Raw genomic sequence first — 57,671 nt, forward strand, 5'->3', positions numbered from 1 at the left:
ATCTGTGCCGCTTCACGAACGTGACGCATAATTGCACCAGAACCTAATAACTGAACGTGACCTTTACCTTTACCTTTAACGGTTTCGAATTTATATAAACCTTTACGGATACCTTCTTCAGCACCTGCTGGCATTGCCGGTTGATCCATTACTTCGTTTAATGTTGTCATGTAATAGAAAACATCTTCTTGTTTTTCACCATACATACGGTTGATACCGTCTTGCATGATTACCGCAACTTCAAACGCAAATGATGGGTCGTAAGTAATACAGTTAGGGATAATACCTGCTTGAATATGGCTATGACCGTCTTCGTGTTGTAAACCTTCACCGTTTAACGTTGTACGACCAGACGTGCCACCCACCATGAAACCACGAGCTAATTGGTCACCCGCTAACCACATCATATCACCCACACGTTGGAAACCGAACATTGAGTAATAGATGAAGAATGGAATCATTGGTTGGTTACTTACAGAGTAAGACGTTGCCGCAACCCAAGACGCCGCACCACCTAATTCGTTGATACCTTCTTGTAATACTTGACCGTCTTTCGCTTCACGGTAGTAAGCCACTAAATCACGGTCTGAAGGTGTATAGTTTTGACCGTGCGGGTTGTAAATACCCACTTGACGGAATAAGCCTTCCATACCGAATGTACGCGCTTCGTCTACGATCATCGGAACAATTGTTTTACCGATGTTTTTATCTTTTAATAAGATATTTAATGCACGTGTAAACGCCATTGTGGTTGAAATACCACGCGGTTGTTCTTCAAGTAACGCTTTAAATTCATCTAATGCAGGTACTTTGTACTCTACGTCAAATTTAGGACGACGAGCCGGAACATAACCATTTAATGCTTTACGGTGGTTGTGAATATAGTTGTACTCTTCAGAACCTTCAGCAAATTTGATGTACTCTAGGCTTTCTACTTGTTCATCTGTTAATGGTAATTCGAAGAAATCACGGAAGCCTTTTAAGCTTTCTAATGACATTTTTTTCGATTGGTGAGCAGTATTTTTACTTTCTGCTTCAGGAATTTTATAACCTTTAACTTGGTGAGCTAAAATTACAACCGGTTTATCTGATTTTTGTGCTTTTGCATATGCGGCGTAAAGTTTTTCGCTGTCGTGTGCACCACGACGAAGATCCCAAATCTCTTCGTCTGTCATATCTGCTACTAATGCAACTGTTTCAGGGTAACGACCGAAGAAGTGTTCACGAATATAAGCGCCATCTTTTGATTTGAAGGTTAAGTAGTCACCATCAACTACTTCCATCATTAATTGTGCTAATTTACCTGAAGTATCTTTCGCGAATAATTTATCCCAGTTGTCGCCCCATAATACTTTGATTACTTCCCAGCCTGCACCAGTGAATAAACCTTCTAATTCTTGAACGATTTTACCGTTACCGTTTACTGGACCGTCTAATCGTTGTAAGTTACAGCTTACAGTGAAAATTAAGTTATTTAATTTTTCACGTGCGACAAATGTTAACGCACCTTTAGACTCAATTTCATCCATCTCACTGTCACCTAAGAATGCATACACTTTTTGGTCTGCAGTGTCTTTTAAACCACGGTTTTCAAGATATTTTAAGAAACGTGCTTGGTAAATCGCATTAACAGGACCTAAACCCATTGATACGGTTGAGAATTGCCAAAATTCAGGCATCAATTTCGGGTGTGGGTAAGAAGATAAGCCATCTGTAAATGCTTCTTGACGGAAATTGTCTAATTGTTCTTCCGTTAAACGACCTTCCACATAAGCACGTGCATACATACCTGGAGTCGCGTGACCTTGGAAGAAGACTAAGTCGCCACCATTTTTCTCTGTTGCCGCTTTAAAGAAGTGGTTATAGCACACTTCATACATTGTAGTCGCTGATTGGAAAGTAGAGATATGACCACCTAAGTCGAGATCTTTCTTCTGACTACGTAAAACCATTGCAATCGCATTCCAACGTACTGCAGAACGGATACGACGTTCAATTTTATGATCGCCAGGATATGCAGGTTGTGCGTTTACAGGAATAGTATTCACATATGCAGTTGTAACGCCTGATTGAACAGGTACGCCTTCCGTACGAGCTTGATCTAATAATTGGTCGATAATATATTGAGCACGCTCAACACCTTCTACACGGATTAAAGAATCTAATGATTCTAACCACTCTTTAGTTTCGAATGGATCTACGTCTCTTTCGATCTCTGACATAGGTTTTCCTTATTTTTGATGAAATGATGAAGATAAGTTAACACTTATCGTTTGATGAAATAATAGACATTCAATTGAAGAGAATCACATAAAACACACGGAAAGTTTAACAAAATGTAAAACTTACACTCTTTCCAACCGAACATCTTACAGCTATCTATTTGATTTTAAACATCTTTTATCTAATTACCAAAAATGTTTAAAATTTGTAGATAAATTTGTAACACAAGATAACAAAATTGCCCTGTTTTGTCCATTTTTTTGACCTGCATCAACCAGCAAGGAATAAATATTAAAATCAAAATTTCATTTTATTGTGTATAAAAAATGTAACTGCTAATCAGTATTTAGCGAAGCTGAATATATTTAGCTAAATCTTGAATTAATGTTGGACCTTGATAAATCATTGCCGAATAAACTTGTAACAAACTCGCACCCGCATTAATTTTTTCTTGCCCAGACGCTACAGAATGGATACCACCACTACCGATAATCGGTAATCGTCCGTTTAACTCTTCAGATAAACGACTAATTAGACGGGTACTGAGCGTATTAAGCGGTTTCCCGCTCAAGCCTCCCTGTTGTTCAGCGTTATTTAGTCCAGTAACTGGTTCTCGAGAAAGTGTTGTGTTCCCAGCAATCACTCCATCAACTTTATGTCTGATTAAGCTGTCTGCAACGGAGGCAATCTCTTCATCACTTAAATCAGGAGCAATTTTTAAGACAAGCGGTTTATATTGCTTAAATTTTTGCGATAACGTTTCTTGTTCACTTTTAAGTGAGCGTAGCAGATCATCTAAGGCTTCTCCATACTGCAAAGTACGTAGATTTTTGGTATTTGGCGAGGAAATATTAACCGTAATATAATCGGCATATTCATACACTTTACGTAAACAAATTTGATAATCATCCAACGCTCTTTCAATCGGTGTTATCGCATTTTTGCCGATATTAATACCTAAGATACCATCATATTTTGCTTTTTTAACATTCTCGATGAGTACATCTACACCGGCATTATTAAAACCATTACGGTTAATAATGCCTTCTGCTTCTAAAATTCTAAATTGACGTGGTTTAGGATTACCATCTTGTGCTAATGGCGTTACCGTCCCTACCTCAATAAATCCAAAACCGAGTTTACCGAATCCGTCAATAGCTTCACCGTTTTTATCTGCACCTGTCGCCAAACCAATTGGGTTTCTAAATTTCAACCCCATCACTTCTGTCGGGTTGTCCGGAATAGAAAAAGGATGAAGCGGTAGTTTACCAGCTAATTTTAACGCCTGAATCGAAAAATGGTGTGCGGTTTCAGCATCCATAGAAAAAAGACATTTACGGATAAGGGAATACATATGAACTCTTAAATGATATTTTTAGACAAAAAATAGACTAAGGGCGAGTATAAAACTCGCCCTTTTCTTATATATAGGATTATGCATCAAACATAGCAGAAATCGATTCTTCATTGCTAATACGACGAATAGCTTCCGCTAACATACTGGATAAGGTTAGTACACGTACTTTATTTAATGCTTTAATTTCATCCGATAACGGAATCGTATCAGTGACAACGACTTCGTCTAATGCCGGATTGGCTAAATTTTTCGCGACTGTACCAGAGAATACTGCGTGTGTTGCATACGCAAATACTCGACGAGCACCACGCTCTTTTAATGCTTCAGCCGCTTTGACTAAAGTACCGCCGGTATCAATCATATCATCAACCAAGATACAATCACGATCACTTACATCACCAATAATGTGCATAACTTGTGATACATTCGCTTTAGGACGACGTTTATCGATGATTGCCATATCTGTATCATTTAATAATTTAGCTACCGCTCTCGCACGTACAACACCGCCGATATCCGGAGAAACCACAATAGGATTCACTAAATCGGCTTTTTTAAGAATATCATCAATTAATACCGGTGAACCGAATACGTTATCTGCCGGTACATCAAAGAAACCTTGAATTTGTTCTGCGTGTAAATCGCAAGTTAACACGCGATCCACGCCCACACTTGATAGGAAATCCGCGACAACTTTCGCCGTAATCGGTACACGAGCAGAACGCACACGACGGTCTTGACGTGCATAACCAAAATAAGGAATTACCGCTGTAATACGTCCTGCTGACGCACGACGTAACGCATCAACCATCACAATTAATTCCATTAAGTTATCGTTAGTTGGAGCGCAAGTCGATTGCACGATAAAAATATCGCCACCACGAACGTTTTCATTGATCTGAACTTGGATTTCACCATCACTAAAACGACCAACAGTCGCATCACCAAGGGAAATATAAAGACGTTCTGCAATACGTTTTGCAAGTTCAGGCGTTGCATTACCTGCAAACAGTTTAATATCTGGCATGGGATTAATCCTATTGTGGGAAAGTAGTTAAATTGAGCATTTGATGTAAGGGAGAATGATTTTGCCCTTTTGCAACAAAACCAAACACACCTTGCGGTTTCCGCGCAAACACAGCATTTGCTTCTGCCTCATTCTCAAATTCGGCGAAAATACAAGCACCGGTTCCGGTCAACCGAAACGGAGCATATTGTAACAATTCTGCAATAAGATCTTCAACCTCGAAATAATGATCTCGCACAACTTTTTCGCAATCGTTTGTCCATTTTTCCGATAAAAGCTGGCCCAGTGTTCTTTTAGGCGTATTTCTCGGTAAATTCGGATCTTGAAACACAGCGACCGTTGAAATAGAAACATTCGGCTTTAATACTACATACCACGATTCTCTTGGTTCACAAGGCACTAATTTTTCGCCGACTCCTTCTGCAAATGCGACAAAACCTCGTACAAAAATCGGCACATCTGCCCCTAAACTTAAGCCTAATTCCGCCAGTTTTTCCAAACTTAATCCGGTCTGCCAAAAATGATTCAATCCAACTAATACGGTTGCCGCATTCGATGAACCGCCGCCGACACCACCGCCCATCGGTAAACGTTTAGTCACACCTATTTTCGCACCTTTTTTACAAGCGGTATGATTTTGTAATAATTTTGCCGCTCGATAAATCAGATTTTGTTCCTTAGCTACCCCACTAATTTCATTTAACAGTTCAATTTCACCGCTTTCATTCACTTCAAGCGAAATATCATCACCGAAGTCTAAAAATTGAAACAACGTTTGTAATTCGTGATAACCATCAGCCCGCTTATTGGTAATATAAAGAAACAGATTTAATTTAGCCGGACTGGGTAAAATGATATGTTCTGCCATTCCTACCCCCTAAAATGCCCATTGATCTACACGAATTTTTAATGTTTGCGAACCATTTTCCAAAACAATTAATTTAGGAAGGTTAGGTTGGCGATCCTCATGATATTGTACATAGCTTGCCTTCCAAACTTCGCCATTAATTGTATAACTGAATTGTGAAAGCTGACGTTTATCATTCACAATATAATTACCGTCTTTTTCCGGTTGTCCTTTCAGCCAATAAGCAAATTGGTCGATTGGAAACGCTACGCCAATTATTTCTTTCAACAAACTGTCCATATCACGATCAGAACGAGAATTTCCCTCACTGTCAGAAATGGTTAGACCACGAGCATTACGATGTAATTTCAATGATTTACTAGATAAATTAGAGGAAAGTTCTAAGCCAAAATTAGTTGGGGTACGATATTGCCAATCAAAATGCGAGGAAAAACGTTCTTCCGGCGAAATATAGCCGATCTGACCTTTAGCCGCATAACCTTGAATTTTAGCTAATTGATTAAGGTGTTGCCGCCACTGAGCATCAGAATGAGGGATTTGGACAGTCGGTTGTTGTACCTCTGTCGGCTCATTGAGTACAGATTGGCACCCGGCAAGAAAAAGTAAAGTGGAAAACGTGCAAATTTGGGTGAGTTTTTTCATATTGTCCTGCTATACAAGCGATTAGATGATGAGATTATATCACTGGAACGAAGAATATTTCGCCCACAGTTAAAACAATGAATTGATTACGTTTAATAGGTAAATTTTAACGGAAATTTAACCGCTTGTCTTTAAACAAAAGGCACTGAAAACAGTGCCTTACAATACATAAAAAATTAATTCCCAAACTGCAAACGATGAAGTCGCTTATAAGCTCCGTTTTGGGCTAATAATTCAGTATGTGTACCTCGTTCAATGATTTCGCCGTGATCCACAACCAAAATTTCATCCGCTTTTTCAATCGTAGATAAGCGGTGAGCGATCACGAGTACAGTTTTATCTTTTTGTAGTTCAGCTAATGCTCGCTTGAATTGCACGTTCAGATTCGGTATCCAATGCAGAGGTTGCTTCATCTAAAACCAAGACCGGCGAATTACGCAATAAAGCTCGAGCGATAGCCAAACGTTGACGCTGACCGCCTGATAAACTTGCACCATTTTCACCGATAATCGTATCAAAACCGTTTTCCAGTTTTTCAATGAACTCCAATGCGTGAGCCGCTTTTGTCGCCGCAACAATCTGCTCACGGCTATATTTTTCTGTCATGCCGCATAAGCAATATTATTCGCAATGCTATCATTAAATAAGTGAACTTGTTGCGACACTACCGAACATTGCTGACGAAGATTTGCCAAGCTGTAATCTTGAATATTAATGCCGTCTAATAAAATTTCACCCTCACTAATATCATAAAAACGGGTCAGTAAATTGGCGATCGTGGATTTGCCTGATCCGGAACGTCCGACTAATGCCACCGTCTTACCTTGCGGAATATTAAACGAAATCTGATTTAATGCCCGTTCTTCTTTACCTTCATAACTAAATGCAACTTGCTTAAAGACAATATCACCGTTTACACGTTCAACAGTTTGTTTACCTGTATCTTTTTCAGTTTCAAGATCTAAAAACTCAAATAACGTCTGACAAGCCGCCATACCACGTTGGAATTGAGAATTGACATTGGTCAGCGATTTTAACGGACGTAACATTGCCATCATAGATGAAAACACCACGGTAAACGAACCAGCAGTTAAATTTTCACTCATCACTTCTGGAAAGGTTGCCACATAAAGTACCGCAGATAGTGCAAACGATGCAATTAACTGCACCGCACCATCTGAAATACCGTCTGCCGAAACAATTTTCATACCTTTATGACGCATATCATTACTTACTCGATCAAAACGTTCTTTTTCAACCTTCTGTCCGCCAAACGAAAGCACAACTTTATGTCCTTTAAGCATTTGTTCCGTTGTCACAGTAAGTTCACCCATTGAGCTTTGAATATTACGGCTCAATGTACGAAAACGTTTCGATACGATCCCGATAAGCACACCAATAATGGGTGCGAGGATGAAAAGCACAATAGATAGTCGCCAACTGGTATAGATCATAACGACAAATAAGGAAATTAAATACGCTCCCTCTCGCACAATCGTGACTAAAGCGTGCGAAGATGAGTTAGCTACCATTTCCGTATCATAGGTTACTCGAGAAAGTAAACGTCCGGTCGGGTTTTTATCAAAATAACTGACCGGCATATACATTAAATGTTGGAAGATATTACGGCGTAATGTCATAACCACATTACCTGACACCCACGCAAGGCTATAACTAGCAATATAGTTAGTGATCCCTCTAATCAAAATAAAGATCACGACTAATACCGCCATTAATTTCAAGAAACTGTTATCAGCTTTACCGAAACCATCATCCAGTAACGGCTTTAATAAATAAATGAGACTGGAATCAACTAACGCATTTAAGACAAGGGCAACCGCACCTGCAATAAGCCCCCATTTGTAGGGACGAATAGTTGGGAATAAACGCTTAAACGTTTTAAATGTAGAAAGATCTTTCTCTTGCATAAATATATCTGATTTAAAAAAATTGCACGGATTGTACCCTGAATTACCTAATATACCAACTTAAACGCACTATCTTATCACTTATAGCGAGAATCAATCGTTGATTAATAAAACAATCCTAAGACAATTTTAAAAGCAAAAGGCGCTAATACCGAAGATAACACCCCACATAAAACTAAAGCGATTGAGCTATAACTCCCTGTTTTAACGCTATGTTCCATACAACGTCCCGTACCTAACGCGTGCGATGCCATTCCCATACTTAAGCCAATAGCTCTAACATTTCTTACACCTATCTTATGTAATACGGCAAATCCGAAAACCGATCCAAGTAGACCGGCAACCAATACACCTACTGCTGTAATGGCGGAATTACCGCCGATTTGACTAGCAATCGAAATCGCAATCGGTGTTGAAACAGATTTAGGCACGATTGCGGCTAAAATATCTTTACTTGCACCGAATAATAAGGCAAAACCAATTCCGCTTAACATCGTACAAAATGTACCAAACACTACAACAGCAGTAATTTGTCGCCATTTCTTACGAATTTGAGGTAATTGTTCATAAAACGGTAAGGCAAGTGCGACTACCGACACACCGAGTAAATTGTTGATCGGGAAATTACCCTGGTAATACTCAGCATAAGGTACTTTACCAATCACAATCACAGCAATAACTAAAATTAAGGCAATCACAAACGGATTTAATATGGAAGAATGTAATTTTTGACTTATCCGTTGCCCTAATAAAAAAGCTAAAATAGTCAATAATGAATAAAGATAAATCATATGTTCCCTCTATTTTCGATGAAAGACCCATTGGGCAAATAACCCAATCACAATCAGAGAAAGCGAGGTGCTAAAAACATTCGCTAACACAAATGAGGCTAAATGTGCTTCAAGAATATCAATATGCTCAATAATTTCCGCACAGATAGGAATAAAGAAAATCGTCATATAACGTGTGAGAGGTCTTGCACTCGGTGTAACCCATTCTACTTTTACGACACCGATAACTAAGCAGGTAAATAATAGTAACATTCCCCAAATACTATCAGAAATACCAATCGGAATCAGAATACTAAGGAATTTTCCAGCATAGAGCATTGCAAAAAGTAATGCTAAGGAAAGTAGCATCCTGAGCATACGAACAATCATGTGAGTATTCTCCATAATAAGCGGTCGAATTTACCTAAAATCTTGCAAATTTAACCGCTTGTTTGCTAATTTTTTAAAAACTGAATCACTTTATTTAGATCACGGGTACGTGTTGATGGTGGCAAACTCTTCAAGAATGTTTGACCATAATTCCGCATGACTAAACGTGAATCACAAATAATGACTACACCTCTATCGGTCACATCACGAATTAAGCGTCCAACGCCTTGCTTCAAGGTAATTACCGCTTCCGGAATTTGAATATCGTTAAACGGCTCGCCACCTTGTAAACGGCAATCTTCCATACGCGCTTTGAGTAATGGCTCATCCGGTGAAGTGAATGGCAATTTATCAATTATTACCAGCGACAACGCATCGCCTCGTACATCAATCCCTTCCCAAAAACTTTGAGTAGCAACCAATACGCTGTTTTCTTCTGCAATAAACTTTTCTAATAAACGAGCCTTGCTGGTTTCCCCTTGTAATAACACACTTAATTTACTGTGTTCACGCAAGAAATCTGCTAAACCTCGCATCATAAAATAGGACGTACATAACAAAAAGCAACGACCGTTATTCGCTTCAATCACGGGCATTAACAGTTTGCCTAATTCGGTTAAAGTGTGTGATTTATTCGTGTCCGGTAGATAACGAGGCACACAAAGTAATGATTGATTCGCATAATCAAAAGGGCTTTGTAGCACCATTTGTTCCGCATTCTCAATCCCTAAACGTTGACAGAAGTGATCAAATTTGCCACCAACCTCAAGCGTTGCAGAAGTAAAAACCCAACCAATCTGTTGATTCTTAAGCTGTTCACCGAATTTGTCCGCCACAGTCAATGGTGTGATATGTAAACCGAAAGAACGCCCATTGGCTTCATACCAATAGCAATAGCCAACCACGGTAGTATCGCTCAATTTTTTTAATTGAACTTTGACTTCTGCCAATCTTTCGAAAATTTTATCGAGCGTTTCTGAACGACCCAGCGATTTTTTAATCACTTCGCTTAAGAAATCAATGTTTTCCGCCACTTTGGTTAAACCATCTACCACTTTTTGGTCGTTAAACAACTCTCGTAAATTACCTCTAATTGAACCTTCTGCTCCCATTAATAAACGGAAATCTTGTACCACTTTCTGCAAGTGATCCGCGGCTTTGCCTAATTGAGCAAGATCTTTCAATTCGGTACGGTAAACAATATTGGTATCTTTACAAATATCAAATAATTGGCGAGAACTGAGCGATTGACCGAAATATTGGCTGGCAATATCCGGTAATTGATGTGCTTCATCAAAAATGACTAATTCCGCTTCCGGAATTAGCTCTCCAAAACCGGTTTCTTTGACCGCCATATCGGCACAAAACAGATGATGATTGACGACTACGACATCCGCTTCCATTGCTCGGCGACGGGCTTGCACCACATAACAATCTTTAAAATGCGGACAGTCAGAACCTAGGCAACTCTCTGTAGTACTGACCAATTGCGGTAAAATCGGACTATCCTCCGCAATCGTGATACATTCGCTTAAATCACCGGTTTTAGTGCTAGTGTGCCACTTACTGACTTTCGATAAATCCGCTAATACCGATTTATCGCCTAGCACGCCCATTGCCACTACTTGATCTAAACGCTCCAAACAAAGGTAATTCGCTCTCCCCTTTAATAAAGCAACTTTTCCTTTATATTTTAAGGCTTTCTGAATAGTTGGTAGATCTCTATTAAATAATTGATCTTGCAGGTTTTTTGAACCGGTTGAAACAATCGTTTTTTTACCGGAAAGCAACGCAGGCACTAAATAAGCAAAGGTTTTACCCGTACCGGTTCCAGCTTCCACTACAGCAGGTGTTGCAAACTTTACCGCTCTTCCGACCGCTTGAGCCATTTCAAGTTGAGCAACACGAGGGCGGAATCCTTTAATATTGTTACTGAGTAAACCGTCTTCACTAAAGGCGTGGATAATTTTATCGTCGTATTTTTTCATTTCTCTAAATAATAAAAGCGATCTGATTGATGAGAAATTTGCAAATTCCCTGAAAAATCAGACCGCCTACAGTCAATCAATAGGCTATTAGCCTTTGGCTAAAATCTCTTTTAAGAATCTTGCCGTGTGTGAACGTTTGTCTTTTGCAACCTCTTCCGGTGTACCGGTTGCAATAATTTGTCCGCCGCCTGAGCCGCCTTCAGGGCCTAAATCCACAATCCAGTCGGCGGTTTTAATCACATCTAAATTATGCTCGATCACCACAATTGTATTGCCTTGGTCACGCAATTTGTGTAACACCGAAAGTAACTGTTTAATATCGGCAAAATGCAAACCGGTGGTCGGTTCGTCTAAGATATACAGCGTTTTGCCGGTATCTCGTTTAGAAAGCTCGGTCGCCAATTTAACTCGCTGTGCTTCACCGCCGGAAAGCGTAGTCGAAGACTGTCCTAAACGAATATACGATAAACCGACATCCATTAACGTCTGTAATTTACGCGCAATCGCCGGTACCGGTGCAAAAAATTCTCTCGCCTCTTCCACCGTCATATCCAGCACTTGATGAATCGTTTTGCCTTTGTAACGGATTTCCAAGGTTTCTCGGTTATAACGTTTACCTTTACAGTGATCACACGGCACATACACATCCGGTAGGAAGTGCATTTCCACTTTAATCACGCCATCACCTTGACAGGCTTCACAACGCCCGCCTCGCACGTTAAAACTAAAGCGTCCGACATTATAGCCTCTCGCTCTCGCTTCTTGCGTACCAGCAAATAATTCACGAATCGGCGTGAATAAACCGGTATAAGTTGCTGGATTTGAACGAGGCGTACGTCCAATTGGGCTTTGGTCAATATCAATCACTTTATCGAAATGCGATAAGCCGTCAATTGACTCATAAGGTGCAACATCGGTACGTTCTGCACGATTTAACGCATTTTGTGCCAATGGGAACAAGGTATCATTGATTAAAGTCGACTTACCCGAACCCGACACACCGGTAATACAAGTGAATAAACCCACCGGAATATCCAACTGTACTTGTTTCAAGTTATTACCACTCGCCCCTTTTAAGGTGAGCAATTTTTTTGCGTCATAAGGCACTCGTTTTGTCGGAATTTCAATCTTCTGTTTACCGGAGAGGAATTGTCCGGTAATCGAATCTTCCACCTGCATAATTTCTTCTGCCGTACCTTGTGCAATAACTTGACCACCATGTACACCTGCCCCAGGGCCGATATCCACAATATGATCCGCCGCACGGATCGCATCTTCATCATGCTCCACCACAATCACGGTATTACCCAAATTACGCAGATGAATTAAGGTATTTAATAAACGTTCGTTATCACGTTGGTGCAAACCGATAGACGGCTCATCAAGCACATACATCACCCCAACCAAGCCTGCACCGATTTGGCTGGCTAAACGAATACGTTGAGCTTCACCACCGGATAAGGTTTCTGCCGAACGAGAAAGTGAGAGGTAATTCAAGCCGACATTGACCAAGAACTGCAAACGTTCACGAATTTCTTTTAAAATTTTCTCCGCAATCTTCGCTTTTTGACCGGCAAGATCTAACTGTTCAAAAAACTCTAACGCTTCGCCAATCGATTTCTCCGATACCATCGGCAAATTGGTTTTATCTAAAAAGACATAGCGTGCTTCACGACGTAAGCGAGAGCCTTCACACTCCAAACACGGGCGATTATTGATATATTTCGCTAATTCCTCACGCACCGAATTCGATTCGGTTTCTTTATAACGGCGAGCCATATTATTTAACACACCTTCAAAGGTATGTTTACGTTTTACTTTATCACCGCGATCATTGACATAAACAAATTCGATTTCGTCTTTTGAGCCGTTCAGAATAATTTCACGTTGTTTTTTAGTCAGGTCTTTAAATGGTGTATCCAGTGAAAAATCATAATGATCCGCCACCGATTTCAACAAACCGAAATAGTAAAAGCTACGGCGATCCCAACCTTTAATCGCACCGCTTGCTAATGAGACATCCGGATTCTGTACCACTTTGTTCGGGTCAAAGTACTGCTCTACCCCTAAGCCGTCACAGGTTGGGCAAGCACCCGCCGGGTTATTAAATGAGAACAAACGAGGTTCTAATTCGTGTAATGAATAACCACAATGCGGACAAGCAAAACTAGACGAAAACACGATTTCGTCCGCACTCGGATCGTCCATATCAGCAATAATCGCTGTCGAACCGGATAAATCCAATGCTGTTTCAAAAGATTCCGCTAAACGTGTTGCAATATCACTTCTCACTTTAAAGCGGTCAACCACCACTTCAATCGTGTGCTTTTTCTGTAATTCCAATGCCGGCGGATCAGATAAATCACAGATTTCGCCGTCAATTCTGGCTCGGATATAGCCGGAAGCGGTCAAATTTTCCAATAATTTTACGTGTTCGCCTTTACGATCTTTGACCACCGGTGCAAGTAACATCAAACGCTTGCCTTCCGGCTCTTCCATTACTCTATCCACCATTTGCGAAATGGTTTGTGCCGCCAGCGGTAAATCGTGATCCGGACAACGAGGCTCGCCCACTCGGGCAAATAATAGACGTAAGTAGTCGTGGATTTCAGTTACCGTACCCACCGTGGAACGAGGGTTATGCGAAGTGGATTTTTGCTCGATAGAAATTGCTGGTGAAAGCCCTTCAATATGGTCAACATCCGGTTTTTCCATCAATGAAAGGAATTGGCGTGCATAAGCAGAAAGGGATTCAACATAACGGCGTTGTCCTTCAGCATACAATGTATCGAAAGCTAAGGAAGACTTACCCGATCCGGATAAGCCGGTAATCACAATAAATTTATCTCGAGGGAGAATTAAGTTGATATTTTTAAGGTTGTGGGTTCTCGCGCCACGAACATCAATGTACTGCATAATCGGTTGCTCTCACTAAAAAATGTTTTTTATTATCGCATATTTTAAGTAACTGTACAAAATATCAGTTTTAATGCGTGCATTTTTTTGAATTTCAGGTAGAATACCGCACAAAATTTTACAGCACTTAATCAATTCACAGAGGATTTTATGGCAGGTATTAATAAAGTTATCATCGTGGGCAATTTAGGTAACGATCCTGAAATGCGCACTATGCCAAACGGCGAAGCAGTTGCAAATATTAGCGTAGCAACCAGTGAAAGTTGGACAGATAAAAATACGGGCGAACGTCGTGAAGTAACCGAATGGCACCGTATCGTATTCTACCGTCGCCAAGCGGAAGTTGCCGGTCAATACTTACGTAAAGGCTCACAAGTTTATGTTGAAGGCCGTTTAAAAACACGTAAATGGCAAGATCAAAACGGTCAAGATCGTTACACCACCGAAATCCAAGGTGACGTTTTACAAATGTTAGGCGGACGTAACCAAGGCGGCGATTTCGGCGGCAACCAAGGCGGTTGGGGAAATTCAGTGCCTGCACCACAACAAAGTTACAACCAAGGTAACAGCGGTTACGGTTACGATCAAACAGCAAGTCGCCCTGCTCCGCAAGCGCCGAAACCAGCTCAAGCAGAGCCACCTATGGATAACTTCGACGACGATATCCCCTTTTAAGTTCTATGCCAACAAAAAGAAGTCTTTAGCGGTTCCTTTTTGTTGGCAATAAATTATTTTATAAATCTCTTATCTCATAAGATATTCCTTCTCTCAACAGATTACTCACCAAACAGAGCTTTATCAAAGCATTCCACATTCGCGACTAGATTGGCTTTTGAAAAAACATTCTTTATGATTTCTGTATTATTAGCGCCAAAAAATCCTGCAATAATCGAACAATTGACACATTGAAACAACTAATTGTATTGCTAAATAGATACCTTTTCTCAGCTTAAAAAATAGACATCGTAGATAAAATGATTGATATTTTTTGAAAAAACATGTCGAATGAACAAAATGCTAGCGAAATAATATCTTTTATTTAGCCACTCTTTTTATTTCTGCGATCCGCATCGAAAAAATACTTTTTTCTCCCTATCTCTCACATCAAATCTTGTTATGCTATCACTCAAATTATTGTAGTTACAAAAAATCATTTGAACGTCTAATTTTAACGTGATAATGTAGAGGCAAAGCATGAAGCTAGAATACGATGAACAAAAAAGCCTACGCAACGAGCAAGAAAGAGGTTTACCGTTTTCGGTTGCAAAAAATTTTGAATTCGATACCGCTTTTATTGAACAAGATATTCGCTTTGAATACTCGGAACCTCGTTTTAAAGCAATAGGATTCATTCACGAACGACTTTTCGTGATCGTTTTTTGTCTGAGGAACGAAAATTATCGTATTATCAGCTTGCGTAAAGCCAATCCAAGAGAGGTTAAAAAATATGAAATATACCGAAGATTATATTGATGATGAAAATCCGGAATGGACAGATGAAGATTTCAAAAACGCTCTCACTTTCGAACAAATGCCTCCGGCATTACAAGCATTGGTCATTGAAAGTCGTGAGCGGAAACGTGGTCGCCCTGTTGCACAAACCAAGAAAGTAAGTGTGACCATTCGTTACTCGCAATCCGTGATTGATGCTTTTAAGTCCACTGGAAAAGGCTGGCAAAGCCGAATGAATCAAGTGCTAGAAGACTACGTAGCGAAGACATTGTAGAAAATGATAAGCGGTTGGATTTTGTTGAGATCTTGCAAAAAATTCAGCAAATTTAACCGCTTGATATTAGGGTTTAAAATAAATTTTGCTGGTTATTATCAATTTTTTGAGCAATACCAATCCCCTCATACTTCTCAAAGTCCTGAATAATTGCTAGAAAATTTTCTTTTCTCTAATGGAATTTTACTATCTGTAAAATTGTCGTAAAATAATCAGGAATACCTAATTGCTTACGTTCTATATGTTCTAAATCATCAAACATAGATTTAAACGATTCCGAATTTGTTTTATTTTTATTAAATCTCTCTTGATTCGATGCTCGCATTATAACGGCAAAAATAGGCTCTCTTTTCCCATAACAAATCAGGCTTTAATCTTAAAATAACCCAATCATTATCTGGATCTACTCCATTCTGTATTTCTTGATTTTTTCTAATTCCCCAAAACATTTTATAATTAGGAAAAGAAATAGAACAACAAATACCATTCTGAATATTATCGATACGATGATGATCGTTATAGTAATAATCAATAGATGCATCATATAAACTACTTCTACCTAATAATCCATATTCTAAAATATTTTTTACGTTATCTAGGCGAGTGAAATGGGTCAGGAATTTTATACCTCTACGTTCCACTTCTGATTTTATGATTTTTTGTTCTTCACTTAATTGTTGTTCTTGATGAAGATCACGAAGTATTTCATCAAGACTTGTTTTGGAAGAGTCTGATAACAAATCTCGAATAACTGAAGATGTTCTTGGAGATAGAATGAAAGTATTATTCTCTATTTCCTTTTTATCTTCTATATTAGCTACAGTAGAGAAAGTGCTAGAAAGGGGAGTTTCGGAAGAAGGGCTTATAATAGTTTTAATATTTTCGCCATTCTCTTTATTTATTTTGGCTGGCTGGCTGGCTGGCTGGCTGGCTGGCTGGCTGGCTGGCTGGCTGGCTGTTTTTAGTGTAGTTTTTGATTGAAATGGTGTCGAGCTTTTCGTACTAGAAGTAGAACGAGTTGATGATGAATTTCTGCTGTTTGAACTTGATGAAGAACCTCCCCCAAACAAAGAACCAACAACACAAATTACAATGATCCAAAAAATAATATCCTTTAAAGATCTCCTATGTTTAGGATAAATGGAAAAATAAATTCTAAACCAGATCCGTAAAAACTTCAGCAAATTTAACCACTTTCCGTTATAATCCCTAACAGATTTTATGGTGCAACTACGCCGCACCTTTTTTATTTTTATAGAGAGAATTTATGTTTCAAGACAATCCGCTACTTGCTCAATTAAAACAACAAATTGAGGCAAATAAAGAATATGTAGAAGGCACGGTTAAAGCCTCAGATAAGGCATTCGGTTTTTTAGAATGTGACAAGAAAAGTTATTTCATTCCGCCAATGGAAATGAAAAAAGTAATGCACGGCGATAAAGTGAAAGCCGTAGTAAAACGTGAAGGCGATAAAGAACAGGTAGAAATCGACAGTTTACTTGAACCGATGCTTGATCGCTTTATTGCACAGGTGCGTTTTAACAAAGACAATAAATTACAATTGATTGTCGATCATCCAAGTATTAAAAATATCATTCCGGCAAATACGCATAAAAAGGTCAGTGAGACATTGGAAAACGGTGACTGGGTAGTGGCGCAACTCAAAACTCACCCATTACGTGACGATCGTTTCTTATTTGCTCAAGTGACTCAATTTATCTGTAAAGCGGACGATAATTTCGCCCCGTGGTGGGTCACATTAGCTCGTCACGAACAGCCTCGTGAGCCGGTTGCGAATGAGAAAAGCTATGAATTACACGATGAATTAGAGCGTGAAGATCTGACTTCACTCTACTTTACCACTATCGATAGCCCAAGCACGCAAGATATGGATGATGCATTATACATCGAGCCAATCAAACAAGGCGAAGAACAAACCGGTTGGCGTTTAGTGGTAGCGATTGCCGATCCGACCGCCTATATTCCGGAAAATTCAAATATCGAAAAAGCGGCTCGTCAACGTTGTTTTACTAACTATTTACCGGGCTTCAATATTCCGATGTTACCTCGTGAACTGTCAGACGATCTCTGCTCGCTTGTACCAAACGAAAAACGCCCTGCGTTAGTCGGTTATATCGAAACCGATTTAGCCGGTAATATTATTGGTGATACAGATTTTGTTTCAGCATGGGTGGAAAGCAAAGCGAAATTAGCTTACGACAACGTATCGGATTATCTCGAACAGGTTGAAAATGCGTGGCGACCGGAAAATGCGGAAACCAAACAACAAATCGATTGGTTACACCAATTTACTCTTGCTCGTATTGAATGGCGTCGTAACAATGCGTTATTGTTTAAAGAATCGGGCGATTACTCATTTGAATTAAATGAAGACGGTTCGGTACGTGATATCCACGTAGAATACCGCCGTATTGCAAATCAAATGATCGAAGAGTCGATGATCATTGCCAATATTTGCTGTGCGAAATTCTTAGCTGACAATGCCAAAACAGGCGTATTTAATACCCACGCCGGCTTTGATCCGAAAAATTTAGAATTAGCACAAAAATTCTTACTGGATACGTTAGCCACTGACGAGAACCGTGAAGCACTGACTGCATTATATGCGCCGGAAAAACTGGCAACGCTTGAAGGCTATTGCGAAATGCGTCGTTCGATTGATGAGTTTCCAGAGAAATTCTTAGAGCTTCGTTTACGCCGTTATCTCACTTTTGCAGAATTTAAATCGGAAGTTGCACCGCACCTCGGTTTAGGTATCAGCCATTATGCAACTTGGACATCACCAATTCGTAAATATGGCGATATGGTAAACCATCGCTTAATCAAACAAGTATTACTCGGCAAGCAGGCGAAAACGGTGGAAGAAAGCATCTTAGTTCGTTTACAAGAAGCTCGTCGTCAAAACCGTTTGGTAGAACGTGATATTGCCGATTGGCTCTATGCACGTTACCTATTCCCAATGGTAGAACAAGCGGTCGAATTTGACTGTGAAATTGCAGATGTTTCTCGTGGCGGTGTGCGAGCGAAAGTGATCGCAAACGGTGCACAAATTTTCGTACCGTTCTCCACCATTCACGATAAAAAGGAAGAAATGGAATTCCGTCCGGAAGAAATCGCACTTTACATTAAAGGCGAAAAAACTTACCAAATCGGACAAGCGGTTAAAGTTAAACTTACTGAAGTACGTTTAGAAACACGTTCGATTGTGGGGAATATTATCTAATCGGCAAGCGGTCAAATTTCGAGAATTTTTTGCAAAATTTTCTATAAATTTGACCGCTTATTACATGAGGCTTTATGCAAAAGAACATTATCGGTTTTGCTCTTTCTTTAGCCATTTTATGGGCAATGCTTTATCTCGGCAAAGGGTTAAACACGCTCATTCCTATCGGTATTCCGGATAGTATTTGGGGTTTACTTGTCTTATTTGTTACGCTTATTACAGGCTTAATCAAATTGGAATGGGTACTACCGACGGGACGTTTCCTAAACCGTTATATGCCTCTGGTTTTTCTACCGATTTGTGTGGGTATGATTGAATACGGCGAGATTTTAGTTCGTTATTTTTCCTCACTAATTATTTCCAATATCCTCAGCACAATAATTACCATTGTTGTAGTCGGTTGGGTAGCACAACGCTTATTCAAGCATTCGGAGGATGACCAATGATTTATCTTTATACCTTACTGACTATCGTTGTCTTTTTCCTCAGTGTGAAGCTCAGTAAAAAATTATCGATTTCGTTACTGAATCCTTTTTTATTAACGCTATTATTGCTGGTCGCAATCTTAGTGATTTTTCAAATCCCATATAAAGACTATCAGCAAGGTACTTCTCCGCTCAGCCATTTTCTAGGTTTGGCAATTGTTGCTCTTGCGATTCCGCTTTATGAACAATTTCCACAAATTCGCCAACGCTGGAAGGCAATCAGCTTTATTTTGTTACTTGGTACGCTCGTTTCAATGTGTAGCGGTATGTTATTAGCACTATTATTTGGCGGTACACAAGATATCGTTGCCGCACTAATGCCGAAATCGGTAACCATGCCGCTTGCATTAGTGATTACCGGTGAAATCGGCGGAATTTGCTTTAAGCGCAGTAGGGGTAATGGTGGCGGGCTTATTGGGTGCGGTATTAGGTGTGCCTGTACTAAAACTTGTTCGTATTACTAATCCGCAAGCAATCGGTATGAGTTTAGGTATTGCGTCTCACGCACTTGGTACGGCTCGTTGTATGGAACTCAATACAAAATCAGCGAGTTATAGTTCATTAGCTTTAGTGATCTGCGGCTTACTTTCTTCATTTATCGCACAACCGATTTTCCATTTAGCAGTAAAATGGTTAATGTAGTTTTTCATTTATAACTTGAGAGGATATGATGGCAACTTATATTGTTGGCGATTTACACGGCTGTTTTGATGAGTTACAACTGCTACTCAAACAAGCTAATTACAATCCGGCACAAGACGAACTGTGGCTAACCGGCGATTTAGTTGCCCGCGGTGCAAAATCGTTGGAATGCTTACGCTTTGTGAAAGATCCGAAAAATAATGCAAAAACCATTTTAGGTAATCATGATCTGCACTTGCTTGCCACGTTACTCGGTATCAAAAAAGTGAAACCCAGCGATCAGGTGGATGCGATTTTTGAAGCAGAAGATCGTACTGATTTACAAAATTGGCTGAGAAATCAGCCGCTTCTTATTCGGCATCCTAAATATGGCTTCTTATTAGCTCACGCTGGTATCGGTCCAGAATGGAACTTAGCGGAAACCATCGCTTGTGCTAGAGAAGCGGAAGCGGTTTTACAAAGTGATGATTATGCAGACTATATCGCCCGAATGTATGAAAACACACCGGATCATTGGTCTGCCGAATGGCAAGGTATCGAACGTTGGCGATATATTGTGAACGTCTTTACCCGTATGCGTTTTTGCTATGCCGACAAGCGGTTAGATTTTGCTTGTAAATTACCGGTTCAAGATGCACCAAGCGAATTAAAACCTTGGTTTGAATTAGATAATCCGTTATTTCATCAACAAGAGATTATTTTTGGTCACTGGGCGAGCTTAATGGGCAAAGTGGATAAACCAAATATCTACGCTTTAGATACCGGCTGTGCATGGGGCAACCATCTCACCATGGTTCGCTGGGAAGATAAACAAATTTTCACCCAAGAACGCTTAAAATAAAATCAAACAAAATATGAAGGCTTGCCATCCTTTATATTTTCCATTAGAATTTATCTCAATTATGCGACTATAGCTCAGTTGGTTAGAGCACCACCTTGACATGGTGGGGGTCACTGGTTCGAGTCCAGCTAGTCGCACCATCAAATTCTAATCCCTCGTCGCAAGACGAGGGATTTTTTATGCCTTATCATTGACTAAATGCTAATAAAAAAGCCCATTTAAAATTGCTCATCTGAACATTTTTAAATGGGCTTTCACCTCTCTCATAACCTACCTTGCGGTGTTTAGCGTTTCTTTGATAACTTCCCTTACCTTTTCGGTTTCGCTCAACACGACTTTTAAATAATGGATCGGTAACTAACGCTTTTATTGCACTTTCGTGAATTTCTCCTCGATTATGCTGATAACCCATTGTTTCTAATGTTTTTTTCATTTTTATTCCTTTTTTGTTAGTGGTATAAATTTTATTTAAGATACTGTATATAATGCCTAAATTTACGAACTTTGTATATAAGAACACCGAAATTTTCGGTATAATCCTCTACATATCTGCGTAAAGCGGTCAAATTTTTAGAAAATTTTGCAAATTTGGGAGTTTCAATGAATAAAGATGAAATAGGACACAATTTCTTAGCCCGTTTAGGAAAAACTCGGTTACGTCCCGGTGGTAAACTGGCAACAGATTGGTTAATTGCAAACGGTGATTTTAACCCACATAAAAAGGTATTAGAAGTTGCTTGTAATATGTGTACGACGGCAATCCAAATTGCTAAACAATATGGCTGTCATATTACCGGTATCGATCTTGATGAATCCGCATTAGAGAAAGCTAAGGCTAATATTAAAGAAAACGAATTGGAACATTTGATTCAGGTGCAACGTGCTAATGCAACCAAATTACCGTTTGAAGATAACAGTTTCGATATTGTCATTAACGAAGCAATGCTCACAATGTTGCCGATTGAAGCAAAAGAAAAAGCAATTCGTGAATATTTCAGAGTGTTAAAACCGGGTGGTTTTTTACTGACACACGATGTAATGTTACAGACCGAAGAATCTGAAGATATACTATCGGCATTACGTGAAGCAATTAATATTAGTGTTACACCACTTACTAAAGAAGGCTGGAAACACACATTCCAACAATGCGGTTTCCGAAATGTTGATACGTTTTCCGGTGAAATGACCTTGCTTTCACCAAAAGGCTTAATTTATGATGAAGGTGTATTAGGTGCAATGAAAGTTGTCGGTAATGCGCTTAAGCCGGAAAATCGTGAAACTTTCAAAAAAATGTTCCAAACATTTAATGATCCAGAACATCAATTAGGGTTTATTGCCGTTTGTAGCCAAAAATAATCAAAAATCCTTCTATATTCATAGAGGGATTTTTAATCTATGTAATTAAGGAAAAACAATGTTCGAGATGTTCCAATCTTGGTATAAACAAAAATTTAATGATCCGCAAACCGTTGCTTTATTGGGGATTCTTGCGATTGGATTTGGCATTATTTATTTCTTTAGCGATCTCATTATGCCTTTGCTTATCGCTATTGTTTTTGCTTACTTATTGGAATGGCCGATCAAATTATTGACTAAAAAGCTAAAATTTCCTCGTCTGCTTAGTTTAATTGTCGTCTTAGGCGGTTTTATTTCATTATCGACTTTCCTTTTTGTCGTAATGCTTCCAAGCTTGTGGAATCAGGCTGTCACTTTTGTACGAGATCTTCCATCTATGTTTAATTTATTGAATGCATGGCTGGAAGCACTCCCGGAACATTATCCGGAGTTAATTGATTATGCGATGCTAGATTCATTAATGAATACACTAAAGAGTAAAATTCTAGGATTTGGCGAATCATTGCTTGCTCTTTCCGTTAATTCTTTAATCAGCTTAGTCGGTTTAGGCATTTATGCTTTTCTTGTGCCATTAATGGTATTCTTTTTACTTAAAGATAAATCACTATTTTTACGAGGATTTGTTCGATTTCTACCTAAAAATCGCCGCTTAGCAACCAATGTTTGGTTTGAAATGCAACAACAAATCGCTAATTATATTCGTGGGAAATTCCTCGAAATTTTAATTGTCGGTATTGCAACTTATGCTATTTTCTTATTTTTCGATTTACGTTATCCATTACTGCTCTCCGTAGCGGTAGGTTTATCGGTCTTAGTGCCTTATATCGGTGCGGTATTGGTCACAATTCCGGTCGCATTAGTTGCCTTATTCCAATTCGGTTTATCGCCTGATTTTTATTATTTATTACTGGCATTTGTTATCAGTCAACTATTAGATGGTAACTTAGTCGTACCATTCTTATTTTCCGAAGCGGTCAATCTTCATCCATTAACGATTATTGTCGCGGTGTTAATTTTTGGCGGCTTATGGGGATTTTGGGGCGTATTTTTTGCTATCCCTTTAGCAACTTTAGTCAAAGCCGTGCTTAATGCCTTACCTTCAAATGATGAAGACGTACAAACTTAATCTCATATCAAGTCACTGTAATAAAAGGATTTATTTATGATTACACAGAATCAAAATTCTTGTCGTCATCCAAATTTAACCCAGATAAAACATATTGTCGCCCTTGGAGGCGGACATGGATTAGGCAGAATTTTATCTTCGCTGACATTTATGGGAGAGCGTTTAACTGGTATTGTGACGACGACAGATAACGGTGGTTCGACCGGTCGTATTCGTTCACAACACGGAGGCATCGCTTGGGGTGACTTACGAAATTGTTTAAATCAGATCATTATTAAACCAACTGTTGCTTCCGCTTTATTTGAATACCGTTTTGGTGGGAATGGAGAACTTGCCGGACATAATTTAGGTAATTTAATTCTGAAAGCGTTAGAAAATATGAATATTAGACCGCTTGAAGGCATTAATTTAGTTCGAGAATTATTACATGTGCGTTCAGGGTTAATTCCAATGTCCGAATCGCCAGTACATTTAGCCGCACAATTATTATCAGGCGAAACGATAGTTGGTGAAGTGTCTGTTGATGCACTTACTGAAATTCCCCATAGTCTGTTATTAACGCCGACAGTTACCGCTACACCTGAGGCAATTAATTCAATTAAACAAGCGGAATTAATTATCCTCGGTCCCGGTAGTTTTCTCACTAGCATTATGCCGCCTTTATTAGTCGATGAAATTGCACAAGCCATTCGTACGAGTCAGGCTAAAGTCGTATTTATTGATAATATCGTGCAAGAAGCCGGTCCAGCCGGTTTATTATCATTATCTGACCGCATTATATGGATTGAAAAACAAATTGGTGAGCAACGATTAAACGGTGTGATAACCCCAAATGAGAACGCTCTAATTCCTGCCCATATTACCTTGTTAGTTAGAATACTCTCTGATGATAAGATTGCGTATCGTCATGATCGCATAAAATTAAGCAAAGCGATTAATGATATAATGACATTATTAAAATAGTGATTGTACTGCTCCATATTGGAGCAATTTACTTTTAGAGGATTTTTGTGTGTTAGTTTCTGATTTTCATTTTGATTTACCCGATGAGTTAATTGCTCGTTATCCAACTCCCGAAAGAACAGCAAGCCGTTTATTACATTTAAATGGTGAAGCCGGTACATTTGAAGATAAACAATTTTCTGATTTAATTGAACAAATTGATGAGGGAGATCTGTTAATTTTTAATAATACTCGCGTAATTCCGGCTCGTCTTTATGGACGAAAAGCCAGCGGTGGTAAATTAGAAGTCTTAGTTGAACGAGTGTTGGATGAGCATCGCTGTTTAGCCCATGTAAGAGCCTCAAAAGCCCCTAAAGAGGGGGCTGAATTAATCCTTGGTGAGGATAAATTAGGTGAAGGGAATGGTTTCAAAGCGATTATGGTCGCTCGTCACGAAGCATTATTTGAACTGCGTTTTAATGAACAACAACCTTTATTCGAGCTTCTACAACAAGCAGGCCATATGCCTTTACCGCCTTATATCGATAGACCAGACGAAGATGCAGACCAAGAACGCTATCAAACTGTATATAGTAAAGTTTTAGGTGCGGTTGCCGCTCCAACAGCCGGTTTACATTTTGACAACCCTACACTTGAAAAACTGAAAGCTAAAGGGGTTAATATTGCTTTTGTCACGCTACATGTTGGTGCAGGGACATTCCAGCCGGTACGAGTCGAGAATATTTTAGATCATAAAATGCACGCTGAATATGCCGAAGTCAGCCAAGAAGTAGTTGATCAAATTCTCGCAACCAAAACAGCAGGTAAACGTGTGATTGCAGTCGGAACAACCTCAGTTCGCTCCGTTGAAAGTGCGACTCAAGCGGCTGAAAAAGAAGGGAAATTAATTGCTCCATTTTTCTCCGATACCAGCATTTTCCTTTATCCGGGCAAAACATTTCGGGTTGTTGACGCACTAGTTACCAACTTCCATTTGCCTGAATCAACATTGATTATGTTAGTGTCGGCATTTGCCGGTTATCGTAATACCATGAAAGCCTACCGTCATGCGGTCGAAGCGAAATATCGTTTCTTTAGCTATGGTGATGCCATGTTTATCAATAAAAATCCTAATGCATTAAACGATATTCCATAACTGTGTATAGCCACGTTTTCTTAATCAACGTGGCTTTTTATTTTTCTTTTCCATACAACTGCCGATACCACACCGAAAAATCATTTCTAGCCGTACTTAACCGCCATTTATCCGGATAAAAATCTACAATAATCATCCCCTGTTTTGCCGTCGTAATTAATGGAATCTTATGCTGTGTAAATCGTTCAACTACTTTTGGATGCGGCATTTTCCACGGATTCCAACGTCCGACCGAAGCAATCGCTAACTGTGGCTTACTTTTCGCTAAAAACGTATGACTACTACTGGTTCTCTTTGCCATGATGTGCGACTTGAAGGAAATCAATACGATGATCTAATGAATTTATGATTTGTCGTTCCTGTTCAGCCCCAGCATCTCCGGTTAACAATACCTGAAAGCGGTTAAATTTTGCCAAAATAATGCAAGAATCCTTATTCTTAGCTCTTTCAACACGATCTTTAGGGTAAATAGCTTTAAGTTGTAACATTCCAAATTGCCACTGTTTCCCCTGTATACAAGCCTCGGGAGAAATATTCACATAGGATTTCAAACTACTTGAAATTAAGCGTGCTTTGGGATACGCCTTAAGCAAATCGACAACGCCTCCTGAATGATCATTATCATCATGACTCAGAAATATTGCTTCCACGGTAATCTGATGGCGGCGTAAATAAGGTAATATCTCAATTGATGCCATAGAACCGGTTTTCCCACCGCTTGCCCAGCCTACGCCAGTATCGTAAAAAATTGCCCGTTTTTGACCGCTAGTATCTTGATAAACAAATGCTTGAGCTAAGCCCTGTCCTACATCAAAGGTAATCCATTGTAACGGAGCTTGGCGGCATTGAGAAAGATAAAGTCCTAATTGACTACATATCAACAATATGACACTTTTATACCAATATGATTGAGTTCGTGAATACAATACGCCATATAATACAAGCAATACTGCTAAATCGATAATTAACCACTGAATCTGTTGCCAATAGCCTAACCAAACCCATTGATGAGAAAGCGGTTCTAAATAATTTAGACTTAGTCCGGCAAGTTGATCAGCTAATTGCCACGTATTAAACACATTATTTGTTAATAAACTCAGCAAGACTAATGGCACGAGTAGAAAACTATATAGTGGTACAATCAACAGATTCGCTACGAATGCCGTAAGTGAAATCCCTTCAAAAAAATAAAATTGTACTGGGGTAAATACCAATAAAATGCCACATTGTAAATGTAATAACCCAATACAAAAACGAACGGGTATTAGCCACCGGTTATATGCTCTATGTTTAAAGAATGCAGATAGGGGAAAATATTGATACCAAATCAGTAAACTAATTACTGCCAAGATCGAAAGCCAAAAACTGTCGGATAAAATAGATAACGGATCAAGCAGTAACAGTACAGCTACAACTCGCCACCAATATTGCCACGAAGTATAGTGATAACGCAAAAATCGACACAACAGCACGAAACCAATCGCAATCAATGCACGTACTGTCGTAATCGAAAAACCGGCAAAATAGCTGTAACTTATTGCAGATACAATTCCGATAATATGAGCAAAAAAATAGTAAAATCCGACCGCTTGTCCAACACGACAATTCAATAAAAGCCATTGGATTCCCTTAGCTACCCAAAAACCGAATAAAAATGCCAAACCGATATGTAAACCGGAAATGGCAATTAAGTGTGCGGTTGACGTTTTTTGAAAAATTTGCCAATGTTGATCATTGATCCAAGCCCTCTCACCAAATGCTAAAGCAAGTAATAAACCTTGAGTAGATAATGACTCCGTCTGTTGCTTTGTTCTTGCTAACATAGCATAACGTAAAGATTTATTGTCCTGTTCAATTAACTTAACCTGCCGAGTAGTCGCACTCCCCTGTAAATGCTGAGCAAAATACCAACGTTGTCGGTCGAAATTGCCGAAATTCTCACGTGCAGATATCGGACGAAACTGCAATTCTGCCTGATAACTTCCGCCTAAAACTAAAGGTACCTCGCTTTGCCAAGTGAGATAAATGTGCTGATCATTTTCTCGTTTTGCTATCGCAGTTTGGTGATCCGTTTGCTTAACCAAACGAATAATTTGAATTGTTTCATAAGACTTACCTGCGGTCTGATTTTCCGCATTTTTTGCAAATTGCCATACAGAATAGTAACTGGCTGTCATAATGAGTGCAAAAATAAGTAAGAGCTGATTTCGACAAAATACGCTATATATCGCAATAATCAGGAAAATAAAGATAGGTAGAGCAAGCCATTGAGATGGTAGCCACAAAAGAGGCAAGAAACTTACGCAAATAAAAATAGAAAAACGGTCAAGATTCATAGCAATTACCCAAATTATTGGTAAAGTATGCTAAAAATCCGACCGCTTGTATCAAGAAGAGCTTAATTCTTCGATCGAGATCGCAAAAATTATTTGCCTTTAACTAGGCCTTTTGATCTTCCGCCTGGCTTACCGCCGCAGTAAATAATACGTCTGTTGATGAGTTTAATGCCGTTTCCGCAGAGTCTTGAATAACCCCGATAATAAAGCCAACACCAATTACTTGTGCTCGCAATGTCGTTTGGAATATTAAATAAACTACACGCTAATGGAATTAATAATAATGAACCGCCGGCAACACCTGAAGCACCACACGCACAAACAGATGCAACAATACTTAATAATAATGCTGTTGCAAAATCAGGATGAATACCTTGTGTATAAGCTGCACTAAAGTTAAAACGGTTACAGTAATCGCAACACCCGCCATATTGATATTCGCACCAAGCGGAATCGCAACTGAAGCAATTTCATCACGTACACCTAAACGTTTTGCAAGGTTCATATTAACCGGAATATTTGTTGCTGAACTACGAGTAAAGAATGCGGTTACACCACTTTCACGTAAGCAGGTTAATGTTAACGGATAAGGATTACGACGGATTTTCCAGAATACGATTAATGGATTTAACACAAATGCCACAAATGCCATTGAACCTAGTAATACACCTAACAAACGTGCATAACCAGCAAAGGCATCAATACCGTTAGTTGCAATGGTTTCAGCAACTAAACCGAATACACCGATAGGTGCAAATGCAATCACAACTTTAACCACATAAGATACTGCTTCTGCAAAATCATTTAAAAAAGTTTTGGTACTCGGTGCCGCATGACGTAAAGCAATACCTAAACCGATTGCCCAAGCTAAAATACCGATGAAGTTTGCGTTTGCTAATGCTTGTAGTGGGTTATCAACCAAGTTGAATACTACTGTTTTAATGATTTCACCGATACCTTGCGGTGGGTTCAAGTTATCTGGATTTGAAACAAGTTCCAAGGTTGTTGGGAACATAAAACTTAAAATAACTGCGGTTAATGTTGCCACAAATGTACCCAGTACATACATGACCAAAATCGGTTTTAATTTGCTGTCCGAACCGACTTCTTTATTTGCAATCGCAGATAAAACTAACACGAATACTAAAATGGGTGCGATTGCACGTAATGATTTCACAAAGAATTGACCTAATACACCGACATTCTTTGCCCAATCAGGGTTTGTCAATGCAAGGCAAACTCCCAATACTAAACCGACGGCAATACGTAAAACTAAATTACCCCCGAGAAGTTTTGATGATAAAGATGAATTACTCATAATGTTTCACTTTTGTAAGACTAATAAAAAATAAATAAACGGCTAGCCGTCCATCCACCTAAAAATACGAAGTTTTGAGATTAACGGAAAATAATCTGTTTGGGAATAGTTTTAAACAGATTTTATCTATTTTTTATTAATTAAAAGCTATTTTTTCAATTTTTCCTTTCAAAATGTAGCGAGTCATAAAAATAATTTTCTCAATTAAACGTCTTTCAGGTAGAATAATACCTAGTTTTAACCAAGTGTTGATTAAATAGAGATTCAAATGAAACCAGAAAATAAAGCGAATTTTCAACGAGTTATTCGAGCAACCGGATATTCTCTTAAGGGTCTAAAAGTCGCTTATATTCATGAAGCGGCTTTCCGTCAAGAAGTATGGGTATCAATTATCCTCATTCCTCTTGCCTTATTGATAGGAAATGATGTCATCGAAAAAATATTATTACTTGGTACTGTTTTTTTAGTTTTAATTGCAGAGCTTCTAAATAGTGCCGTAGAATCTGTTGTTGATCGAATCGGCTCGGAATACCATGAATTATCAGGTCGAGCAAAAGATATCGGTTCAGCGACCGTCTTTATGGCGATGGTATTACTGGCAATTACTTGGTTATTCATTCTTATTTTTTAAGGAGAAGGCGATAGATGCGATAGTATAACTATTTTATCTACCGCCTATTTTTTTATATAGTTCAAATGGAGATTATTATGAAATTTAATAAAACTGTCTTGTCTATCGCACTACTTTCAGCAACTTCTGCGATGGCATATCAAGCAGATAAAACCTACTCATTTACACTCTTACATACTAATGATATTCATGGTCACTTTTGGCAAAATGAAAAAGGAGAATATGGTTTAGCCGCACAAAAAACACTGATTGATAGCATCAAAAAAGAAGTTGAAGCTAAAGGTGGTTCTACCATTATTTTAAATGCTGGAGATATTAATACCGGTGTACCAGAATCAGATATGCAAAACGCTCGACCTGATTATGAAGGATTAAATGCAATCGGTTATGAAGCAATGGTATTAGGTAATCATGAATTTGATTTCCCTCTTCAAGTATTAACTATGCAAGAAAAATGGGCAAAATTCCCACTTATTTCAGCAAATGTTATTAATAAAAATACGAATAAAGAATTAGTAAAACCTTACGTAATGCTTGATAAACAGGGTTTAAAAGTGGCTGTTGTCGGTTTAACCACCGAAGATACGGGTAAACTTGGCAATCCTGATGTAACCGAAAATGTGATCTTCAAAGATCCTATCCAAACTGCAAAAGACACACTTACTAAAATTAACCAGACTGAGAAAGCCGATGTGAAAATTGCTTTAACGCATATGGGTTGGTATTTAGATGGAAAACACGGTACCAATGCTCCCGGTGATGTAACAATGGCAAGAACATTGGATAAAGGTTCATTCGATGTCATTATCGGCGGTCATACGCACGATACTGTATGTTTTGATGAACAAGGGCAATTTAAAGCGAAATTTACACCGGGCGAAAGCTGTAAACCTGATTTCCAAAACGGTACTTGGATTATGCAAGCAGGCGAATGGGGGAAATATGTCGGTCGAGCAGATTTTGAATTTAAAAATGGTAAAACCACTTTAGTTAAGTACGAGCTTATTCCAATCAATTTGAAGAAAACGATTAAAAAAGAAGATGGTAAAAAAGAATATCAGCTCTATCAAACAGAAATTAAAGCGGACCAAGCACTTTTTGAGCATCTAAAAAAATATCAAGATGAAGGTGATAAATTATTAGGTGTAAAAGTCGGTGAAGTGAAAGGACACTTGGACGGTAAACGAGAACACGTTCGCTTTGTGCAAACTAATTTAGGCCGCTTAATTGCTCAATCACAAAAAGAACGTGTAAAAGCGGATATCGGTATTATGAACTCTGGCGGTGTCCGTGCTTCTATTGAAGAAGGTAATGTAGCCTATAAAACGCTGTTAACCGTACAACCTTTCGGAAATATGATTTCAACGCTTGATTTAAAAGGTCAAGAATTAATTGATTTCTTAACCGCCATTGCATTAAAAGAAGTCGATACTGGCGGTTATCCTCAGTTTGCAGGCATTTCAATGGTTGTAGACCGTGCGGCAAAAACAATTTCAGATATTAAAATTGCTGGTAAAGCATTTGATCCGAATAAAACTTATAAAGTTTCTATTCCTGATTACTTGACTGCTGGTGGTGACGGCTATCCGGTGATGAAAAAACACCCTAGCTATGTAAATACCGGTTTTATTGACGCCGAAATGCTAAAAAAATACTTCGAAGAAAATAAAGTGATCGATGCAAGTAAATTTGATCCAAAAGACGACGTTATTTTTAAATAATCTATAATACACTCCAAAGCTAAGCAGAAATGCTTAGCTTTTTTTCTACCGATTTACTCAAATTTTTCAGGAAATTTATGGCCAATGACTAATCATATTCAACAAATACAAGATCAATATGGCGAACTACTTAAATTATTACCCAAACTGGAAAATAGTTTAGCTGACTGGCACAAGGCAATTAAACTCAGCCAACAGTTAAGCCTCTTCTACACCTCCCCAGAATGGCTAGATTTATACGACAATGCAAATCACATTAAACTGGATACTCAAGGTAATTACAGTATTTTATCTCAAGATGCTATTTGGAATGTATTAACCGAACAACGAGAACTTACTGAACAAATGAGTAAAATTATTGCATTATTAGACGATTTCCCAAAAGAATAATCGTTTTTGATCTATTTCTCACAACAAGAGTGTCCTACTCAAGATTCCGTATCTGTGCTATGCTAGTCATCACAAACGATTAATCAAAAGGAGATTTGTGATGTCAAAACATCTTACCGAACAACGTTTTATTGATTTTCCAATTCACGAAAATGTTATTGCGGCATTAGATAGCAAAGGATTTGAGTTTTGCACACCAATCCAGGCAAAAACACTACCAATTACACTAGCTGGCAATGATATTGCCGGACAAGCTCAGACTGGTACGGGTAAAACAATGGCGTTTTTGGTTGCAACTTTTCATCATTTACTCAGCAATGATATACAAACCGCAAAACATCAACCTCGTGCATTAATACTCGCCCCGACCCGTGAATTAGCCGTACAAATTGGTTCTGATGCTGAATTATTAGTAAAACATTCCGAGTTAAAATTAGCACTAGCCTATGGCGGTGACGGTTATGAAAAGCAAGTACAAGCTATCGAACAAGGCGTAGATATTTTAGTCGGTACGACTGGCCGAGTAATTGATTACGTAAAACAAGGCATTATCAATTTAGACAAGATACAAGTTGTTGTTTTAGATGAAGCCGATCGTATGTTTGATCTCGGATTCATTAAAGATATTCGTTATCTCATGCGTAAATGTCCAAAACCGGAACAACGTCTAACGATGCTATTTTCCGCAACACTTTCCCCTCGTGTTCGAGAATTAGCTTATGAAGATATGGATAATGCACAATATATCGAAATCGAGCCACTTCAACGCACCGGACATCGTATAAAAGAAGAACTGTTCTATCCGTCTAATGAAGATAAAATGGCTCTTTTACTGACCTTACTCGAAGAAGAATGGCCTGAACGTTGTATGATCTTTGCGAATACTAAGCATAAATGTGAAGAAATTTGGCAATATTTAGGCGCTGACGGACATCGTGTCGGATTACTGACCGGCGATATCGCCCAAAAGAAACGTTTAGCATTATTAGACAGCTTTACTAAAGGTAGCCTAGATATTTTAGTCGCAACTGATGTTGTTGCTCGAGGTTTACATATTCCTGAAGTTACTCATGTATTTAATTATGATTTACCAGATGATCGCGAAGATTACGTACACCGTATCGGGCGAACAGGGCGTGCTGGAGAAAGCGGTCACTCAATCAGCTTTGCCTGCGAACGTTATGCAGTGAATTTACCGGCAATTGAAGAATATATCGGTCATCACATTCCAGTTAGCCAATATGATAGTAGTGCATTATTAAATCTCCCTAAACCTATGCGTTCACGGACTAAGTCTTTTTCACAAAATAAGAAACGTTAAAAAGTTAATACTTGACTTTTATCTAAACCGGTTATTTCACATAACCGGTTTTTTAATGAATATATACACATAATACTTAATAACTTACCCTAATTTTCTTAAAAATTAATCATTATGATCTTTTTTTCATCATTCGAAAAATATTTATAAAATTAGTGTTTGACATCAAGTCCAAAATCCGTAAAATGCACCTCGTTCCTTACGAACTACTCAAATGCGGGAATAGCTCAGTTGGTAGAGCACGACCTTGCCAAGGTCGGGGTCGCGAGTTCGAGCCTCGTTTCCCGCTCCATTTTTAAATCTCTCCTATATGGCGTGTTAGCAAAGCGGTTATGCACTGGATTGCAAATCCATGTAGATCGGTTCGACTCCGGTACACGCCTCCATTATTTATAAAATCAAAATAATACTGATATGGAATTAGATCGTTTTATTATCTATGTATTCATTTTGGGATATCTCTTAATTTTATTTGATCATATTGTACCAGAGGTTTCTAGTATATTTGGCTTAGATGCAGGTAAATTGTTCTTATACTTGCTGATAGCTATCTTAATCTTTACAGCCAGTTAGCTTCGTACATCTCCTCGAAAAATTCATATTTCAATAAATCACTATATTGATAAAAATTGGCTAGTAAACAAAAATTCGGTTATAAAAAACGCCCATAACTTTCGCTATGGGCGATTAATTAGAATATTATAAGACTCAATTTAGCCACTTTTGAGTTTATTTGGCAAAATACGCTGAAATAACTCTCTACTTTTAAGTGGTTGGGAACCTAAATAGGGCTTAAGTGCAATGCGAGTAAAGCGTTTTGTCGCGTGTAAGGTGGCTTTATCAGAAAAATCCAGCTGTTCGAAAGCCAATAAATCTTTACCAAGAAAACTGTAATTATTCTGCAATAATGACGCAATAAAACCTTCGTTTTCTCGAAATTGATAAGTCATTGATGGCGATACCGGATCACCGGTTGCGGCACATACGCTGAAATTCACCCCATAACCCAATGCTTTTAAAGTATGAAATTCAAATACTCTTAACGTTGCTTCAAGGCTATCCGGTTGCGTTGCTAAACGTGTTACGCATTGCAGATAATGCTGAAAGAGTTCCGGATAAGCGGTCCGATTTTCTAATACTCTTGCAAGCACTTCATTTACATAAAAGCCGCTATATAACGCTAAAGTTTGCATTGGTAGAGTTAATGAAGCCGGTTCTGCTTTGATTAGCGTTTTTAGCTCCCCTTTTCCACTCCAACGTAATAATAATGGTGTAAATGGCTGTAGCACCGCTTTTAATGGCGAACGAGGACGTCTTGCACCTTTGGCAAGTAAGGTAATCCGTCCGTGATCTTCGGTAAAAAAGTCCACTAACAAACTTGTTTCACTATATTCACGGCGGTGTAAAACAAATCCTCGATGCCAATTTTCTATCATGATTTATTTCAGAAATTACTCGTCCATATAGCCTAAGCTACGTAATGCACGTTCATCATCTGCCCAACCAGCCTTCACTTTCACCCACAATTCCAAGTGAACTTTGTTATCAAATAAACGTTCCATATCGGCACGGGCTTCAGTACCAATGGTTTTGATTTTTTGACCTTTTGCACCGATTACCATTTTCTTCTGACCTTCACGCTCCACTAAAATCAAACCGTTGATTTCATAAGTGCCACGCTCATTCAGTTTAAATTGTTCGATTTCGACCGTGACCGAATACGGCAATTCTTCACCGGTGAAACGCATCAGTTTCTCACGAATAATTTCAGATGCCATAAAGCGTTGGCTACGGTCAGTAACATATTCTTCAGGGAAATGATGAACCCCTTCACGTAAGGACTTACGTACAATTTTTTGTAGAATATGCACATTTTTACCACGTTGTGCCGAGATTGGTAAAATTTCCGCAAAATCGAATTTTTGCGAAAGCTCGGTAATATGCGGTAATAATTCATCTTTTTCTTTAATATTGTCAACTTTATTAATCGCTAACACTACCGGTGCTTTTGCCGCACGTAATTTATTTAACACCATTTCGTCATCATCAGTCCATTTTGTACCTTCAACCACGAAAATAATTAAATCCACATCACCGATTGCCGAGCTTGTCGCACGATTCATTAAACGGTTGATTGCACGTTTTTCTTCAATGTGAAGTCCCGGTGTATCGACATAAATCGCTTGATATTGATCTTCGGTATGAATACCAACAATACGGTGACGTGTTGTCTGCGCTTTGCGAGAGGTAATCGAAATTTTTTGACCTAAAATTTTATTTAATAATGTTGATTTGCCGACATTCGGACGACCAACAATGGCAATAAAGCCACAATAAGTTTTAGGTTGTTGATTTTGTTCTGTCATTGTTATTCCTTGATGCAGACAGAATACCTTTATTATCTTTTATTCTGCCGCTATAAATTATTTATTTAATTTTACCAGCACTTGTTCAGCGACATTTTGTTCCGCTTTGCGACGGCTGGTACCAACACCGATAAAAGTTTCATCGAATGTTTCAATTTTACAAGTGACCTTAAAGGTTTGATTATGTGCTTCACCTTTAATATCAATCACTTCATAGGTTGGTAACTGTAATTTACGCCCTTGTAAAAACTCTTGTAAGCGTGTTTTCGGATCTTTTTGTGCATCGCCCGGTTTAATCTCCGCTAAAAGATCTTGATACCATAACACAACTTGCTTAATGGCATTTTCCATTCCTGAATCAAGATAAATTGCGGCAATAATCGCTTCTACACAATCAGATAAAATCGATTCCCTGCGGTAGCCACCACTTTTTAATTCGCCCGCACCTAGTTTCATATATTCGCCTAAATCGAATTGACGAGCTAAAATCGCTAACGTTTGTTCACGTACTAATGTTGCTCGCATACGACTTAACTCACCTTCATTTGCTTTAGGAAATTGATCGAATAACGCTCTGCCGATAGCAAAATTTAAAATTGAATCGCCAAGAAATTCCAAGCGTTCATTATTTTTAGCACCCGCACTACGGTGTGTTAATGCTTGTAGAAGATAATCACGGTTTAAAAATTGATAACCGAGTTTTTTCTGTAATCTTTCGAGTTGCATATTATTGATTCTAAAATAAAGTAAAATACAAGCGATTGTATTTTGCCGATATCTTACAAAATAAACCTGCTTGTATTATTACTTATTTAAATATTAGTTGATCGAAGTAAACATTCTATTAAAACGTAAGTAGCTTGGATATTCATTCGGTTTTTTATCTAAACTTAACCAAATAAATGTTGCTTTACCAACTACATTTTGTTCTGGTACGAATCCCCAAAAACGGCTGTCTTCACTATTATCACGATTATCGCCCATCACAAAGTAATGTCCTTCCGGAACAATCCATTCTCCTGAAGGTTGTCCCTCTTGAGCATATAGATACGGTGCATAATTAAATGCAAACGGGTTATTTAAGATTTGATGGGTTACATCACCTTTTTCCGTACGCTCTACTTGCATTTCACCATGATAGAAGAAATCTGCATTTGGCTTACCTTCATCATATTCAAATACGACTTGTTTTCCATCTGTGCCAGTAACCGTCAATTTTTGTGTTTGGGAATCGTATTTAACACGATCTCCACCCACGCCAACGACACGTTTAATGTAATCTACGTGAGCCTGTTTAGGTGCTTTAAATACAATTACATCACCTCGTTCAGGATGACCTGTTTCAATTAAAGTCTTTTGCCAAATCGGATCTTTAATCCCATAACTAAATTTATTAACGACTAAAAAATCTCCGACACGCAAAGTTGGTTCCATTGAGCCACTCGGAATTTGAAAAGGCTCAAAAATAAATGAACGTAACACGGTAACAAAAAATAATACGCCAAATAGTGAAGCAAAAAAATCGCCAATCGCTGAGCGAGGTTGGATTTCTGCTTTTTCTTCCTCAGTTAATGGGCGATTTAAGCGTTTTGATTCTCTTGCCATTGCCGCTTTACGACGCGGATCGGCACTAAATTTATAAAACGTCCAAAATCCACCACAAATCACCACTAATGAAACCAATAAAATAGAGATTGTGTTGGGTAATTGCATTGAATCTAATGTTTTCCAAACACCGTATAAAATGGCGATAAATATAATTGGCATCACTTGTGCCATTGTTTTCTCCCTTATTTATCTATTGAAAACAACGGAATATAGTCGGCAAACTTTTACGAAAATTAACCCGCTTATATTCCGTGATTTCTAGCTATTCCGTGGTAAATGATTAGTCTTTACCTACATGAAGAATCGCTAAGAATGCTTCTTGCGGTACATCTACATTACCAAGAGATTTCATCCGTTTTTTACCCTCTTTTTGTTTTTGTAGAAGTTTTTTCTTACGACTCACGTCACCACCGTAACATTTCGCCAATACGTTTTTGCGTAATTGTTTTACGGTTGAACGGGCAATAATGTGATTACCAATAGCCGCTTGAATCGCAATATCAAATTGCTGGCGTGGAATTAACTCTTTCATTTTTTCTACCAATTCACGACCACGGTAAGGTGCATTATCTTTATGTACGATTAATGCTAACGCATCCACACGATCACCATTGATCATAATATCGACACGCACCATATCTGCGGTTTGGAAACGTTTGAAACCATAATCTAATGATGCATAACCGCGAGAAGTCGATTTTAAGCGGTCGAAGAAATCTAATACCACTTCACCCATTGGGATTTCGTAAGTTAACGCAATTTGATTGCCGTGGTACACCATATTGGTTTGTACGCCACGTTTTTCCACACAAAGGGTAATCACATTACCTAAATACTCTTGCGGCACAAGCATATTACATTCGGCAATCGGCTCACGAATTTCCGCAATATTACTGATTGGCGGTAATTTTGCCGGGCTATCGACATAAATGGTTTCGCCATTGGTTTGAACCACTTCGTAAACTACCGTTGGTGCGGTAGTAATTAAATCGAGATCATATTCACGTTCTAAACGCTCTTGAATGATCTCCATATGTAATAAGCCTAAGAAACCGCAACGGAAACCGAAACCTAATGCGGTTGAGTTTTCTGGTTCATAGAAAAGCGATGCGTCATTCAGACTTAATTTACCTAATGCGTCACGGAATGCCTCATAGTCGTCTGAGCTAATTGGGAATAAACCGGCATAGACTTGCGGTTTAACCTTTTTAAAGCCCGGTAACACTTCGGTTGCCGAATTGTGGTGATGGGTTAAAGTATCGCCCACTGGTGCACCTAAAATATCTTTAATCGCACACACTACCCAACCCACTTCGCCGGTTTTTAATTCTGTGGTATCAACTTGTTTCGGCGTGAAAATACCTAAACGATCAACGTTGTACGATTGACCGGTACTCATTACTTTAATTTTATCGCCTTTTTTGATTGAACCGTTTTTCACACGCACTAAAGACACAACACCTAAATAGTTATCGAACCATGAGTCGATAATCAATGCTTGTAACGGTGCTTCAGGATCGCCTTCCGGTGCCGGGATTTTTTTCACGATGTCTTCTAATACATCTTCGATACCTACACCGGTTTTCGCCGAACAACGTACCGCATCCATCGCATCAATACCAACGATGTCTTCGATTTCTTCCGCCACTCGTTCAGGTTCTGTCGCCGGTAAGTCGATTTTATTTAAAATCGGCACCACTTCTAAATCCATTTCAATCGCGGTATAGCAGTTTGCTAATGTTTGAGCCTCAACCCCTTGACCGGCATCAACCACTAATAATGCACCTTCACAAGCGGCAAGCGAACGAGAAACTTCATAAGAGAAGTCTACGTGTCCCGGTGTGTCGATAAAGTTTAATTGATAAGTTTCACCGTCTTTCGCTTTATAGTTAAGCGTTACGCTCTGGGCTTTGATAGTAATACCGCGTTCACGCTCTAAATCCATCGAGTCTAAAACTTGTGCTTCCATTTCACGATCCGATAAGCCGCAAGTTTGGATTAAACGGTCGGATAACGTTGATTTACCGTGGTCAATGTGAGCAATAATTGAAAAGTTACGAATGTTTTTCATATTCATCGGGCAATAAATGTCCTGTGTTGTAATAAATTTATTTAAAAGGGAAATTAACCGACCAATTCTACTTTAAATCCGTTGCTTTGGAAAGGAAAAGCACAAAAAAGCAAGCGGTCGTTTTTTCGAGAAATTTTACAAAAAATCCGGAAAAAAGACCGCTTGTTCAAGTAACTGTTTACAGTAATAATTTGACTGCTTTTGGAACATCCGACGCTAAACTAATTGCGGTAATCACTGCTACGCCGTCTGCTCCGTTTTGTTTGAGCATTGCTACATGCTCTGATTTCACGCCACCGATAGACACGATCGGCTTGCGAATTCCCGCATCACGGGCTTTTTTGACAAAATCCAAACCAATCGGCGGATTATGCTTTTCTTTGGAATTAGTCGGAAAAACAGGACCTAGTCCGCAATAATCCACCTCAATCATTTGTTCGGAACGCCAAAGATCTTCTAAGGTATTATTCGATAAACCGATAATCAACGGTTTATTCGTCATCTGCCGAATCATGATTGGCAACATATCTTTTTGCCCAACATGCACACCGTCCGCATCAATCTCTATCGCTAATGCTACGTTATCATCCACAATAAACGGAACCTTGTATCGGCGACATAAATCACGGCATTGAATCGCCAATGCTTTTTGGGCTTGTGGCTGAGCTTCTAATGAATTATTACCTTTATCACGAAACTGAAAGCAAGTAATCCCCGCTTGCAATGCTTGTTCTAAAATCAAAAAGAGATTCTTAGCTCGATCTTCAGTCGGCTTAGGGCAATCTTGTGTACCGGCAATAAAATAAAGTTTAAGCATTTGTTGGATATCATGCATAATCATTCCTCTATGAGTAAATCTTGATAAGCCCAATGATTAGTCGGCCCATATCCATAGCCAATATTCAGCGGATGCGAAATTGCCGCACTGATATAGTCTTTTGCAATTTTTATTGCAGTTTCGACCGCTTGTCCTTTGGCTAATTCCGCCGTAACGCAAGCAGAAAACGTACAGCCGGTACCGTGTGTATGACGAGTTGGAAAACGTGGACATTCCAAAATAAAATGAGTCGTTGGAGTAAAAATCCAATCACGGCAATGCGTACTTTGCGAATCCGCCAAATGCCCGCCTTTAATCACCACAGTATTCACACCTAAATCTTGCAATTTTTTTGTCGCCTGATAAGCGGTCGAATCATCGATAATTTTTATACCGGTTAAGGCTTCCGCTTCGGGCAGATTCGGCGTAATCACATCCGCTAACGGTAACAAATACGTTTGTAATGCACTAATCGCATCTTGTTGTAATAGTGGCGTGCCACCTTTGGCGATCATGACTGGATCAAGCACTAATTTACCAAAATTATACTGACATAAAGCATTTGCCACGCACTCAATCACTTCTGCCGTACCTAACATTCCGATTTTAAAGGCTGAGATTTGAAAATCTTCTGCAATTGCTTTGATCTGAGTTTCAATCGTACTTAACGGTACAGAATGAATATCGAATACGCCTAACGTATTTTGAGCAGTAATTGCAGTAAGAACCGAAGTGCCAAAAACGCCTCGCATTTGGAACGTTTTCAGATCCGCCTGAATCCCTGCACCACCACCGCTGTCCGAACCTGCGATGGTTAAAGCCTGACTAATCTTACTCATAAGAGACCCTCCCGTATTTTTCGATTGTATCGGCAGAAAGCGCGCCAAGCTGATCTAATAATGCAATATTGAATGAACCAAATGCATTAGTGGGTAATCCTTTCTCAGCCAATTCACCGGTAATAGCATACGCCGCTACGCCCTCGCAAGTTGCCTCAAAAATTTGACCGTTTGTCGCAACGGCATTAAATGTCGCCAATACAGATCCAAGCAAACAGCCCGAAGCCGTAATCTTGGGAAATAATGGCGTACCATTGGCAATTTTCGCTAAGCGTTTGCCATCGCTGATATAATCAATACTTCCACTAACAGCAACTACACATTGATATTTATTCGCTACATAATGCGCTATCTCTGCAATATTTGCCGTTCCATTACCTGCATCGACCCCTTTAGTTTGCCAATTTAGTTCGGCTAGTGTGGCTATTTCACCTAAGTTTCCCCGAATCACCGAAAAATGAATTTCATCTAACAGTCTCATCACTGTCTGGTAGCGGTAATCCGTTGCGGCAATTCCAACCGGATCCAATACAACAGGGATTTCTGCTTGATTCGCAATTTTCCCAGCTAAACACATCGCTTCCACTTCTGCTGAACTTGCCGTACCAATATTGATAAGGAGTGCATTGCTAATTTTTGCCAAACTTTCAGCTTCTTCAATAGCGGTGGACATTAATGGTGAAGCACCGATAGCGAGTAAGCCATTAGGCGCAAAATGAGCGGCAACCACATTAGTCATATTGTATATAAGAGGATTTTGCTGGCGAATTTGTTCTAAATAATTTGATTTCATATTTATCTCCATGGGTAAGTGTAAAAAATGACGCAAATAGATAAGTCATCCTTACTCAAGGAGGCATAAGATTTCTTATCATGCATAAAAATAAATGCACGCGACTATTCATCTTATTTATCTCAGACACAGATATAACCATTACAGAAATGACTGTGATGGTTTAAATGAATAGCAACAAAAAAATGACAAGAAAAAGGAAAGGGTAAGAGAAATAAAGATTGGCATATTAGTTTCCTACGTCAGTATTAACTGTATCAGGTTCACGGGTTTAATCTCAGCCTCATTGAAGGCACCCCGACTAAAAATTAGTATTAGTCTAAATAACTTACTGAAAAAATCCAACTGGATAATTTCAGAAATGAGAGGAAACTCACATATTTAATCAACAATCGATCTATTTTTATCCATATTAATAGCATTACCAGATATAAAAAAGCGATAATACCTATAAGATATTATCGCTTCTTCTAACACCAATATGTTATCTATTCATTATTTTTAGATTTCCAAATTAATGGATCTACGCCTCGGTGAATTAAATCTTGATGTTCTTCAATCTTAAAGACTGGCTCTTGTCCTGCCTTAATCTGACGAATATAGTCTTTCAATAAACGCCATACGATTGGAGCAAGAATTAAAATGGCAATTAAGTTAATTACTGCCATAGATGCCATTACCGTATCAGCGAATGCCCAAACAATACCACCATCACGTACCGCACCAAAATAAACAAAGAACAACACGATAATTCTAAAGCCCCAAACAAACCAAGGTTTGTTTTTGATATAACGGATATTGGTTTCCGCATACGCATAGTTACCAATAATTGAGGTATAGCAGAATAATAATAAGATGAATGCTAAGAAATGTAAGCCAAATTCACCTAAATGGTATTGCAATGCTGTTTGGGTTAATTCAACGCCTTTTAATGTTTCATTGCCATAGTTATCAGACATTAAAATAATTACTGCGGTACAAGTACAAACCACCATTGTATCGACAAATACGCCTAACATTTGAATTAAGCCTTGGCTTGCAGGATGTTTTGCATCCGAAGTCGTCGCTGAATTTGGTGCAGAACCCATACCCGCTTCATTGGAGAATAAACCACGTTTAATCCCCATTAACATTGTCTTTGATACCAAAGCTCCAAACATACCGCCAGTCGCTGCAGAAAAGTCAAAGGCACTATCAATAATTAGTCCAAGTACTGCCGGAACACGTTCGATATTCATCCCTAAAATGATTACTGCAATAATCAGATAGAATAACGCCATCATTGGCACAACTTTCGCAGACACCTGTCCGATAAGTTTTACCCCACCAGAAATAATGATTCCGGTTACGATAACTAATACTAAACCAACATATTCTCCGTTCCATTCCCATGCTTTACTGGTTGCCGCAACAATAGAATTAGACTGTACAGCATTAAACGCAAAACCAAAGGTAAAAATTAATGTTACAGCAAATGCAATCGCCATCGGCTTAAATTTTAAACCGCGTGTAATATAATATGCTGGACCGCCTCGGAACATACCATTCGGATCGCGAGTTTTATATAACTGTGCTAATGATGATTCTGCAAATGCCGAACTCATTCCCATTAACGCTGTTATCCACATCCAAAATACCGCCCCCGGACCGCCTAAAGCAATTGCCGTTGCCACACCACCGATATTACCCACGCCAACACGGCTAGCTAAGCCGGTTGTAAACGCTTGGAAAGGTGTTAAAGATTCACCTTCTGCCGAACGGCCTCCCCACATTTCACGTAAACTGCGAGGTAATAATCGAAGTTGAACAAAACCGGTCGTAATCGTAAAAAAGAGTCCTGTTCCTAAAAGAATCAAAATCGTAATATCCCATAGCGGACCATCAATCGTATTCACGATCCACGTCAGGACATTTTCAAAACCTGAAACAATAAAATCCATCAAAGACCTCTATAATGTAAAAAATAAAAAACGAAAACGTTTGCATTTTAATGATTTTTTAACGTTTGAAAAGTTTTTTCAATCTTTTCAATAAATAAAATTTATCGTTTTAACAATCCACCGTTTGAAACGGCATCAATAAAGCTACTATGAAAAAGTATCATACCCAAAATCATTAATGCGATACCGGCACAAACTCTTAATCCTAACGAAAAATATTGATTCGTTTGTGTCGAAAAATACCAAGAACTTAACCCTATCGCTTTATTGCGGGCCAAAAGTACCAGCCATGCCAAAAGACTCAAGGTCATACCTGTGCCGATTGCCATGACTAATGCGGCTAAAACTCCCCACCAATATAAATCTAAAGTGTAAGCTAAAAATAGAACTAAAATTGCGCCGGAACAGGGTCTAGCCCCAATACTCATAATAATCAGCCATTTACTTTTCCAATCGTTTAAACGTTGCATTTGTTCAGCTGAAGGAAGGTGTTGGTGTCCACAACCGCAATGCTCAGCATGTATATGCAGGGAAGGCTGTACCAGCGGTGTAATTTTGTCATTTTTTTGCAAATTTACAGCCGTTATACGGCTAATTTTAGGTATTGATTTTACTTTTGGGCGTAATGCTCGAATAGCATTAATACACCAGTAAAAACCAAATAAGATCATTAAAAGGAAACTGCCACGCTCAATCCATTTCAAGGTTAAATTGAAATAATGGCGAGAAAGCGTAAACATAACAATAATTATCGAAACTAAACATACAGCCACCAAACCTTGCACTAGAGCAGAAAGTAAACTGATATTCATTGCCTGTCGCAATTCTGTTTTCTCTAGTGAAAGGTAACTGGTTAAAATAAACTTACCATGACCAGGCCCAACTGCGTGAAACACGCCATATAAGAAACTGATTACAATTAATGTAATACCCGCCTGTCGACTATTTTCTGCTAAGGCGGAAAGAGAACCGGATAATTGCTGATTAAACGCCCTCTGCCATTCCATTACTTTAAAAAGTAAGAAAGGATAACTTTGGTAAAGGGTAAAAATCAGACAAAAAATGACCGCTATCCATAGCGACCCTTTTGCTTTTATTCGCATACCGCCACCACTTTCTGAGCAAATTGCGCACCTAATGAATTACCGTCTTCGTCCGGCATATCCGGTGTTTGCGTTTTATCTAAACTTGAAGCATATAAACGCAATGACTGATTCACTTGTGGCTGTTCTAAAGATACTTTACATTCTTGATTACTAATACTTAAATCCTGTTTATTATTATATTCCATCGCCATATAGTAACTCGGTTCATAAGTATAAAAACGTACCGGATTATTTGTTAAATCATAAGGCTGACTTAAGTAAAAAGTAACATAAAAAACCACACGTTTATCTGCAATTCTAAATGTGGTATCACTCGGTTTGGTCGTAAACTTTAACGGTTCGTTCTTTGCATTATATAAATAGCTAAAATAATGATTTTCGATCACCGTTTGTACCATTTCTGCTGTAATGGATTTTTTAGTTGCTTCTCTATCAGAGCTACTTTTTACCTCATAAATTAACTCTGCCGAAGCGATCTCATCCATCGTCCACTCCATTTGGAAACCTTTTAAAGTCGTCCCCTCTAATAACACTTCATTTTTAAGATCAATAAAAGAATGAGGATGGGCAATAGCTTGTGATGTAATACATGAAATTAAACAAATAAGTATAAATTTAATCAACTTCATTCAATTCTCCTTATAAAAACAAAAAAGCGAACAAGTTACCCTGTTCGCTTTTTTAAAATAAAGTGAGTTGGTCGATAAGCCGAGTTCTGTCGCGGACAATCATTCCTCTAGGCTTGCATTCACACACAAGCTCAAGCAACCTACCCGAACTCTGGACGGGCCATCCATTGAGTTCCTATTTGGTCTTGCTACGAGTGGAGTTTACCGTGCCGTGGAATATTGCTACCCACGCGGTGCGCTCTTACCGCACCCTTTCACCCTTACCTGCACTAATGTACATCGGCGGTTTGCTCTCTGTTGCACTGGTCGTCGGTTCACACCGCCCAGACGTTATCTGGCACTCTGCCCTATGTAGCTCGGACTTTCCTCTCGTTTACTTGTCCCACTAGGTCGTTCTTACGAACAATTAAGGGCTTCAATAAACCAGCGATTGTCTAACCAACTCAGAATAGCGAGTATAGCGGATTTACAAAGTTTTGCCAATAATTAACCGCTTGTTTGGTAAATTATTGGCAAATAAAAAAGGATTAAGCTCCGAAGAACTTAATCCCATTTATAATCTTCATTACGAACTAAAATTAAGCACGTTTGAAGTCCAAGTGAACTAATTTTGGCTTAGTTGGGTGACGTTGAATCGCTTGTACTTTAACTTGCTCTTCTTTACCCGCTACAACGATAGTTAATACTTCGTTATAGAACGCATCGTGTGCTTGTGCGTTGTTTACTTTATCGTGATCTAAGATGATTGATACAGGCTCTGCGTTACCACCGTAGATGATTGCAGGAACTTGACCATTGTGACGCAGGCGGCTCGCACCCTTACCTTGCGCAGAACGAACTTCAGCTTCAAATTTGAATGACATTGTTTGATTCTCTTAAAGTAAAAAGGAACATAACGTTCCGTGAATATAAAAAATAGCAGGCGACCCAGCTATTTCACAAAAGAATTTCGACTAAAAAAGTCGAGTGCGTATTCTACGCATTTTTCTAACAAAATGCAAAACAAAAAGAGGCGAATAGTATCGCCTCTTTTCATTATTTAAACAATTAAGCTACAAGTGCTTTTACTTGTTTTGCATACGCATCCCAATCGGTAATCGGGCGAGTTGCCACGCCTGAATCCATTGCCGCTTTCGCAACCGCTGATGAAACCGCCACAATTAAACGTGGGTCAAATGGAGTTGGAATTACATAATCTGGGCCGAATGACAATTCACCGTAAGTTGATAATACTTCAAATGGAACCGGCTCTTTCGCTAAATCCGCAATTGCGTGTGCCGCCATTTTCATTTCTTCATTAATAGTGGTTGCACCTACGTCTAATGCACCACGGAATAAGAATGGGAAGCAAAGCACGTTATTTACTTGGTTCGGATAATCTGAACGACCGGTACATACGATCGCATCCGCACGTACAGCTTTTGCTTCGTGTGGTGTTGTCTCCGGCACTGGATTTGCTAATGCAAGAATTAACGGATCTTTTGCCATGGTTTTGATCATCTCTTGGCTTAATGCACCCGCTTTAGAACAGCCTAAGAATACGTCCGCACCCGCTACTGCATCCGCAAGCGTACGCCAACCGTTATCTTCAATCGCATAGAATTGTTTGGTTTCATCCATATTATCGCCACGACCTTGGTAAATCACTCCTTTAGAATCGCACATCGTAATATTTTCTTTTTTGAAACCTAATGAGCGTAATAGGTTGGTACAAGCAATTGCAGATGCGCCCGCGCCGTTAACTACTAAACGAACTTCACTAATATCTTTCCCCACGATTTGTAAACCGTTTACAGTCGCTGCGCCTACGATAATAGCCGTACCGTGTTGGTCGTCATGGAATACAGGAATGCCCATACGCTCACGTAATTTTTTCTCAATATAGAAACATTCCGGCGCTTTAATATCTTCTAAGTTGATCCCACCGAAAGTTGGCTCTAACGATGCAATAATATCGACTAATTTATCCGGATCATGTTCGTTAATTTCGATATCAAATACATCAACACCGGCAAATTTTTTGAATAATACACCCTTACCTTCCATTACCGGTTTAGACGCTAATGCACCGATATTACCTAAACCAAGTACGGCTGTACCGTTTGAAATTACTGCCACTAAGTTACCACGAGCGGTATAACGACGAGTCGCTGAAGGATCTTTTTCAATTTCTAAGCAAGGTTCTGCTACACCTGGAGAATACGCTAATGCTAAATCATGTTGTGTTGAAAGAGATTTGGTTGGCGTAACAGAAATTTTTCCCGGTACTGGAAATTCATGGAAGTCTAATGCTTGTTGTTTTAAATCGCTCATGGATACATCCTTTAACATAATATAATTGATGATGTGTTTAGTTATTAATATAGAAGATAATCACTTACTTATCTCTATACTATTCAAAAACGTCTTGATTGTACTGCAAAATTTAGCATTTTTGTGTGATTTAGATCTAATTTTTAACATTAGTTTAAACTTAACAAAAAAACTACTCGAATTAGGTATGAACATTCCCTATCTAATTGATAGAAAGAAGGCAACTAATGCCAGTAAATCCGCACTACCGCCACAGCTAATATTACGGTGGATACATTCGTTATCAAGTTTTTCTAAAGCGGAAATCATTTCTGATTTAGTAGTCGCATTGCGTAAAATTTCAGCCGCTTGCTGTTTCACAAAAGTTAAACCATCCATTCCACCTCGATGCACCACATTCGTATCATCATTATGTGCCATCAACCATAAGAAAATTTGATGTAAATCCGGCTGTGCTTGGTTTCCGAATTGTGCCAAACAATGAACGACCGTCCTCAACCCGCTCTCTGCTTCACCTCTTGCACCGGTTAAACCATATTCTCGATATAATTTGACGCCATGTGTAAGCGGTAGATTTTCAGGATAATTTTGCAATTCCGCTGTGAGTCCTTTTGCAAATTGTGCCACTAAATCAAAAAGTTGTGAAAGTTCCACATTGTCACCGGCATTATTCATATACAAACGTCCGATAGCACAACAAACCAATCCAAAAGCAAAAATCGCACCTTTATGGGTATTTACTCCATTGGTTACCTGTAACATCGCATTTTCGGCGACCATACCAAGCGGTCGAATTTCTGACAAAATTTGCGATTTAGGCAATACACTTGCTTCAATTCCCTTCAAAACGAATTGTGCAAAAAACGGACGTAAGGCACATGCACTACGCTCAAAGGTTTGCACATTCATATCCTTATGCGAACCATTATTTCGACGGTCAACCAAACCGGGTTTCGGCGTAAGATACACTTCTTGTAAAAGCGACTGATAAGTCGCTTCTGCGATCTGCTGTGCGAAGAAATCGTCTGAAGCACGTTGTTGCATCTGTGTAAGAATTTGTTCGATAGAATGTGTACGTGATCTGGCACAAAGTTTGGCATTTTCTGCACAACATAAACAAGAGCGAGGAGGGAAACCCAATGCTGTCCGATTCAATAATTCTCCATTTGGAGTGACAACATCAATATCCCACAAACGGGCAAGCGGTGAGCTATCTTCTAATTCAATACAGGCCTTTTTTAACGTTACCGCGTCAATCGGCAACACAAAGATCGCCTCATGCCCTGTAACGAGCGGACGAATAAACTCCACAGTCGGTGAAATATCTAATTTTTTAAATAAAGCACTCAGATTTTCCAAACATCTTGCAAAAATATAATCGAGCAATTCGTTTTTCTTCACCCCACCTACGGCGGTTAAAGTGACGGACAATAACGTTTGCTGATATTTTTCAAGGCATTCTTGTTGTAAGAATGCACGTTCCTCACGTGCTGTTAATAGCTGTTCGAGAGAAATTTCTTCGCCTTCGAGAGAAAAGTTTTTACAAAATTTTTGGGAAATCATACCGCTTGTGACTTATCGATAAATAGGAATAAAAAAGGCGTGCTCGGCACGCCCTACAATAACAATAGTATAGCAATTATTCTTTTACTGCATATACCGCATCAATTACCGAACCATCACGATAACGTACTACCGCTACCGGTTGATCAGTTACCTCAATTTCTTTCGGTTTACCTGTGATACTGTATGCACGTTCACAAAGTTGCTCGATTGTGAATAATTCCACGCCCGCTTCGGTTAATTTTTCAATTAAATCCGGGCGTTTCGGGTTCACTGCCACACCATGATCAGTCACTAAAATATCAATGTTTTCACCCGGCGTTACGCACGTTAATACGTTTTCTACCACACAAGGGATACGACCACGTACTAATGGCGCAACAATGATCGCTACTTGTGCTGATGAGGCTGTGTCACAATGTCCACCTGACGCACCACGAATCACGCCGTCTGAACCGGTTAATACGTTGACGTTGAATTTCGTATCGATTTCAAGTGCTGAAAGTACCACGATATCTAAACGTTCAACCGATGCACCTTTTGAACTGAAGTTTGCATATTGGTTTGCTGATACTTCAATATGATTTGGGTTGCGAGCTAATGACTCCGCCGCATCTTTATCGAATGATTGTACGTCGATTAATTTTTTGATTAAACCAGCCTCGTGTAATGCTACCATGGTTGAAGTGATACCGCCTAAACCAAAACTTGCCGTAATATTTTCACGACGCATTTTATCTTCTAAGAAGCGTGTTACCGCAAGTGATGCACCACCGGTACCAGTTTGGAATGAGAAACCGTCTTTGAAATAACCTGAACCGAAAATCACTTCCGCACATTTGCGAGCAATTAAAAGTTCACGTGGGTTTGTGGTCATACGGGTTGCACCACCACCGATTTTTTTCGGATCGCCCACTTCATCAACTTGAACGATTAAATCCACTTGGTCTTGTGTAATACTTGCCGGATTTAACGGATATTCACCAAACTCTTCAGTTAAAAGCACCACTTTGTCCGCATATTCCGCATCAATACGGGCATAGCCTAAAGAACCGCATTTGCTTTTACCGCTAAAGCCGTTTGCATTACCGAATTTATCGCACATTGGCACACCTAAGAATGCTACGTCGATTTTTAATTCACCCGATTTTACTAAGTGAACACGACCACCGTGCGAATGGATATTTACTGGTTCTTTTAAAATCCCTTTCGAAATTTCGTCCGCTAATTTGCCACGAATACCTGATGAGTAAATTTTCGTTACTACACCGTTTTTAATGTGTTCAATGATTGGGAAATGGCTGTCAATTAATGAACTTGAAGCAAGTGTTAAGTTTTTGAAACCCATTGCCGCAATTTTTTCCATCACCATATTCACGACAAAATCGCCTGCACGGAATGCGTGGTGGAATGAAATGGTCATACCATCTTTTAAACCTGAACGGCGAATTGCGTCTTCGAGACTATCGCACACCTTACGGTCTTTTGCGGTACGAACGAGTGATTCTGCTTTCGGTACAGCTTGGTAAACCGGTTTGCCACCATTAAATTTTGCGATACGTTGTTCTCTTGTTGTCATAGCGGTTCCCCCTTATTCCTCACGAATACCGTGTTTTGCACGTTCAAGCACTAATGTTGCACGATCAATAATTGGTGCATCGATCATTTTACCGTTGAGCGATACCACCCCTAAACCATTACGTTTTGCTTCTTCTGCCGCTTCAATAATGCGTTTCGCTTGATCTACATCTTTTTGGGTTGGTGCAAATAAGTTGTGTAGCAACTCAATTTGGCGAGGATTCACTAATGATTTACCATCAAAACCTAATTGTTTGATTAATGCTTGCTTCCGCTAAGAAACCTTCTTCGTTATTTGCATTTGAGTAAACGGTATCAAACGCTTGAATACCAGCCGCACGTCTTGCTTGTAAAATAGAACAACGTGCAAATAATAATTCGATACCTTCTGGAGAACGTTCCGTTTTGAGGTTACGTACGTAATCTTCCGCCCCTAGTGCAATACCGATTAAACGATTTGAAGCGGTTGCAATTTGGTTTGCTTGCGTAATACCAAGTGGTGATTCAATCGCCGCTAACATTAACGTACTACCAACTTCACGACCACACGCTCTTTCGATCTCCGTAATCGCTTTGTCCATATCAATTACATCTTGTGCCGTTTCGGTTTTCGGCATACGCACAATATCAACGCCGGCACGTACAACCGCATTTAAATCAGCTAAACCAAATTCAGAATCTAATGGGTTTACCCGCACTACGCATTCAATCTCTTTATAAAGTGGATGTTGGAGAGCGTGAGCCACTAAGATACGAGCAGAATCTTTTTCTTTTAACGCTACTGCATCTTCAAGATCAAACATAATTGAATCCGGTTTATAGATAAACGTATTGCTGATCATTGCCGCATTTGAACCGGGTACGAAAAGCATACTTCTTCTTAATCTTATTTTTTGGCTCATAGTGCTTTCTCCCAATCAATTTGTTCATCGGTGGCACGGAAAATTGCGACTTTTACTCTCGCACGAAGGACGCAATCCAATGCACCTTTATCTTCCACGATCACTTGTGCCGCAGTGACTTCAAATTTAGCCAACACGTCTTTAATCGTTGCCAAAATATCGTCACCAAATTGTTTACCTACTGAACTGTTCAGTTCTATTTCCAGTGTGCTTGCAGGTGCAATTCGCACTTGTGCATCGCTAGATTCTAATGTGCCTGCAACGGCAACTTTGGTTATCTGCATAATGCGTTCCTTAATATAAATAATAGAATTAAATGAAATGCTGATAAATAAAGGTTTCTGCTACAAATTTTCTGTGAAATTTGACCGCTTATACGAAAGCCTCATTTTTAAAAATGTTAATGTACTGGCTGGCAATAATGCCTCTAATTCGTCCCAACGCTGTTGAGCATAAAGTTTCCGAACATTTGAAGCCGAAATTGGTTGCTGGTTTTCTTCTTTTCGCACAATTTCAACCACCTGAATGGTAGGACTTTCCATTTCTGCTTCTTGCAACCAATAACGCATCTTTCGATTATATTCCGCAGTAACTGCACACAATGGCTCAGTTCCGACAAAACGGTGTGTAATGCCTAATGCAGGAGCAATATATTGGCGGAAAAGGCGTAAATCTATTTCTAAAAAAGAGGCTTCCACTACACCTCTTTCTTTCAGGAAGTAATCAGGAAATGTTGCTCGAGAAATAATATATGGAGAACTTTGCAGTAAAGTAAGGTGCTCTAAATCACACGTACCTTGTTTAACTAAATAAAAACGATCTTGATAGGAAAATTGTGACCCTTCTTCCTCAACCACAAAAACATATAGATGATCACATTGATTTAGTGCTTGCTCAATAAGATAACGATGACCTAAGGTAAACGGATTTGCATTCATCACGATTGCACCAATTTTATCGCCTACCACCTTATTGTTATGCCATTTTTCACATTGCTTGGTTAAGCGTGTGCGACTATTTTCCAATAACACAACGTGAGGATAAGCAGTTGATATCGTATAAAATCCACAAGCATGGAATAACGACTCATATTCAGGCTTGGTAAAAATAAATAATTCACTACGTTGATAACTATAAGCGAGATCAATCAGTTCCGAAGCCAGTTTTAACGCCAATCCTTCGCCTCTGTAAGTTTCACTAATTGCGACACATTTAATGATATTACCAGCTAGCCCACCACAAGCGACGATTTGATCCTGTTCATTATAAGCAAGCACAAACGCCTCGATTTGTTTATCAAGCGACAAATTATTTTGAGCAAGAAAAGCGATAATCTCCGCCATTTTTTTGCTATTTCTCGCTTGATTGTTTGTGCTTACTCGTTCAAACTGCATAGTTCTAATTCTTTGATGAAAAATAAAAAATTAACTGAATTAGCCACATTGTAGCGAATTTTCCGTATTTTGCTAATTATACTGAGGTATTGTTGACTCAAATCAAACAACTAGTCATCTATATGAATTTTAATTGTTTAAGAACATCATTTCTACCTAAATTACATCATTTTTTTATATGCTTTTACTGACAAAACTCATTACCGCTATCATTTTGCCGCCATTTAATTCACTCATTTTATGGTTCGGCTCGTTATTGTTATATAAATTACAATTTAAGAAGCTAAGCTCTCTTTGTAGCTTATTCGGCATTGCGATTCTCTACGTTTGTAGCACGCCTTATTTCTCACATCAGTTGATTCAAGCGGTCACTTTTAGTGAAAAATTAACCATTGAAGATTATAAAAAAGCCCAAGCTATTGTCGTGTTAGGGGGAGGGGTACGTAATAGCCACGAATTATTTGCCGATTATGCTATTGCGGCGATTCCATTAGAAAGAATGAGATATGCCGCCTATCTACACAAACAAACGCATCTGCCGATTTTAGTAACAGGGGGGAGTCCTGAAAATAGAGAGCCGGAAGCGAAGTTAATGGCACAAGAGTTTCGTGATTTTTTCAATATTTCTGTCAAATGGATCGAAGCAAGATCCAATACGACTGAACAAAATGCAATATTAAGTAAAGCGATACTTGAACAGGAAGGTATTCGTCACATTATCTTAGTGACAAATCAGTGGCATATGAAACGGGCGAAAATGTTATTTGAGCGTGAGGGATTCTCCGTTCTAGCCGCAAGTACAACCGCACACCAAGCATTAGATATTGGTATTTTACCGTTTATTCCGCAGGCTCAAGCACTACAAAACAGTAGTATTGCCCTTAAAGAATGGATTGGTTATTGGAAAGAAAAACTAATTGGATAAATAGAATAACAAGGCCCTCTGTTGAGGGCTTCTGCGTTAAATTGAATAAATAAGATGATCAATCATCAAACCGGCGATATCAAAACCACTTGCCTGCTCAATCCCTTCTAGCCCCGGACTGGCATTCACTTCTAACACCAGTAATCCGTCATCAGAACGAATCAGATCGACACCAGCTACGCTAAGTCCAATTGTTTTTGCCGCTTTCACTGCAAGTTGTTGTTCCGCTTCAGTTAATACTATCGTTTGAGCTTTGCCACCTAAATGAATATTAGCCCGAAACTCTCCCTCGTTACTGCAACGCCGCATTGCCGCCACGACACGATCTCCGATGACAAACGCTCGAATATCCTGCCCTTTTGACTCTGCTACAAAATCTTGCAACAAATAAGATAATTTTGCTTGCTGTAACACTGCCAAAACGCTTTGGGCAGTTTGCTTGCTCTCCGCCAACATGACCCCGACACCTTGCGAACCGGATAAGGTTTTCGTTACTAATGGGAACTGATGTTGGGCTAAATGCCCGTCTACCGAACACAGTTCACCGGCTAACGAACTTGCCGGCACAGCAATTTGTGCGGTAACCAAGGCTTGCAAACTTAGCCATTTATCTCTTGCCAAAGCGAAAGCAGTCGAATTATTTAAGACTTTTACCTGTTTTGCTTCAAAGTAACGCAAAACTCGGCATCCCATTTCCGTACTGGTTATGCCGAAGCGAGGCAGTACCGCATCATAATCGGGTAATAATTGCGGAAGCGGTCGGTTTTTATCATAAATTTCACCCGTTTGGTAATAGAGTTGCAAAACAGATTGACCTTTATCCATCGCTAACTTTATCAACATCCGATTCGGATCAAGAATATCTAAGTGGATACCTCGCCGCTCACAAGCCTGTTGTAAACGTTGGCAACTGTATAAACGAGGCTCTCGGCACAACATTAAAAATCTCATCGTTTCAACAATCCTTGCTGTTGGAAAAATGGCAACATATGCGGGCGAACCGCTTTATTTAAGGTTTTATCAATCGCCGCTTGCCACGGCTGTCCTGCACCGGTTCTCTCTTGATAATAGGCGGTCAAAATTTCGTTATATTTTGCAAGTTCCGTTTGATTTAACGGCTGATATTGATCCTCATAGCAAACTAAGGCTACCGGTAAACGAGGTTTAAGTGCCGGATCTTGTGCTGGATAGCCTAAACACATACCGACTAACGGCACACAATATTGCGGCAGTCCTAACACCTCAGCCACCTTCGCAACATCATTACGTAACGCACCGATATAGACACCGCCCAATCCGACTGATTCCGCGACCAATAATACGTTTTGGGCAAAAATACCGGTATCCACGGCACCGATAACACTCACTTCCGCCCAATCTAATTGCGAATCCGGTACAAGTTGTTTATGTTTATGAAAATCAATGCAAAAAACCAAAAACTCTGCACATTCAGTGACATACGCCATACCGGATACCTCACGCAGAGCTTGGCGTATGGTTTGATCTTTGACACGAATCACACTCACGCATTGCAAATGATTGGAGGTGGAGGCTTGTTGCCCCGCTTGAATTAAGGTCTGAAACAGTTCTTCCGAGATAGATTGTTCGGTAAATTTACGAATCGAACGATGAGAAAGTATCGTTTCTAAGGTTGGTTTGCTAATCATATTGCCTCCGATAAAAAATAAGCGGTCGAAATTGCAAATTTTTTTGCAAATTCCACCGCTTGTTCTACAACTTTTCCAAATAGTGGCGACCGCCTAATGCCGTCACTTGACGCATAATCCATGCCTGACGTTTACGCATAGTTGGACCCGGTTTATTCACCCGAAACACTAATGGATTCGGTAATGAAGCGGCTAATAATGCCGATTCCTGTAAAGTGAGATCTTTCGCACGTTTTTTAAAGAAGTGCTTTGCTTCACGCTTCTACACCAAAGATACCTTCGCCAAATTCGGCAATATTGAGGTACACTTCTAAAATTCGACTTTTCCCCCAAGTATTTTCTAAAGCGAAAGTCAACGGTAATTCAATGCCTTTTCGTAACCAACTTTGTCCATGCCACAAAAACATATTTTTAACGGTTTGCTGGGAAATAGTAGAAGCCCCTCGCACTTTCTTTGATTTCGCATTTCGTTGGAGTGCGATTTCAATCGCTTGTAAATCGATCCCAAAATGGCTTTCAAATTTCTGATCTTCTGACGCAATTACCGCCATCTGCATTTGCCAAGCAATTTTATCTAAACTGACCCAATCATATTGGATTTTATAATTATCACCAGCGATCAAATGCTCAACTTTTTTCTGTGCCATATAAGCGGAAAACGGCACAGGTAACACCGAGAAAATCATCAAAAATGTAACGAACGTACCGCCAAGTCCTGCACCTAAACGGCTTGAACCGAACCACAACCAACCTGTTTTAGATCCGATTGCTTGCGGGATAAAAAACTTGATGATTCCACGGCATAAACGCTTAAGTAAACTCAACATTGTAATAGACTTCTTATTGCGTTTTCGTTTACGCGTTGCCATTAAGCTTCTCGTTTAACCACTCAATAAATTGCGGTTCCAGTGTTTTCAACATATTAGAAGCACGTGTAATAGTTGCGGCACTGGTGTTTAAATTTTGTTGAATTTCCCTCTGAGGTACTTCACCCTTTAACAAATTACCGACAATTTGGGCCCGCAATCCTAAAGAGTTACGTTCATCTGCCGTTAAAAATGAAGAAAAAAATTGCTCTAATTTATCTTCTGCCACCGCCTGCTGTATTAAAACCATAAACTGTTGCCACTCTTGCGGATCACGTTGACTATAAAGAATTTTCATTGAACCTCCAAAATAAGGAAAGCGGTCTGATTTTGGCAAAATTTTGCGAAAATAAAACCGCTAGTAAAATAGATTATTTCTTAGATTTTTTACCGCCACGTTGGTCGTCTAACTCAGCACCTTTCGGTACGCTAAATTTGAACAAATCAGACGATACACCGCCACCAGTAATATTACGTAATACGTATAAATTGCTCTGTCCGTCTCGTTCAATGGTGCTGAAACCTTTTAACATACCGCTTTGATCGATACGCACATCAAACTGTTTTAAATTACTTTTTTTCGATTTCGGTTTTAATACGAAAGTATCCGCATTTTGCGTCACATCATACTGTTCCCAGTGGCTTTTATCACTGCTGGTTAATAATACGAACGGCGTATTATTTACTGCATCTTGCACGGTATTTACCGTCACTTGCGAAACAAATGGATCATAAAACCATAAATTCGCTCCGTCAGACACAATTAAATTTTCCTGCGGTGATTTAGTATCCATACGAAACAGATTTGGACGCTTCACTTGGAATTTACCTTTACCTGATTGAATTTGTTTACCTTTGCTCGAACGCACCGTTTGATCAAAATCTGCACTATATTGGCTAACTTGCTCTAAACGTCGTTGTAATTCGGCAACCGACTGTGTATCAGCAAA

At 39.2% G+C, this 57,671-nt stretch carries 47 protein-coding genes, 3 tRNA genes, 1 other RNA gene, 6 pseudogenes and 1 riboswitch (2 of these 58 running past the window's edge); of the genes and pseudogenes, 19 read left to right on the plus strand and 38 right to left on the minus strand.

The genetic code is table 11. From position 1 onward, the window contains the following. The 10 genes and pseudogenes from aceE to uvrA all read right to left on the minus strand — a co-directional run. Positions 1 to 2,222 carry the 5' portion of a pyruvate dehydrogenase (acetyl-transferring), homodimeric type gene (gene aceE / locus NYR89_RS04055; protein WP_279446443.1) on the minus strand. The gene continues 430 nt to the left of window position 1, outside the view, so only the first 2,222 of its 2,652 coding nucleotides appear in the window; the start codon lies at positions 2,220 to 2,222; its stop codon lies off the left edge, out of view. A gap of 347 nt (positions 2,223 to 2,569) precedes the next feature. Beyond that, on the minus strand, positions 2,570 to 3,577 hold the full coding sequence (gene pyrD / locus NYR89_RS04060; protein ID WP_279446444.1) for a quinone-dependent dihydroorotate dehydrogenase: 1,008 nt from the start codon (positions 3,575 to 3,577) through the stop codon (positions 2,570 to 2,572). A gap of 79 nt (positions 3,578 to 3,656) precedes the next feature. Continuing rightward, entirely contained in the window at positions 3,657 to 4,607 is a 951-nt protein-coding gene (locus NYR89_RS04065) for a ribose-phosphate pyrophosphokinase (protein WP_279446446.1), read from the minus strand. A gap of 10 nt (positions 4,608 to 4,617) precedes the next feature. Next, on the minus strand, positions 4,618 to 5,475 hold the full coding sequence (gene ispE / locus NYR89_RS04070; RefSeq protein ID WP_279446447.1) for a 4-(cytidine 5'-diphospho)-2-C-methyl-D-erythritol kinase: 858 nt from the start codon (positions 5,473 to 5,475) through the stop codon (positions 4,618 to 4,620). 9 nt (positions 5,476 to 5,484) lie between these two features. Next, positions 5,485 to 6,117 carry a lipoprotein insertase outer membrane protein LolB gene (gene lolB, locus NYR89_RS04075; RefSeq protein ID WP_279446449.1) on the minus strand — a complete coding sequence of 211 codons (633 nt, stop codon included), beginning with the start codon at positions 6,115 to 6,117 and terminating at the stop codon, positions 5,485 to 5,487. Between the two features lie 176 nt (positions 6,118 to 6,293). Continuing rightward, positions 6,294 to 8,045, minus strand: a pseudogene (gene msbA / locus NYR89_RS04080) (lipid A ABC transporter ATP-binding protein/permease MsbA). A 104-nt stretch (positions 8,046 to 8,149) separates the two neighbouring features. Then, positions 8,150 to 8,836: an LrgB family protein gene (locus tag NYR89_RS04085; RefSeq protein WP_279446450.1), complete on the minus strand. Its 687-nt coding sequence runs from the start codon at positions 8,834 to 8,836 to the stop codon at positions 8,150 to 8,152. A 9-nt stretch (positions 8,837 to 8,845) separates the two neighbouring features. Continuing rightward, positions 8,846 to 9,205, minus strand: a complete 360-nt coding sequence (locus NYR89_RS04090; protein WP_279446451.1) for a CidA/LrgA family protein — start codon at positions 9,203 to 9,205, stop codon at positions 8,846 to 8,848. 65 nt (positions 9,206 to 9,270) lie between these two features. Beyond that, complete coding sequence (gene yoaA / locus NYR89_RS04095; protein ID WP_279446452.1) at positions 9,271 to 11,193, minus strand: DNA repair helicase YoaA; 1,923 nt, start codon at positions 11,191 to 11,193, stop codon at positions 9,271 to 9,273. 87 nt (positions 11,194 to 11,280) lie between these two features. Continuing rightward, entirely contained in the window at positions 11,281 to 14,109 is a 2,829-nt protein-coding gene (gene uvrA / locus NYR89_RS04100; RefSeq protein WP_279446453.1) for an excinuclease ABC subunit UvrA, read from the minus strand. Positions 14,110 to 14,259: 150 nt separating this feature from the next. On the opposite strand from uvrA, the gene NYR89_RS04105 reads away from it, so the two are divergent. The 3 genes from NYR89_RS04105 (at position 14,260) to NYR89_RS04115 (ending at position 15,835) form a co-directional block, all read left to right on the plus strand. After that, the gene (locus NYR89_RS04105) at positions 14,260 to 14,784 is read left to right on the plus strand and encodes a single-stranded DNA-binding protein (RefSeq protein ID WP_279446454.1); all 525 of its coding nucleotides are present in this window, start codon (positions 14,260 to 14,262) and stop codon (positions 14,782 to 14,784) included. 519 nt (positions 14,785 to 15,303) lie between these two features. Continuing rightward, positions 15,304 to 15,582 carry a BrnT family toxin gene (locus NYR89_RS04110; protein WP_279446455.1) on the plus strand — a complete coding sequence of 93 codons (279 nt, stop codon included), beginning with the start codon at positions 15,304 to 15,306 and terminating at the stop codon, positions 15,580 to 15,582. After that, positions 15,557 to 15,835, plus strand: a complete 279-nt coding sequence (locus NYR89_RS04115) for a BrnA antitoxin family protein (protein WP_279446456.1) — start codon at positions 15,557 to 15,559, stop codon at positions 15,833 to 15,835. Before NYR89_RS04110 ends, NYR89_RS04115 begins: the two co-directional genes overlap by 26 nt. 296 nt (positions 15,836 to 16,131) lie before the next feature. On the opposite strand, the gene NYR89_RS04120 is transcribed toward NYR89_RS04115, so the two are convergent. After that, the gene (locus NYR89_RS04120) at positions 16,132 to 17,019 is read right to left on the minus strand and encodes a DarT ssDNA thymidine ADP-ribosyltransferase family protein (RefSeq protein ID WP_279446457.1); all 888 of its coding nucleotides are present in this window, start codon (positions 17,017 to 17,019) and stop codon (positions 16,132 to 16,134) included. A gap of 83 nt (positions 17,020 to 17,102) precedes the next feature. Between NYR89_RS04120 and NYR89_RS04125 the strand changes: the two genes are divergently transcribed. From NYR89_RS04125 to NYR89_RS04145, 5 genes and pseudogenes are all read left to right on the plus strand, one after another. Beyond that, the gene (locus NYR89_RS04125; protein ID WP_279446459.1) at positions 17,103 to 19,079 is read left to right on the plus strand and encodes an exoribonuclease II; all 1,977 of its coding nucleotides are present in this window, start codon (positions 17,103 to 17,105) and stop codon (positions 19,077 to 19,079) included. A 74-nt stretch (positions 19,080 to 19,153) separates the two neighbouring features. Next, complete coding sequence (locus NYR89_RS04130; RefSeq protein ID WP_279446460.1) at positions 19,154 to 19,525, plus strand: CidA/LrgA family protein; 372 nt, start codon at positions 19,154 to 19,156, stop codon at positions 19,523 to 19,525. Then, positions 19,522 to 20,206: pseudogene (locus tag NYR89_RS04135) on the plus strand (LrgB family protein). The gene NYR89_RS04130 and the pseudogene NYR89_RS04135 overlap by 4 nt, the downstream one beginning before the upstream one ends. A 28-nt stretch (positions 20,207 to 20,234) precedes the next feature. After that, positions 20,235 to 21,047 carry a bis(5'-nucleosyl)-tetraphosphatase (symmetrical) ApaH gene (gene apaH / locus NYR89_RS04140; protein ID WP_279446638.1) on the plus strand — a complete coding sequence of 271 codons (813 nt, stop codon included), beginning with the start codon at positions 20,235 to 20,237 and terminating at the stop codon, positions 21,045 to 21,047. A gap of 63 nt (positions 21,048 to 21,110) precedes the next feature. Further along, positions 21,111 to 21,187 (plus strand) — tRNA-Val (locus tag NYR89_RS04145). A 47-nt stretch (positions 21,188 to 21,234) separates the two neighbouring features. Here NYR89_RS04145 and NYR89_RS04150 read toward each other — a convergent pair. Then, positions 21,235 to 21,480, minus strand: a complete 246-nt coding sequence (locus tag NYR89_RS04150; RefSeq protein ID WP_279446461.1) for an alternative ribosome-rescue factor A — start codon at positions 21,478 to 21,480, stop codon at positions 21,235 to 21,237. Positions 21,481 to 21,647: 167 nt separating this feature from the next. Between NYR89_RS04150 and NYR89_RS04155 the strand changes: the two genes are divergently transcribed. The 4 genes from NYR89_RS04155 to queA are packed head-to-tail and all read left to right on the plus strand — an operon-like array spanning position 21,648 to position 25,627. Beyond that, positions 21,648 to 22,403 carry a methyltransferase domain-containing protein gene (locus NYR89_RS04155; protein ID WP_279446462.1) on the plus strand — a complete coding sequence of 252 codons (756 nt, stop codon included), beginning with the start codon at positions 21,648 to 21,650 and terminating at the stop codon, positions 22,401 to 22,403. Between the two features lie 58 nt (positions 22,404 to 22,461). After that, complete coding sequence (locus tag NYR89_RS04160; protein WP_279446463.1) at positions 22,462 to 23,529, plus strand: AI-2E family transporter; 1,068 nt, start codon at positions 22,462 to 22,464, stop codon at positions 23,527 to 23,529. A gap of 36 nt (positions 23,530 to 23,565) precedes the next feature. Further along, positions 23,566 to 24,492 carry a gluconeogenesis factor YvcK family protein gene (locus NYR89_RS04165; protein WP_279446464.1) on the plus strand — a complete coding sequence of 309 codons (927 nt, stop codon included), beginning with the start codon at positions 23,566 to 23,568 and terminating at the stop codon, positions 24,490 to 24,492. Positions 24,493 to 24,541: 49 nt separating this feature from the next. After that, a complete protein-coding gene (gene queA / locus NYR89_RS04170; RefSeq protein WP_279446465.1) occupies positions 24,542 to 25,627 on the plus strand; it encodes a tRNA preQ1(34) S-adenosylmethionine ribosyltransferase-isomerase QueA in 1,086 nt (361 codons plus the stop codon). Positions 25,628 to 25,664: 37 nt separating this feature from the next. Here queA and NYR89_RS04175 read toward each other — a convergent pair. Continuing rightward, positions 25,665 to 27,963: pseudogene (locus NYR89_RS04175) on the minus strand (DNA internalization-related competence protein ComEC/Rec2). Between the two features lie 103 nt (positions 27,964 to 28,066). After that, positions 28,067 to 29,281 (minus strand): annotated as a pseudogene (sstT, locus tag NYR89_RS04180) (serine/threonine transporter SstT). A gap of 268 nt (positions 29,282 to 29,549) precedes the next feature. Here sstT and NYR89_RS04185 point away from each other — a divergent pair. The 6 genes from NYR89_RS04185 (at position 29,550) to NYR89_RS04210 (ending at position 33,730) form a co-directional block, all read left to right on the plus strand. Next, positions 29,550 to 29,912: a diacylglycerol kinase gene (locus NYR89_RS04185; RefSeq protein WP_279446466.1), complete on the plus strand. Its 363-nt coding sequence runs from the start codon at positions 29,550 to 29,552 to the stop codon at positions 29,910 to 29,912. 77 nt (positions 29,913 to 29,989) lie between these two features. After that, positions 29,990 to 31,633: a bifunctional UDP-sugar hydrolase/5'-nucleotidase UshA gene (gene ushA / locus NYR89_RS04190; RefSeq protein ID WP_279446468.1), complete on the plus strand. Its 1,644-nt coding sequence runs from the start codon at positions 29,990 to 29,992 to the stop codon at positions 31,631 to 31,633. Between the two features lie 84 nt (positions 31,634 to 31,717). Next, entirely contained in the window at positions 31,718 to 32,023 is a 306-nt protein-coding gene (locus NYR89_RS04195; protein WP_279446469.1) for a DUF4298 domain-containing protein, read from the plus strand. 100 nt (positions 32,024 to 32,123) lie between these two features. Next, complete coding sequence (rhlB, locus tag NYR89_RS04200; RefSeq protein ID WP_279446470.1) at positions 32,124 to 33,344, plus strand: ATP-dependent RNA helicase RhlB; 1,221 nt, start codon at positions 32,124 to 32,126, stop codon at positions 33,342 to 33,344. A 216-nt stretch (positions 33,345 to 33,560) separates the two neighbouring features. After that, positions 33,561 to 33,636: transfer RNA gene (locus tag NYR89_RS04205), tRNA-Gly, on the plus strand. 20 nt (positions 33,637 to 33,656) lie between these two features. Continuing rightward, a tRNA-Cys gene (locus NYR89_RS04210) sits at positions 33,657 to 33,730 on the plus strand. 327 nt (positions 33,731 to 34,057) lie between these two features. Here the strand turns inward: NYR89_RS04210 and recO are convergent. From recO to citC, 19 genes and pseudogenes are all read right to left on the minus strand, one after another. Further along, positions 34,058 to 34,780, minus strand: coding sequence for a DNA repair protein RecO (gene recO / locus NYR89_RS04215; protein ID WP_279446471.1), 723 nt, complete (start codon positions 34,778 to 34,780; stop codon positions 34,058 to 34,060). Between the two features lie 15 nt (positions 34,781 to 34,795). After that, positions 34,796 to 35,710: a GTPase Era gene (era, locus tag NYR89_RS04220; RefSeq protein WP_279446472.1), complete on the minus strand. Its 915-nt coding sequence runs from the start codon at positions 35,708 to 35,710 to the stop codon at positions 34,796 to 34,798. Between the two features lie 57 nt (positions 35,711 to 35,767). Continuing rightward, positions 35,768 to 36,436 carry a ribonuclease III gene (gene rnc / locus NYR89_RS04225; RefSeq protein WP_279446473.1) on the minus strand — a complete coding sequence of 223 codons (669 nt, stop codon included), beginning with the start codon at positions 36,434 to 36,436 and terminating at the stop codon, positions 35,768 to 35,770. A 93-nt stretch (positions 36,437 to 36,529) separates the two neighbouring features. Then, entirely contained in the window at positions 36,530 to 37,489 is a 960-nt protein-coding gene (lepB, locus tag NYR89_RS04230) for a signal peptidase I (RefSeq protein WP_279446474.1), read from the minus strand. Positions 37,490 to 37,598: 109 nt separating this feature from the next. Continuing rightward, a complete protein-coding gene (lepA, locus tag NYR89_RS04235) occupies positions 37,599 to 39,389 on the minus strand; it encodes a translation elongation factor 4 (RefSeq protein ID WP_279446639.1) in 1,791 nt (596 codons plus the stop codon). A 178-nt stretch (positions 39,390 to 39,567) separates the two neighbouring features. Next, positions 39,568 to 40,224 (minus strand): thiamine phosphate synthase, encoded by a 657-nt coding sequence (gene thiE, locus NYR89_RS04240; protein ID WP_279446475.1) that lies wholly within the window; start codon positions 40,222 to 40,224, stop codon positions 39,568 to 39,570. 2 nt (positions 40,225 to 40,226) lie between these two features. After that, entirely contained in the window at positions 40,227 to 41,045 is an 819-nt protein-coding gene (gene thiD / locus NYR89_RS04245; protein WP_279446476.1) for a bifunctional hydroxymethylpyrimidine kinase/phosphomethylpyrimidine kinase, read from the minus strand. After that, on the minus strand, positions 41,038 to 41,838 hold the full coding sequence (gene thiM / locus NYR89_RS04250; RefSeq protein ID WP_279446477.1) for a hydroxyethylthiazole kinase: 801 nt from the start codon (positions 41,836 to 41,838) through the stop codon (positions 41,038 to 41,040). The genes thiD and thiM overlap by 8 nt, the downstream gene beginning before the upstream one ends. A gap of 217 nt (positions 41,839 to 42,055) precedes the next feature. Then, positions 42,056 to 42,148: riboswitch (TPP riboswitch) on the minus strand. A gap of 178 nt (positions 42,149 to 42,326) precedes the next feature. Beyond that, the gene (locus tag NYR89_RS04255) at positions 42,327 to 43,778 is read right to left on the minus strand and encodes an alanine/glycine:cation symporter family protein (RefSeq protein ID WP_279446478.1); all 1,452 of its coding nucleotides are present in this window, start codon (positions 43,776 to 43,778) and stop codon (positions 42,327 to 42,329) included. 101 nt (positions 43,779 to 43,879) lie between these two features. Further along, a complete protein-coding gene (locus NYR89_RS04260; RefSeq protein ID WP_279446479.1) occupies positions 43,880 to 44,881 on the minus strand; it encodes a nickel/cobalt transporter in 1,002 nt (333 codons plus the stop codon). Then, entirely contained in the window at positions 44,872 to 45,513 is a 642-nt protein-coding gene (locus NYR89_RS04265) for a DUF1007 family protein (RefSeq protein WP_279446480.1), read from the minus strand. Before NYR89_RS04265 ends, NYR89_RS04260 begins: the two co-directional genes overlap by 10 nt. A gap of 59 nt (positions 45,514 to 45,572) precedes the next feature. Further along, an RNA gene (gene rnpB, locus NYR89_RS04270) (RNase P RNA component class A) lies at positions 45,573 to 45,959 on the minus strand. Between the two features lie 132 nt (positions 45,960 to 46,091). After that, positions 46,092 to 46,376 (minus strand): 50S ribosomal protein L25, encoded by a 285-nt coding sequence (rplY, locus tag NYR89_RS04275; RefSeq protein ID WP_279446481.1) that lies wholly within the window; start codon positions 46,374 to 46,376, stop codon positions 46,092 to 46,094. 184 nt (positions 46,377 to 46,560) lie between these two features. Beyond that, entirely contained in the window at positions 46,561 to 47,826 is a 1,266-nt protein-coding gene (locus NYR89_RS04280) for a malic enzyme-like NAD(P)-binding protein (RefSeq protein ID WP_279446482.1), read from the minus strand. A gap of 198 nt (positions 47,827 to 48,024) precedes the next feature. Further along, positions 48,025 to 49,389 carry a triphosphoribosyl-dephospho-CoA synthase CitG gene (gene citG, locus NYR89_RS04285; protein ID WP_279446483.1) on the minus strand — a complete coding sequence of 455 codons (1,365 nt, stop codon included), beginning with the start codon at positions 49,387 to 49,389 and terminating at the stop codon, positions 48,025 to 48,027. Positions 49,390 to 49,465: 76 nt separating this feature from the next. Continuing rightward, positions 49,466 to 50,968 carry a citrate lyase subunit alpha gene (gene citF, locus NYR89_RS04290; protein WP_279446484.1) on the minus strand — a complete coding sequence of 501 codons (1,503 nt, stop codon included), beginning with the start codon at positions 50,966 to 50,968 and terminating at the stop codon, positions 49,466 to 49,468. A 12-nt stretch (positions 50,969 to 50,980) separates the two neighbouring features. Next, positions 50,981 to 51,857, minus strand: a pseudogene (citE, locus tag NYR89_RS04295) (citrate (pro-3S)-lyase subunit beta). An 8-nt stretch (positions 51,858 to 51,865) separates the two neighbouring features. Next, positions 51,866 to 52,153, minus strand: a complete 288-nt coding sequence (gene citD / locus NYR89_RS04300) for a citrate lyase acyl carrier protein (protein ID WP_279446485.1) — start codon at positions 52,151 to 52,153, stop codon at positions 51,866 to 51,868. A 60-nt stretch (positions 52,154 to 52,213) separates the two neighbouring features. Beyond that, complete coding sequence (gene citC, locus NYR89_RS04305; RefSeq protein ID WP_279446486.1) at positions 52,214 to 53,263, minus strand: [citrate (pro-3S)-lyase] ligase; 1,050 nt, start codon at positions 53,261 to 53,263, stop codon at positions 52,214 to 52,216. Positions 53,264 to 53,441: 178 nt separating this feature from the next. Here citC and NYR89_RS04310 point away from each other — a divergent pair, with 178 nt between their 5' ends. After that, positions 53,442 to 54,188: a YdcF family protein gene (locus NYR89_RS04310; RefSeq protein ID WP_279446487.1), complete on the plus strand. Its 747-nt coding sequence runs from the start codon at positions 53,442 to 53,444 to the stop codon at positions 54,186 to 54,188. A 36-nt stretch (positions 54,189 to 54,224) separates the two neighbouring features. On the opposite strand, the gene NYR89_RS04315 is transcribed toward NYR89_RS04310, so the two are convergent. From NYR89_RS04315 to lolA, 5 genes and pseudogenes are all read right to left on the minus strand, one after another. Further along, on the minus strand, positions 54,225 to 55,139 hold the full coding sequence (locus NYR89_RS04315) for an ATP-grasp domain-containing protein (RefSeq protein ID WP_279446488.1): 915 nt from the start codon (positions 55,137 to 55,139) through the stop codon (positions 54,225 to 54,227). Further along, positions 55,136 to 55,855, minus strand: coding sequence for an oxygen-insensitive NADPH nitroreductase (gene nfsA / locus NYR89_RS04320; protein ID WP_279446489.1), 720 nt, complete (start codon positions 55,853 to 55,855; stop codon positions 55,136 to 55,138). Before nfsA ends, NYR89_RS04315 begins: the two co-directional genes overlap by 4 nt. 64 nt (positions 55,856 to 55,919) lie before the next feature. Next, positions 55,920 to 56,682: pseudogene (gene mtgA / locus NYR89_RS04325) on the minus strand (monofunctional biosynthetic peptidoglycan transglycosylase). Positions 56,683 to 56,710: 28 nt separating this feature from the next. Beyond that, positions 56,711 to 57,019, minus strand: coding sequence for a trp operon repressor (trpR, locus tag NYR89_RS04330; protein ID WP_279446490.1), 309 nt, complete (start codon positions 57,017 to 57,019; stop codon positions 56,711 to 56,713). 73 nt (positions 57,020 to 57,092) lie between these two features. Continuing rightward, positions 57,093 to 57,671, minus strand: partial view of an outer membrane lipoprotein periplasmic chaperone LolA gene (gene lolA, locus NYR89_RS04335; RefSeq protein ID WP_279446491.1) — the 3' portion only. The gene runs 63 nt beyond the window's last position; the window shows 579 of its 642 coding nt (coding positions 64-642); its start codon lies off the right edge, out of view; it ends in the stop codon at positions 57,093 to 57,095.

It is taken from the genome of Actinobacillus arthritidis (assembly GCF_029774155.1).
GTDB classification, from domain to species: Bacteria; Pseudomonadota; Gammaproteobacteria; order Enterobacterales; family Pasteurellaceae; genus Actinobacillus; species Actinobacillus arthritidis.

Excerpts from the sequence above, each read along its gene's own strand:
- pyrD (WP_279446444.1), bottom strand. The coding sequence starts at position 3,577 with ATGTATTCCCTTATCCGTAAATGTCTTTTTTCTATGGATGCTGAAACC.
- NYR89_RS04065 (WP_279446446.1), bottom strand. The coding sequence starts at position 4,607 with ATGCCAGATATTAAACTGTTTGCAGGTAATGCAACGCCTGAACTTGCA.
- ispE (WP_279446447.1), bottom strand. The coding sequence starts at position 5,475 with ATGGCAGAACATATCATTTTACCCAGTCCGGCTAAATTAAATCTGTTT.
- lolB (WP_279446449.1), bottom strand. The coding sequence starts at position 6,117 with ATGAAAAAACTCACCCAAATTTGCACGTTTTCCACTTTACTTTTTCTT.
- NYR89_RS04085 (WP_279446450.1), bottom strand. The coding sequence starts at position 8,836 with ATGATTTATCTTTATTCATTATTGACTATTTTAGCTTTTTTATTAGGG.
- NYR89_RS04090 (WP_279446451.1), bottom strand. The coding sequence starts at position 9,205 with ATGATTGTTCGTATGCTCAGGATGCTACTTTCCTTAGCATTACTTTTT.
- yoaA (WP_279446452.1), bottom strand. The coding sequence starts at position 11,193 with ATGAAAAAATACGACGATAAAATTATCCACGCCTTTAGTGAAGACGGT.
- uvrA (WP_279446453.1), bottom strand. The coding sequence starts at position 14,109 with ATGCAGTACATTGATGTTCGTGGCGCGAGAACCCACAACCTTAAAAAT.
- NYR89_RS04105 (WP_279446454.1), top strand. The coding sequence starts at position 14,260 with ATGGCAGGTATTAATAAAGTTATCATCGTGGGCAATTTAGGTAACGAT.
- NYR89_RS04110 (WP_279446455.1), top strand. The coding sequence starts at position 15,304 with ATGAAGCTAGAATACGATGAACAAAAAAGCCTACGCAACGAGCAAGAA.
- NYR89_RS04115 (WP_279446456.1), top strand. The coding sequence starts at position 15,557 with ATGAAATATACCGAAGATTATATTGATGATGAAAATCCGGAATGGACA.
- NYR89_RS04125 (WP_279446459.1), top strand. The coding sequence starts at position 17,103 with ATGTTTCAAGACAATCCGCTACTTGCTCAATTAAAACAACAAATTGAG.
- NYR89_RS04130 (WP_279446460.1), top strand. The coding sequence starts at position 19,154 with ATGCAAAAGAACATTATCGGTTTTGCTCTTTCTTTAGCCATTTTATGG.
- apaH (WP_279446638.1), top strand. The coding sequence starts at position 20,235 with ATGGCAACTTATATTGTTGGCGATTTACACGGCTGTTTTGATGAGTTA.
- NYR89_RS04150 (WP_279446461.1), bottom strand. The coding sequence starts at position 21,480 with ATGAAAAAAACATTAGAAACAATGGGTTATCAGCATAATCGAGGAGAA.
- NYR89_RS04155 (WP_279446462.1), top strand. The coding sequence starts at position 21,648 with ATGAATAAAGATGAAATAGGACACAATTTCTTAGCCCGTTTAGGAAAA.
- NYR89_RS04160 (WP_279446463.1), top strand. The coding sequence starts at position 22,462 with ATGTTCGAGATGTTCCAATCTTGGTATAAACAAAAATTTAATGATCCG.
- NYR89_RS04165 (WP_279446464.1), top strand. The coding sequence starts at position 23,566 with ATGATTACACAGAATCAAAATTCTTGTCGTCATCCAAATTTAACCCAG.
- NYR89_RS04185 (WP_279446466.1), top strand. The coding sequence starts at position 29,550 with ATGAAACCAGAAAATAAAGCGAATTTTCAACGAGTTATTCGAGCAACC.
- ushA (WP_279446468.1), top strand. The coding sequence starts at position 29,990 with ATGAAATTTAATAAAACTGTCTTGTCTATCGCACTACTTTCAGCAACT.
- NYR89_RS04195 (WP_279446469.1), top strand. The coding sequence starts at position 31,718 with ATGACTAATCATATTCAACAAATACAAGATCAATATGGCGAACTACTT.
- rhlB (WP_279446470.1), top strand. The coding sequence starts at position 32,124 with ATGTCAAAACATCTTACCGAACAACGTTTTATTGATTTTCCAATTCAC.
- recO (WP_279446471.1), bottom strand. The coding sequence starts at position 34,780 with ATGATAGAAAATTGGCATCGAGGATTTGTTTTACACCGCCGTGAATAT.
- era (WP_279446472.1), bottom strand. The coding sequence starts at position 35,710 with ATGACAGAACAAAATCAACAACCTAAAACTTATTGTGGCTTTATTGCC.
- rnc (WP_279446473.1), bottom strand. The coding sequence starts at position 36,436 with ATGCAACTCGAAAGATTACAGAAAAAACTCGGTTATCAATTTTTAAAC.
- lepB (WP_279446474.1), bottom strand. The coding sequence starts at position 37,489 with ATGGCACAAGTGATGCCAATTATATTTATCGCCATTTTATACGGTGTT.
- lepA (WP_279446639.1), bottom strand. The coding sequence starts at position 39,389 with ATGAAAAACATTCGTAACTTTTCAATTATTGCTCACATTGACCACGGT.
- thiE (WP_279446475.1), bottom strand. The coding sequence starts at position 40,224 with ATGCATGATATCCAACAAATGCTTAAACTTTATTTTATTGCCGGTACA.
- thiD (WP_279446476.1), bottom strand. The coding sequence starts at position 41,045 with ATGAGTAAGATTAGTCAGGCTTTAACCATCGCAGGTTCGGACAGCGGT.
- thiM (WP_279446477.1), bottom strand. The coding sequence starts at position 41,838 with ATGAAATCAAATTATTTAGAACAAATTCGCCAGCAAAATCCTCTTATA.
- NYR89_RS04255 (WP_279446478.1), bottom strand. The coding sequence starts at position 43,778 with ATGGATTTTATTGTTTCAGGTTTTGAAAATGTCCTGACGTGGATCGTG.
- NYR89_RS04260 (WP_279446479.1), bottom strand. The coding sequence starts at position 44,881 with ATGCGAATAAAAGCAAAAGGGTCGCTATGGATAGCGGTCATTTTTTGT.
- NYR89_RS04265 (WP_279446480.1), bottom strand. The coding sequence starts at position 45,513 with ATGAAGTTGATTAAATTTATACTTATTTGTTTAATTTCATGTATTACA.
- rplY (WP_279446481.1), bottom strand. The coding sequence starts at position 46,376 with ATGTCATTCAAATTTGAAGCTGAAGTTCGTTCTGCGCAAGGTAAGGGT.
- NYR89_RS04280 (WP_279446482.1), bottom strand. The coding sequence starts at position 47,826 with ATGAGCGATTTAAAACAACAAGCATTAGACTTCCATGAATTTCCAGTA.
- citG (WP_279446483.1), bottom strand. The coding sequence starts at position 49,389 with ATGATTTCCCAAAAATTTTGTAAAAACTTTTCTCTCGAAGGCGAAGAA.
- citF (WP_279446484.1), bottom strand. The coding sequence starts at position 50,968 with ATGACAACAAGAGAACAACGTATCGCAAAATTTAATGGTGGCAAACCG.
- citD (WP_279446485.1), bottom strand. The coding sequence starts at position 52,153 with ATGCAGATAACCAAAGTTGCCGTTGCAGGCACATTAGAATCTAGCGAT.
- citC (WP_279446486.1), bottom strand. The coding sequence starts at position 53,263 with ATGCAGTTTGAACGAGTAAGCACAAACAATCAAGCGAGAAATAGCAAA.
- NYR89_RS04310 (WP_279446487.1), top strand. The coding sequence starts at position 53,442 with ATGCTTTTACTGACAAAACTCATTACCGCTATCATTTTGCCGCCATTT.
- NYR89_RS04315 (WP_279446488.1), bottom strand. The coding sequence starts at position 55,139 with ATGAGATTTTTAATGTTGTGCCGAGAGCCTCGTTTATACAGTTGCCAA.
- nfsA (WP_279446489.1), bottom strand. The coding sequence starts at position 55,855 with ATGATTAGCAAACCAACCTTAGAAACGATACTTTCTCATCGTTCGATT.
- trpR (WP_279446490.1), bottom strand. The coding sequence starts at position 57,019 with ATGAAAATTCTTTATAGTCAACGTGATCCGCAAGAGTGGCAACAGTTT.